This window comes from Lysinibacillus halotolerans (assembly GCF_003711845.1).
In the GTDB taxonomy this organism is placed as follows: domain Bacteria; phylum Bacillota; class Bacilli; order Bacillales_A; family Planococcaceae; genus Ureibacillus; species Ureibacillus halotolerans.
In genome coordinates this window covers 1-53,524 of the sequence record NZ_RHLQ01000023.1, presented here as the reverse complement: position 1 = coordinate 53,524, position 53,524 = coordinate 1, and the positions used below count along the sequence as shown (strand labels likewise).

General features: G+C 35.6%; 47 protein-coding genes and 2 riboswitches. Of the genes, 12 read left to right on the top strand and 35 right to left on the bottom strand.

What is annotated here, in order from left to right:
* Window positions 1–154 precede the first annotated feature (154 nt).
* From guaA to EC501_RS10495, 7 genes are all read right to left on the bottom strand, one after another.
* Complete coding sequence (guaA, locus tag EC501_RS10525) at window positions 155–1,705, bottom strand: glutamine-hydrolyzing GMP synthase (RefSeq protein ID WP_277749717.1); 1,551 nt, start codon at window positions 1,703–1,705, stop codon at window positions 155–157.
* 121 nt (window positions 1,706–1,826) lie between these two features.
* Window positions 1,827–1,928: riboswitch (purine riboswitch) on the bottom strand.
* Between the two features lie 31 nt (window positions 1,929–1,959).
* A complete protein-coding gene (locus tag EC501_RS10520; protein ID WP_122972251.1) occupies window positions 1,960–4,170 on the bottom strand; it encodes a transglutaminase family protein in 2,211 nt (736 codons plus the stop codon).
* Window positions 4,167–5,360: a DUF58 domain-containing protein gene (locus EC501_RS10515; RefSeq protein WP_122972250.1), complete on the bottom strand. Its 1,194-nt coding sequence runs from the start codon at window positions 5,358–5,360 to the stop codon at window positions 4,167–4,169. The genes EC501_RS10520 and EC501_RS10515 overlap by 4 nt, the downstream gene beginning before the upstream one ends.
* The gene (locus tag EC501_RS10510) at window positions 5,357–6,301 is read right to left on the bottom strand and encodes an AAA family ATPase (protein ID WP_122972249.1); all 945 of its coding nucleotides are present in this window, start codon (window positions 6,299–6,301) and stop codon (window positions 5,357–5,359) included. Before EC501_RS10510 ends, EC501_RS10515 begins: the two co-directional genes overlap by 4 nt.
* A 198-nt stretch (window positions 6,302–6,499) precedes the next feature.
* Window positions 6,500–6,841, bottom strand: a complete 342-nt coding sequence (locus tag EC501_RS10505; protein WP_122972248.1) for a hypothetical protein — start codon at window positions 6,839–6,841, stop codon at window positions 6,500–6,502.
* A gap of 132 nt (window positions 6,842–6,973) precedes the next feature.
* On the bottom strand, window positions 6,974–7,801 hold the full coding sequence (nadE, locus tag EC501_RS10500; RefSeq protein WP_122972247.1) for an ammonia-dependent NAD(+) synthetase: 828 nt from the start codon (window positions 7,799–7,801) through the stop codon (window positions 6,974–6,976).
* Between the two features lie 14 nt (window positions 7,802–7,815).
* Window positions 7,816–9,285, bottom strand: coding sequence for a nicotinate phosphoribosyltransferase (locus EC501_RS10495; protein ID WP_122972246.1), 1,470 nt, complete (start codon window positions 9,283–9,285; stop codon window positions 7,816–7,818).
* Between the two features lie 545 nt (window positions 9,286–9,830).
* Here EC501_RS10495 and EC501_RS10490 point away from each other — a divergent pair.
* From EC501_RS10490 to EC501_RS10475, 4 genes are all read left to right on the top strand, one after another.
* On the top strand, window positions 9,831–10,565 hold the full coding sequence (locus tag EC501_RS10490) for an ABC transporter ATP-binding protein (protein ID WP_122972245.1): 735 nt from the start codon (window positions 9,831–9,833) through the stop codon (window positions 10,563–10,565).
* Window positions 10,562–11,323: an ABC transporter permease gene (locus EC501_RS10485; protein WP_122972244.1), complete on the top strand. Its 762-nt coding sequence runs from the start codon at window positions 10,562–10,564 to the stop codon at window positions 11,321–11,323. The genes EC501_RS10490 and EC501_RS10485 overlap by 4 nt, the downstream gene beginning before the upstream one ends.
* Window positions 11,324–11,413: 90 nt before the next feature.
* The gene (locus EC501_RS10480) at window positions 11,414–12,391 is read left to right on the top strand and encodes a proline dehydrogenase family protein (RefSeq protein ID WP_122972243.1); all 978 of its coding nucleotides are present in this window, start codon (window positions 11,414–11,416) and stop codon (window positions 12,389–12,391) included.
* Window positions 12,392–12,553: 162 nt separating this feature from the next.
* Window positions 12,554–12,985 carry a hypothetical protein gene (locus tag EC501_RS10475; RefSeq protein ID WP_122972242.1) on the top strand — a complete coding sequence of 144 codons (432 nt, stop codon included), beginning with the start codon at window positions 12,554–12,556 and terminating at the stop codon, window positions 12,983–12,985.
* Window positions 12,986–13,149: 164 nt separating this feature from the next.
* Here EC501_RS10475 and EC501_RS10470 read toward each other — a convergent pair whose 3' ends face one another.
* The 8 genes from EC501_RS10470 to EC501_RS10435 form a co-directional block, all read right to left on the bottom strand.
* Complete coding sequence (locus EC501_RS10470) at window positions 13,150–13,758, bottom strand: response regulator transcription factor (RefSeq protein WP_122972241.1); 609 nt, start codon at window positions 13,756–13,758, stop codon at window positions 13,150–13,152.
* A gap of 1 nt (window position 13,759) precedes the next feature.
* Window positions 13,760–14,887, bottom strand: a complete 1,128-nt coding sequence (locus EC501_RS10465) for a sensor histidine kinase (protein ID WP_174232681.1) — start codon at window positions 14,885–14,887, stop codon at window positions 13,760–13,762.
* A 163-nt stretch (window positions 14,888–15,050) separates the two neighbouring features.
* Window positions 15,051–16,082 carry a Delta(5) desaturase DesA gene (gene desA, locus EC501_RS10460; protein WP_122972240.1) on the bottom strand — a complete coding sequence of 344 codons (1,032 nt, stop codon included), beginning with the start codon at window positions 16,080–16,082 and terminating at the stop codon, window positions 15,051–15,053.
* A gap of 178 nt (window positions 16,083–16,260) precedes the next feature.
* A complete protein-coding gene (gene metH / locus EC501_RS10455) occupies window positions 16,261–19,692 on the bottom strand; it encodes a methionine synthase (protein ID WP_122972239.1) in 3,432 nt (1,143 codons plus the stop codon).
* The gene (locus EC501_RS10450) at window positions 19,685–21,529 is read right to left on the bottom strand and encodes a bifunctional homocysteine S-methyltransferase/methylenetetrahydrofolate reductase (RefSeq protein ID WP_122972238.1); all 1,845 of its coding nucleotides are present in this window, start codon (window positions 21,527–21,529) and stop codon (window positions 19,685–19,687) included. Before EC501_RS10450 ends, metH begins: the two co-directional genes overlap by 8 nt.
* Before the next feature lie 102 nt (window positions 21,530–21,631).
* Window positions 21,632–21,732: riboswitch (SAM riboswitch) on the bottom strand.
* An 81-nt stretch (window positions 21,733–21,813) separates the two neighbouring features.
* Window positions 21,814–23,196: a protoporphyrinogen oxidase gene (gene hemG, locus EC501_RS10445; protein WP_122972237.1), complete on the bottom strand. Its 1,383-nt coding sequence runs from the start codon at window positions 23,194–23,196 to the stop codon at window positions 21,814–21,816.
* Between the two features lie 215 nt (window positions 23,197–23,411).
* Window positions 23,412–24,287: a tetratricopeptide repeat protein gene (locus EC501_RS10440; protein WP_122972236.1), complete on the bottom strand. Its 876-nt coding sequence runs from the start codon at window positions 24,285–24,287 to the stop codon at window positions 23,412–23,414.
* 38 nt (window positions 24,288–24,325) lie between these two features.
* Window positions 24,326–25,210, bottom strand: a complete 885-nt coding sequence (locus EC501_RS10435) for a LysR family transcriptional regulator (protein WP_122972235.1) — start codon at window positions 25,208–25,210, stop codon at window positions 24,326–24,328.
* 193 nt (window positions 25,211–25,403) lie between these two features.
* Here EC501_RS10435 and EC501_RS10430 point away from each other — a divergent pair, with 193 nt between their 5' ends.
* Entirely contained in the window at window positions 25,404–26,168 is a 765-nt protein-coding gene (locus EC501_RS10430) for an alpha/beta hydrolase (protein WP_122972234.1), read from the top strand.
* Window positions 26,169–26,358: 190 nt separating this feature from the next.
* Here the strand turns inward: EC501_RS10430 and EC501_RS10425 are convergent, their stop codons facing one another.
* The gene (locus EC501_RS10425) at window positions 26,359–27,528 is read right to left on the bottom strand and encodes an endonuclease Q family protein (RefSeq protein WP_122972253.1); all 1,170 of its coding nucleotides are present in this window, start codon (window positions 27,526–27,528) and stop codon (window positions 26,359–26,361) included.
* Between the two features lie 228 nt (window positions 27,529–27,756).
* Between EC501_RS10425 and guaD the strand changes: the two genes are divergently transcribed.
* Together guaD and EC501_RS10415 are read left to right on the top strand one after the other, a co-directional pair.
* On the top strand, window positions 27,757–29,115 hold the full coding sequence (guaD, locus tag EC501_RS10420; RefSeq protein ID WP_122972233.1) for a guanine deaminase: 1,359 nt from the start codon (window positions 27,757–27,759) through the stop codon (window positions 29,113–29,115).
* A 143-nt stretch (window positions 29,116–29,258) separates the two neighbouring features.
* Window positions 29,259–29,975 carry an MOSC domain-containing protein gene (locus EC501_RS10415; protein ID WP_122972232.1) on the top strand — a complete coding sequence of 239 codons (717 nt, stop codon included), beginning with the start codon at window positions 29,259–29,261 and terminating at the stop codon, window positions 29,973–29,975.
* Window positions 29,976–30,068: 93 nt separating this feature from the next.
* Here EC501_RS10415 and EC501_RS10410 read toward each other — a convergent pair whose 3' ends face one another.
* Complete coding sequence (locus EC501_RS10410) at window positions 30,069–30,443, bottom strand: DUF423 domain-containing protein (protein WP_122972231.1); 375 nt, start codon at window positions 30,441–30,443, stop codon at window positions 30,069–30,071.
* Window positions 30,444–30,552: 109 nt separating this feature from the next.
* Window positions 30,553–31,077: a YusW family protein gene (locus EC501_RS10405; protein WP_122972230.1), complete on the bottom strand. Its 525-nt coding sequence runs from the start codon at window positions 31,075–31,077 to the stop codon at window positions 30,553–30,555.
* Window positions 31,078–31,357: 280 nt separating this feature from the next.
* Here EC501_RS10405 and EC501_RS10400 point away from each other — a divergent pair, with 280 nt between their 5' ends.
* Window positions 31,358–32,395: a PTS sugar transporter subunit IIC gene (locus EC501_RS10400; RefSeq protein ID WP_122972229.1), complete on the top strand. Its 1,038-nt coding sequence runs from the start codon at window positions 31,358–31,360 to the stop codon at window positions 32,393–32,395.
* A gap of 18 nt (window positions 32,396–32,413) precedes the next feature.
* On the opposite strand, the gene EC501_RS10395 is transcribed toward EC501_RS10400, so the two are convergent.
* The 5 genes from EC501_RS10395 to ku all read right to left on the bottom strand — a co-directional run bounded on the left by EC501_RS10395 (window position 32,414) and on the right by ku (window position 36,351).
* On the bottom strand, window positions 32,414–33,196 hold the full coding sequence (locus EC501_RS10395; RefSeq protein ID WP_122972228.1) for a 5-oxoprolinase subunit PxpA: 783 nt from the start codon (window positions 33,194–33,196) through the stop codon (window positions 32,414–32,416).
* Window positions 33,174–34,058 carry a 5-oxoprolinase subunit C family protein gene (locus tag EC501_RS10390; protein ID WP_122972227.1) on the bottom strand — a complete coding sequence of 295 codons (885 nt, stop codon included), beginning with the start codon at window positions 34,056–34,058 and terminating at the stop codon, window positions 33,174–33,176. Before EC501_RS10390 ends, EC501_RS10395 begins: the two co-directional genes overlap by 23 nt.
* Window positions 34,059–34,069: 11 nt before the next feature.
* On the bottom strand, window positions 34,070–34,795 hold the full coding sequence (pxpB, locus tag EC501_RS10385) for a 5-oxoprolinase subunit PxpB (RefSeq protein WP_122972226.1): 726 nt from the start codon (window positions 34,793–34,795) through the stop codon (window positions 34,070–34,072).
* A gap of 3 nt (window positions 34,796–34,798) precedes the next feature.
* Window positions 34,799–35,410 (bottom strand): pyroglutamyl-peptidase I, encoded by a 612-nt coding sequence (locus tag EC501_RS10380; RefSeq protein ID WP_122972225.1) that lies wholly within the window; start codon window positions 35,408–35,410, stop codon window positions 34,799–34,801.
* Between the two features lie 104 nt (window positions 35,411–35,514).
* On the bottom strand, window positions 35,515–36,351 hold the full coding sequence (gene ku / locus EC501_RS10375) for a non-homologous end joining protein Ku (RefSeq protein ID WP_122972224.1): 837 nt from the start codon (window positions 36,349–36,351) through the stop codon (window positions 35,515–35,517).
* 100 nt (window positions 36,352–36,451) lie between these two features.
* Between ku and EC501_RS10370 the strand changes: the two genes are divergently transcribed.
* Window positions 36,452–38,293 carry a DNA ligase D gene (locus EC501_RS10370; RefSeq protein ID WP_122972223.1) on the top strand — a complete coding sequence of 614 codons (1,842 nt, stop codon included), beginning with the start codon at window positions 36,452–36,454 and terminating at the stop codon, window positions 38,291–38,293.
* A gap of 7 nt (window positions 38,294–38,300) precedes the next feature.
* On the opposite strand, the gene EC501_RS10365 is transcribed toward EC501_RS10370, so the two are convergent.
* The 8 genes from EC501_RS10365 to EC501_RS10330 all read right to left on the bottom strand — a co-directional run bounded on the left by EC501_RS10365 (window position 38,301) and on the right by EC501_RS10330 (window position 47,247).
* On the bottom strand, window positions 38,301–39,110 hold the full coding sequence (locus EC501_RS10365; RefSeq protein WP_122972222.1) for a cytochrome c oxidase assembly protein: 810 nt from the start codon (window positions 39,108–39,110) through the stop codon (window positions 38,301–38,303).
* A complete protein-coding gene (locus tag EC501_RS10360; RefSeq protein ID WP_122972221.1) occupies window positions 39,110–39,622 on the bottom strand; it encodes a DUF2243 domain-containing protein in 513 nt (170 codons plus the stop codon). Before EC501_RS10360 ends, EC501_RS10365 begins: the two co-directional genes overlap by 1 nt.
* A gap of 84 nt (window positions 39,623–39,706) precedes the next feature.
* Complete coding sequence (locus tag EC501_RS10355) at window positions 39,707–40,660, bottom strand: cation diffusion facilitator family transporter (protein WP_122972220.1); 954 nt, start codon at window positions 40,658–40,660, stop codon at window positions 39,707–39,709.
* Between the two features lie 65 nt (window positions 40,661–40,725).
* Complete coding sequence (locus tag EC501_RS10350; protein WP_122972219.1) at window positions 40,726–41,040, bottom strand: ArsR/SmtB family transcription factor; 315 nt, start codon at window positions 41,038–41,040, stop codon at window positions 40,726–40,728.
* A 202-nt stretch (window positions 41,041–41,242) separates the two neighbouring features.
* The gene (locus tag EC501_RS10345; protein ID WP_122972218.1) at window positions 41,243–42,541 is read right to left on the bottom strand and encodes a glycoside hydrolase family 18 protein; all 1,299 of its coding nucleotides are present in this window, start codon (window positions 42,539–42,541) and stop codon (window positions 41,243–41,245) included.
* A 127-nt stretch (window positions 42,542–42,668) separates the two neighbouring features.
* The gene (locus EC501_RS10340) at window positions 42,669–43,880 is read right to left on the bottom strand and encodes an EAL domain-containing protein (RefSeq protein WP_122972217.1); all 1,212 of its coding nucleotides are present in this window, start codon (window positions 43,878–43,880) and stop codon (window positions 42,669–42,671) included.
* A gap of 192 nt (window positions 43,881–44,072) precedes the next feature.
* On the bottom strand, window positions 44,073–45,356 hold the full coding sequence (locus tag EC501_RS10335; protein WP_158599701.1) for a sensor domain-containing diguanylate cyclase: 1,284 nt from the start codon (window positions 45,354–45,356) through the stop codon (window positions 44,073–44,075).
* Between the two features lie 364 nt (window positions 45,357–45,720).
* Entirely contained in the window at window positions 45,721–47,247 is a 1,527-nt protein-coding gene (locus EC501_RS10330; RefSeq protein ID WP_122972215.1) for a DHA2 family efflux MFS transporter permease subunit, read from the bottom strand.
* A 168-nt stretch (window positions 47,248–47,415) separates the two neighbouring features.
* On the opposite strand from EC501_RS10330, the gene EC501_RS10325 reads away from it, so the two are divergent.
* Entirely contained in the window at window positions 47,416–48,315 is a 900-nt protein-coding gene (locus EC501_RS10325; protein WP_122972214.1) for a TetR/AcrR family transcriptional regulator, read from the top strand.
* Window positions 48,316–48,404: 89 nt separating this feature from the next.
* On the opposite strand, the gene EC501_RS10320 is transcribed toward EC501_RS10325, so the two are convergent.
* The 3 genes from EC501_RS10320 to EC501_RS10310 all read right to left on the bottom strand — a co-directional run bounded on the left by EC501_RS10320 (window position 48,405) and on the right by EC501_RS10310 (window position 50,555).
* Window positions 48,405–49,067 carry an HAAS domain-containing protein gene (locus tag EC501_RS10320; RefSeq protein ID WP_122972213.1) on the bottom strand — a complete coding sequence of 221 codons (663 nt, stop codon included), beginning with the start codon at window positions 49,065–49,067 and terminating at the stop codon, window positions 48,405–48,407.
* Between the two features lie 110 nt (window positions 49,068–49,177).
* The gene (locus EC501_RS10315) at window positions 49,178–49,483 is read right to left on the bottom strand and encodes a PadR family transcriptional regulator (protein WP_122972252.1); all 306 of its coding nucleotides are present in this window, start codon (window positions 49,481–49,483) and stop codon (window positions 49,178–49,180) included.
* A gap of 181 nt (window positions 49,484–49,664) precedes the next feature.
* Window positions 49,665–50,555 carry a 3-hydroxyacyl-CoA dehydrogenase gene (locus tag EC501_RS10310; RefSeq protein ID WP_122972212.1) on the bottom strand — a complete coding sequence of 297 codons (891 nt, stop codon included), beginning with the start codon at window positions 50,553–50,555 and terminating at the stop codon, window positions 49,665–49,667.
* A 123-nt stretch (window positions 50,556–50,678) separates the two neighbouring features.
* Here EC501_RS10310 and EC501_RS10305 point away from each other — a divergent pair, with 123 nt between their 5' ends.
* On the top strand, window positions 50,679–51,770 hold the full coding sequence (locus tag EC501_RS10305; RefSeq protein ID WP_122972211.1) for a response regulator transcription factor: 1,092 nt from the start codon (window positions 50,679–50,681) through the stop codon (window positions 51,768–51,770).
* Window positions 51,771–51,846: 76 nt separating this feature from the next.
* Window positions 51,847–52,272 (top strand): hypothetical protein, encoded by a 426-nt coding sequence (locus EC501_RS10300; RefSeq protein WP_122972210.1) that lies wholly within the window; start codon window positions 51,847–51,849, stop codon window positions 52,270–52,272.
* Between the two features lie 94 nt (window positions 52,273–52,366).
* Here EC501_RS10300 and EC501_RS10295 read toward each other — a convergent pair whose 3' ends face one another.
* Window positions 52,367–52,825: a DUF2512 family protein gene (locus EC501_RS10295; RefSeq protein WP_122972209.1), complete on the bottom strand. Its 459-nt coding sequence runs from the start codon at window positions 52,823–52,825 to the stop codon at window positions 52,367–52,369.
* Between the last annotated feature and the right edge of the window lie 699 nt (window positions 52,826–53,524).

Sequence of the window (53,524 nt, the reverse complement as noted above, 5' to 3'; positions counted from 1 at the left end):
AATTTGGTTTGACGGCCATTTTCATTATATCGAGAGGAGTTTTTAATTCCATCTCCATTACCACTCTAAAAGTATATTTTCACACGTGCAGAGCACGTGGTTTTAAAAGAATTAATAAAAAGAGAGCCTGAATGATTAGGCTCTCTTTTTTTGATTATTCCCACTCAATCGTTGCTGGTGGCTTAGATGTAATATCATACAGCACGCGGTTTACGTGTTTTACTTCATTAACGATGCGGACTGAGATTTTTTCTAGTACGTCCCATGGGATACGTGCCCAGTCAGATGTCATTCCGTCGATGGAAGTTACCGCACGGATACCTACTGCGTAATCATAAGTACGTGCATCGCCCATAACTCCTACCGAACGAATGTCTGGTAGAACAGCGAAGTATTGCCAAATATCTCGGTCAAGACCTGCTTTTTTAATTTCCTCACGAAGAATATAGTCCGCTTCACGAACAATTTCCAACTTCTCTTCCGTTACTTCTCCAAGTACACGGATTCCGAGACCTGGACCAGGGAATGGTTGACGCCATACGATTTCCTCAGGTAAACCTAGCTCTAAACCTAAAGCACGTACTTCGTCTTTAAATAATGTATTTAATGGTTCGATTAATTCGAATTTCATATCTTCAGGGAGACCACCAACATTATGGTGAGATTTAATTGTTTGAGCAGTCGTTGTACCTGACTCAATAATATCTGTATAAAGGGTACCTTGAGCTAAGAAATCCATATCCTTTAACTTCGAAGACTCTTCATCAAATACGTAAATGAATTCATTACCGATAATCTTACGTTTTTGCTCCGGATCAGAGACACCTTTTAATTTGTTCATGAATCGTTCACGGGCATCGATTTTGATAACTTTCATATCGAAATCTTCCGTGAAAGTTTTCATTACTTGCTCTACTTCACCTTTACGGTTTAAATTATGGTCAACAAACATACATGTTAATTGATCACCGATTGCTTTATGAATTAAAACAGCTACTACAGAAGAGTCCACTCCACCTGATAATGCACAAAGAACTTGCTTGTCCCCTACTTTTTCACGAATTTTTTTCATTTCTAATTCGATAAAGTTGGCCATAGACCAGTCGCCTTTCGCATGACAAATATCGAAAACGAATTGGCGTAAAATATCGTTACCATATACAGAATGACGTACTTCTGGATGGAATTGCACTGCATAGAATCCGCGCTCAACATTTTGCATCGCTGAAATTGGACATGATGCACTTGTTGCAATAACTTCAAAACCTGCAGGTACTTCTGTAACTAAATCACCATGGCTCATCCAAACAACTTGTTCTTTTGGAAGGTCACCAAATAATTTATTATCAGCCGTTATTTTAATTTCCGCTTTCCCATATTCACGGTGGTCAGCACCTTCTACTTTTCCACCTAAAGCGTAAGACATTAATTGCATTCCGTAGCAAATACCTAAAATCGGTAATCCTAAATCGAAAATAGCTTCATCAACTTTAAAAGCTTTTTCATCATAAACGGAATTTGGTCCGCCAGAGAAAATAATACCTGTTGCGTTCATTTCTTTAATTTCTTCGGCAGTAATTGTATGGGGATGTAATTCTGAGAAAACACCGAACTCACGAATTCGGCGAGTGATTAATTGGTTAAATTGGCTTCCAAAATCAAGTACAACAATTTTTTCCTGTTCTTTTAACAACGGAGTAGTCACGCTTCTTTACACCTCTTCTAAATATTTGTAGGCTCCTCGTTTCCTTTGTAAAAAAAACGCGTTCAAAAAGAATCCTTTCTGACGCGTTCATTGTTTGATACAAAAGGCGGGTATATATAGACATAGTTATACCCGCCCTCATAGATAAGTTATTTAAGGTAACTTAGTAGAAACATCCGAACCATATTATCGGACCTATATGAAGGCAGCCTATCATTATTTTTTCTAAATTCTACCCTTTGTATCATTGAAAATCAACTAGTAGTGCGATTGATTAAATATTCCCAACTTTCTCTCATTTTATCGAAGTCAATGTTCGTAGAATTTTTCGCATAAATAAATTGTTCGTAAGCTTTCGTTATGTTCGTCATATGATATGTCTCATAATACATATCCACATCTTTTGCATACGCTTCTAACGTTTGACCTTCTTTTCTTTTGAATCCTTTCATTTCTAAAAGTTTTAACAAATTTAAATAAAATGATTCAAAGGTCGACTCATCAATCTTTTTCTGCCGTTGCAATTTCACATATACTTTCGGCCACCATTTACCTCGCCATTTATACAAAAGTACTGCCCCAACAATAAGAAGTACAATTAAGGCGATTACAAATAATTTTATTTGTTCAAACATCTCTTTAACGTTTGTAAACCACGTATTTCCTTGAGATGCGGATTGTTGTTGTTCTTCCCTTTCTTCTTCAATTACCTCAGTTGGCTCAGTTTCTTCTTCCGCTACTAATTCGTCTTGTTGTTCGACATCCGTTTCGATATCAAAGTCGATGGAACGTGTACTGTTAAATCCGATAGTCGGTTCAAAATTTACCCACCCTACATTTGGAATGTAAGCTTCTACCCATGAATGGGCATGATTATTCGTAATTTCGTAAGTACTCATTGAACCATTATTATCCACTACATCTCCCCCAGCAAATCCTTTTACCCACCTTGCCGGAATTCCAACCGATCGTAGTAGCACAACCATCGCCGTTGAAAAATTATCACAATACCCCACTTTTGTCTCAAACAAAAATTGATCAACGTAATCTTGCTCTTCCGATGGGACTGCTACATCTTCCGTGTCATATCGAAAGCCACTTTGTCTAAAATACAACTCAATGGCCCTCGCTTGATCATAAGGGGTTTCCCTTCCTTCGACTATTTCTGCAGCCAACTCTCTCACTCTATCAGGAAGAGTTTCAGGTAATTGCAAATATCGTTCTGTAATGGAAGCATCGATTTGTTCTGTAGGATTTTGTAGTTCGCTATATAAATATACCGGTTTACTATATTGAACGGTAAATTCATTTAATTGGACTACACCCCGATTTACTAACACTTGCATTTTTTCTGTATTTCTTTCCATCATTAATTCAACTGTCTGATTATCAAAATTAGGCACATCAATATCGACCGATTTCATCCCATACGGCTGGATAATGAAATTATATGGATATAACACTTGAACGGTTGCCATATTTGTATTTTCTTCAGGCCCTACAGGAAGAGAATGTCGGATTGTCTCATCAGGTGCAAAATTCAATAATTCTCCATCAAAATAATTAGACTGTTCCCATCCTTTAGATGTGTAAATATCCTTTGTTTCGACTCGCCAATATTGCTTCGTCTCTGACTCCACCAAAAACACGACTGTATCATCGGCAACAAAGGATCCACCTAACCGACTATCATTTTCACCATACCCAACCTTCGAGATACCATTACCCTCACCCTCGATTCCTTCACCTTGTCCGGTAGCAGATTGAATAAAAGGAATCGGATCTGGCCATTGAGGAGGTGACTTCGGCAATAGAACTGCGATGATACTAATAACACCTATCAACACGACTACAGGTGCCATTAGTTTTGTATATTTGATTAAATTTATTTTACTATTGGATTGGATTACTAGTCGTTTCAAGAATAATAGGGACGTAATTAACAATCCAAGTAACATCACTTTTACAATTGCAAAGGAACCATCATATTGGGTGAACGTATCCAACGTCGCAATGAAAAATACCGTCAATATTAGAAAATAAAAAATCGACATCCGCACCGTAATCCAATGATGGATTAAATAAACTAACATCCAAATTAAAATGAAAAATAAAAATGTTCGAAACGGATTCGTAATACCTAGCCAATCTCCTTGTAAAAGGGCGGCAAAATTAACTTGTAGATCATCGATGATAAAATACATACCTTCTGTAGAAAAAAAGAATACACCACCGTAAATAAAGGTAATGAACCAAGTTATATAAGCAATTTTCACAACCCACGATATAATAAAATGAATTCGAAATAAACTAAGCAGAAGAGAAATAGCTACAAATAATAGGATTAACCCGATAAAACCCGTTTTCGTTAACTCCATAATCGGGATAAGCCATTCTCTTAAAATAAAAAATATAACAATATAATAAAGAGCTAATTCTACTAATTTAAAAGAGTTCTTTTTCACGGCTTCATCACCTCCGTGAATACATTTTCAAATCGATCTTTTGAAATATATATAATTTTGGCATTCGTCAATTTCATACGTGATTCCGTAAACCGACCACTTTCATCCGTTACAACAAAGCAAATTATATTGCAGGCAAATTTTGAACTATTCATAACAAAGCTTTTTAACTGCTCTGTAAACTCTCCGGTAATTAGCATTAAAGTAGCCGAATTTAGTAACCCTATCTCATTGGCTAGAACCGCTTCGATGGATTGTTTTGGGTTCGACTCAACTTCCGCTAGATGCTGCATGACATCTTCCAGCTGATTTTGCGATTTTAAGTTCGGGAAATACCGACGTCTTTTACCTGTTGATAAAAAGGAAATTTCACCATGATGAAGGACAACACTTTGTAAAATCGAGGCAGCTAAATCGACCGCGTATTCAAAGTTCCTAACAGATGATTGGTCAATCGTAAGAAATAGGTCTTGCGTTTGACGATCCTCAAATTCCTTCGTTCGTAACGTTTCATTTTTAGCAAAGGATTTCCAATGTATCCAAGAATACTTATCCCCCGATTGATAATCACGAATCCCCGTCACAAGGGAAGTATCCTTTACCATTGAGAAAGGCGAAACGACACCACCATGTTCAAATTGCATTTGTAGTGGTTTATATTTCACTTCGACTACCCGAGGCAAAACGATAATCGTTGTGCTTTCTTCAATTACCTTACGTCGAATAGACCATCCAAAAAAATCAGCAATCGTAAGATGGAGACCTTTAAAATGAATTTTCCCCCGCTCCAACTCATTCAGTTCATATGTCCACTCAAACTTTCGTTTCCAACCGACAAAATAGATGCGACTAAAATTCTCATGCAACGTCACCTTTTGGCTATCGATTCCTAATTCTTTCACCGTCAAAAAGATTAAAGGAAACCACGTTTTATTTCGAAAGCTGACTGTGACCACGGCAGAATCTCCTCGACGTAATTTGGAAGGTTTTATTTCACGACGTACCTCTTCAATACGGATAGGAATAAAGGTTAAAAGAATCGAATAAAGAATAAATGGTGTAATCGAATAAAAGACAAACCAGCTGACAAATCCACCTTGAAACATCGCGTAACTAAAGGACGCAACAGCCAGTAATAGGATAATAATAAAACGACCACCGCCATTTAAAAACCTTTTCAGTCTTTTCATCGTTCCGCATACCTCTGAATAGGAATAACAGATTTTTCAACGATTCGATGAATAATTCCCTCAGTCGTCACACCTTCATATCTCGCTTCAGGTTTTAAAATAATACGATGACCAAATACATAAGGTGCTAAATATTGAACATCATCCGGTTTCACATAGTCCCGACCTTGTATTTTCGCATAGGCTTGCGACGCTTTCATTAGGGCAACAGAAGCTCGAGGACTAACTCCTAAATAAATTTCACTAACATTTCTTGTCGCTCTTGCTAATTGCACAATATAGCTTTTTACCGAATCTTCCACAAAAACATTCCTTACTTCTTCTTGTAATGCAAGAAGTTCTTCTAATGTAATAACCGGATTAAGATGGGCAATCGGTTCTGAGTTGACTGTACGTCGGAGCACTTCCACTTCTTCTTGAGCTGTAGGGTAACCCATTTGAATTTTCATTAGAAATCTGTCTAGTTGGGCTTCCGGCAAAGGATATGTCCCTTCATATTCAATAGGATTTTGAGTAGCCATAACAAAAAATGGTCTTTTTATTTGCAACGTCTCTCCGTCAATTGTAACGGAAGCTTCTTCCATACTTTCAAGGAGCGCAGATTGTGTTTTAGGGGATGTTCGGTTAATTTCATCTGCCAAAATAATATTTCCCATAATAGGTCCTGGACGGAATTCAAATTGAAGAGATTTCGGATTGTATATGGAAACTCCAATTACATCAGAAGGTAATAAATCAGGAGTAAATTGAATACGTTTAAAATCCGCACTTACAGATTTGGCTAGCGCTTTAACCATCATCGTTTTCCCTACACCCGGTACATCTTCTAGTAATACGTGCCCTCCTGAGAGTAGTGCAACGATACTTAATTCAGCTACTTCACGTTTACCAATCATTACTTTTTCTATATTTTCAATGATCGCTTCTACTTGCCCATGCATACGCTAAGCCTCCTATTTCAATAGTCAGAATTTACACATAATATATTTAAGCATAAACGATAAGTTATAAGGAATACAACTTAACAGTATTGAATATACCTATTTTTTTACAAAAATATACAAAAGATTCATTTCCCCCTATCTTTTACTTAAAATAAAAAAAGGTTTCCCAAAATGATATTTGAGAAACCCGCTATTTTAAATCGAAGTTCGGTATGTTTGAATACGAGATACTTTATTATAAGAGGAATTAATCGTGGCTGAACGTTTTAACAGACTATTCTGTACAGAGGCAATAGAATCCGTATCAAAATACATCCCTTTTACTAATAGTTTTGTTGAAGTTTTCTTCAACACCCTCTTTTGAACATCTTTTGCTTGATCCTTCTGTTTTTTCCTTCTTTGAGGTTCACGCTGATGGTCATAAGGATGGTAGCCACCATCTTCCATTAAACGATAAAACTGTTCACCAGATTGCAAATACTGTCTTGAATTTCGAAAAATAGCACTCGGAGTCGGTTGAACCCTAGAAGTTCTCATTATCCCACACCTCACATACTCTTTCGAACTTGAAAGAGTTTTTAATTTACATCGAAAAACAAATAGCAAAAACGCAAGAATGCTTAATTTAAACATTCTCGCGTATCTTTTCTCCAATTAATAAACTATAAGTTACTTCCAGAAATCATCAAAAATCGTAATCGGTAAATGACGTTTATGTTGAGATCGGATGTAGTGACCTTCAATAATCTTTTTAGATTCCTCTGGTACTCCTTTTCCTTCTAAGTAATCATCAATCACTTCATAGGTTACACCTAAAGCCGTCTCATCCGGTAAAGCCGGTCTATCTTCTTCTAAGTCCGCTGTAGGCGTTTTTAAATATAAATGTTCCGGGCAACCTAAATAGGCTAAAATTTGTTTTCCTTGACGTTTGTTCAAACGGAAAATCGGCGTTAAGTCGACCCCACCGTCACCGTATTTCGTATAAAAACCTGTTACCGCTTCAGCGGCGTGATCAGTACCTACTACAACTGCGTTATTCATAGCTGCAATAGAATATTGTACTTTCATTCGTTCACGGGCCTTTTCATTTCCTTTAGCAAAATCACTCAAAACAACTCCAGCTTCTTCTAATGAGCTGACACTGGCATCGACAGCTTTTTTAATATTTATCGTGAATACTTTAGTCGGTTGAATAAACTCAATAGCATCTTGACAATCATCTTCATCCGCTTGAACACCATACGGAAGACGTACAGCGAATGTGGAATATTTTTGCTCTCCCGCTTCTTCATTCAACTCATCTACCGCTATTTGAATAAGCTTTCCTGTCAACGTCGAATCTTGCCCACCACTTACTGCAATGACAAAGCCCTTCAAAAAAGAATGTTTTTTTGCATATTCCTTTAGAAAGTCAACTGATTTTCGCACCTCGTCATGGGGATTAATCTCTGGTAACACTTTTAATTCTTCAATAATCCGTTTTTGCAACTCTCCCACAAATACCACTCCTTTTAGCGAATTTCACTATCATGAATCATGTTACGAACTTCTTGAATGTTTCTCATCTTGTTGTCCCAACACTTTTGACTTAAATCAACTGGATATTCTTCCGGATTTAACGATCGTTTATATTCATCCCATATTAACTCTAAATTTTCGAAGGCATATTGCTGCATTTCTTTTACTGAAGGACTTTCGTAAACAAATTCCCCTTCATCAATTACTTTGACATGGAGATCCTTCGCTTCAAAATTTGTTACAAACTTCGAAATAAATGTATGCACCGGATGGAACATTTTAATTCGTTCTTCTTCATGGGGATTTTCATCCGCCATCGTAATATAATCGCCTTCCGCTTTCCCATTTACACGATTAATAATACGGTATACCTTTTTTAAACCAGGGGTAGATACTTTTTCCGCATTAGCCGTAATTTTAATCGTATCTTCCATAACCCCTTCTTCATTTTCAATGGAGACTAATTTATAAACAGCACCTAAGGCAGGTTGGTCATAGGCAGTTATTAATTTCGTACCAATACCCCATGAATCCACTTTAGCCCCTTGAGCTTTTAAATTCAAAATCGTATATTCGTCTAAATCGTTTGAGACAATAATTTTTGCATCAGTAAAACCAGCTTCATCCAACATTCGTCTAGCCTCTTTTGATAAGAAGGCTATGTCTCCGCTATCGAGTCGAATACCGATAAAATTAATTTTATCTCCCAATTCTTTAGCAACTCGAATCGCATTCGGAACTCCTGATTTTAAAGTGTTATACGTATCTACTAAAAACACGCAATCTTTATGTCGTTTCGCATAAGAATGAAATGCATCATACTCACTTTTATACGCTTGTACCATGGCATGGGCATGGGTGCCTGAAATAGGGATATTAAATAGTTTCCCTGCACGGACATTGGAAGTAGAATCAAACCCACCTATAATAGCAGCCCTTGCCCCCCAAATCGCCGCATCCATTTCTTGCGCTCTACGTGAACCAAATTCCGCCGCGGATTCATCTTTTATGATTTGTTTAATGCGACTCGCCTTTGTCGCAATTAACGTTTGATAATTGACAATATTTAATAGTGCAGTTTCGATTAATTGGGCTTCCACAAGGGGCGCCTCAATTCGGATAATCGGCTCATTGGCAAAAACTAATTCGCCTTCTTTCATCGAATAAACAGAACCAGTAAAACGAATATTTTTTAAGTACTCGATAAAATCCTCTTTATATCCTAATTCCTCAGATAAATATGCGATGTCAGATTCCGAAAAACGGAAATTTCTTAAATACTCTAAGATTCGTTCCAATCCTGCAAATACAGCATAACCATTTCCGAAAGGTAGTTTTCTAAAATACAATTCAAAAACCGACTTACGATTATGAATGCCATCTGCCCAATAGCTTTCCGCCATATTTATTTGGTAAAGATCCGTGTGTAAAGTTAAGCTGTCATCAGCATAATTCGATTTCATATGATGCCCCTTCTTCCAGTTTCATAATTAGTCATAGTATACACTATTTAACAAAAAACGAGTTATTGATTCATCCGATTTTTTACCAAAAATTTATTACTTAATGTTATTTTTTCTGACACATAAAACTTATACCATTAAATAAAATCATCAGTGTTAAAGAAAATCAATAAGCTATGTTAACGTCACCAATACTATTTTAATAGATATACAGCCACAATACGTGTTTCTATGTTATATTTTCTTACACGGAATACTAAAAATATATTGATTTTTTCATTCTAACCAATTATCATGTTATATATAGTAACACAATGAATTGAAAATTCCTTTTATAAGATCAGAAAAAATATCAAATTCATTTTCTTTTCTCCATTTTCGTAGATTGCTAGCCTTGTTCCCCTTAACAAGCTAGTTATCAATATATTTGAGCTAACTCGTGCCCCCAAATCTTACGAGTTAGCTTTTTTTGTATTCGGATGACTATTTGTTAACTTAACATTTACCGGTATAATAAGTTTAGATTTGACTGTTAGGAGAAAAAAATGAATTCATTAAACGAAATTGCCATCTCATTTCAAAATGTTTTTTACGAGATTGATGATTTATCCATTTTAAACAACATTACTGGCGAATTTTATAAAGGAAAAATTACCACCCTAGTTGGACCATCTGGTGCTGGAAAATCTACACTTCTAAAAATGTGCAACGGACTTATCTCTCCTACAACTGGAGATATTTTTATTGGAGATCAACCTATTCATTCCTATGAACCGACACACCTTCGAAAAAGTGTAGGTATTGCCCTACAAAGCGCCCCTATTATAAGAGGTACTGTTTTTCACAATCTTTCATTACCTTTTACATTGCAAAATAAAAAATTGCCTGAAAAAGATGCTATTTCATTTTTAGAAGATGTCAGATTAGACCATACTTTTTTACATCGACAAGCCGAAGATTTATCCGGTGGTCAAAAACAAAAAATTTCCATTGCCCGGTCATTATTAAATCGTCCGAAAATCCTTTTATTAGATGAGATTACATCCGCTCTCGATCCAACGTCTGTTAACGAAATTGAACAATTAATTCTGAAAATTAATCAAAAATATGGTGTTACTATGATTTGGATTACCCATAATATTGAACAGGCAAAACGAATAGGACACTATACTTGGATTATGATGGAAGGTCAATTGTTAGAAACGGGAGAAAGTACGATTTTAAGTACGTCAACAAATGAACGGATTCAACAATTCGTAAACGGGGTACAAGATTTATGACCTATACGACGTTATCATTAACATTAATATTCGTACTCATTCCGCTACTCCTATCCAAAACTTTAAAGTTAGATCTTGAAAAGGATACAATTATCGCAACAGTTCGTTCGATTGTTCAATTACTTGCAGTTGGTTACGTTTTAAAATTTGTTTTTGATTCAGAACATATTATTTATATTTTATTAATGATTACACTGATGATTGGAACTGCGACGTTAAATGCTAGAAAAAAAGGAAAAGCTATTAAGGGCATTACATGGAAGATCGCCTTAACTCTTATCGTTATCGAGGCTGTAACTCAAGGGATATTGTTAGGATTTCACATCGTTCCCGCTACGGCCCAATATATTATTCCAATAAGTGGGATGTTAATTGGGAACTCGATGGTTTTATCCATACTATTTTTAAATCGATTTACTGCGGAAATTGAAGCTAGTCGTGATGAGGTGGAACTTATTTTATCTCTAGGAGGTACACCTAAACAAGCCATTCACAATCAATTGACCAACGCCATTAGAGCAAGTATGATTCCGACAATCGAAAGTCAAAAAACCATCGAACTTGTGCAATTACCTGGTATGATGAGCGGACAAATTATTGGGGGAGCGGATCCTGTACAAGCAGTTCAATTTCAACTTTTAATTATTTTCGCTTTATTAACGACAGCCGCGATATCCAGTATTTTAATCGGCTTTTTAAGTTACCCTACTCTATTTAATGAGCGAATGCAGATTATTAAAAACTCAATATCAAAATAATAATTCAAAATTTTTTCATTATTCCCAATTCAATAATATTAATTTTATGTATGTTATAATTATTCAAAAATTAGAAATGAGGTTACAATTATGCCAATTTTACGTGACTTTTTCATTAATTTATCTGAAAATCAATTTTTAAATAACGCTGCTCAAAAATACGGATTAAAATTAGGAGCACAAAGTGTTGTAGCAGGTACAAACATTCCTGAAGTAATCAAAAGCATGAAGGAATTAAATGCACAAGGAATCTCTTGTACTGTCGACAACCTTGGTGAATTCGTATATGAAAGATCTGAAGCAACTAAAGCAAAAGAGCAAATTTTAGCAGTTATCGAAGCAATTCATGAAAATGGCGTAGATGCTCATATTTCCTTAAAACCATCTCAACTTGGTTTAGATATCGATTACGATTTTTGTTACGATAACTTAATGGAGATCGTTGGAAAAGCTGCTGAGTATAATATGCACGTAAACTTTGATATGGAAAACTATGCACGACTTCAACCTTCATTTGATTTGTTAGATAAAATATCTGAAACTTACGATAATGTTGGTACTGTAATCCAAGCCTATTTCTTTAATGCACAAGAAAACATTGAAAAATATAAAAACTACCGCTTACGAATTGTAAAAGGTGCTTATAAAGAACCAGCAGATGTCGCTTACCAAGAAAAACACGATATCGATTTAAACTTTATCGAGTTAATTGAATATCATTTACTAAATGGTAAATTCACATCGATTGCAACACATGACCATAATGTCATTAACCATGTAAAACAATTTGTAAAAGATCACAACATTTCGAAGGATAAATTTGAATTCCAAATGCTTTACGGCTTCCGAAAAGAAATGCAATTAGAGCTTGTAAAAGAAGGATATAATTTCTGTACTTATGTACCTTTCGGAAGCGACTGGTATGGATATTTCATGCGCCGTTTAGCTGAACGTCCGCAAAACTTAAATCTTGTAACAAAACAAGTATTTACGAAAAAAACAAATACAGTGTTAGGCGTCGCTGCAGCTGCATTTGTATTAGGCCGTTTAACGAAAAAATCAAAATAACTTCAAAAAAGACAAACCTAATGACGGGTTTGTCTTTCTTTTTTCTTCCACCTCCTAATATATACCTCATAATCTAATAAAATACAAAATATTCAAATAATAAAGAAACGAAATTACATTTGAATCGTATAATTAAATAATCATTTACAGGGAGGTATTAAAATGTTAAAGAAGTTTAGTTTTCTTACCCTTTCTTTACTAATCTTCATTTTTATAATTGGATGTTCAGAAGAACAGGAGACAAACAAAGGAGAGTTTACGGCAGATAAAAGTGATTTTGAAGATAATTTATTTACTAATCGGCAAAACCAAACGATCGGATCATTAATAGAAAACGAAATCATTATTTTAGGAAGTTACAGTAAACAGGCGAGAGAAAAAACAAGTTTAGATGATATTATTTCAAAAACTTCTAAAAGTACTGGAGAGGACGTTGAATTAACCTTTAAAAATGCTGAAATAAAGACAAAAGGGGACAAATATAATATTACAGCCGATAACGGGCTATCGTTAGTCTTTAAAAAAGTTGGAGATAGAATTATTGAAGATGAAGAAGGTCAGGAGTATTATACAGCCCAATATCCAAAGAATTAAGTTAACTAAAGAGGCAACTACCTTTAGAATATAACGGAGCTAAGCGGACCCTCCAATTTTCTTTATATTTAGCTTCAGGCGCCGTTTTCTCCCTTCAACTTTCTTCCCCCACTTACGATATATGGTTAAATGTCACTGGAAGAAAACTAGCGCCCTTCGCTCTTTTATTTATTCCATCCCTTTTCTTTAAATCTGGAAATGGCTTCAATTCGGTTACCTACCCCGAGCTTATCTAATATTGTGGAGATATAATTTCGAACTGTACCAGCTGAAAGGTACAACTCAGCTGCTATTTCCTTCGTTGTCTTTCCCTTTGCCACAAGTTCTAATACTTGGCTTTCTCTTTCTGTTAAAGGATTTTCACTTTCATCTTCGTAAACAAAATCTACTAGTTCAGGTGCATAAATACGCCGTCCATCCATAATCACTCGAATCGAATGAACTAATTCTTCGATAGGGCTATCCTTTAATAAGTACCCTCGCACACCCGCTTTTCTTGCCCGTTCGAAATACCCCGGTCTAGCAAATGTCGTTAAAATAATAATTTTGCATGTTGTATTTTCCCGTAATTCTTCCGCTGCATCTAAACCTGTTTTGACTGGCATTTCAATATCCATAATACAAATATCCGGTTTTAACTCATGCACTAATTCAATCGCTTCTTCTCCATTTTTAGCCAAGCCGACTACTTCCATATCATCTTCTAAATTCAGTAACGAATTCATCGCTCCAAGTAACATCCCTTGATCTTCAGCTATCACAATGCGAATCAAGTTAATCACTTCCTTTCTGATGGGTAATAGTTAATGGCACACTAATTAAAACTTCCGTACCCTTACGATTTTCAAAAGTAACCGTACCATTAATAAATTCAAGTCGTTCTTGCATACCTCTTAACCCATTTCCAATTAAGTTTAACTTCTCGTTAAACCCTTTCCCATTATCAAAAATCGTTAATAACACTTCATTATGATTTTGTTCTATCGTTATTGTACATTTTTTTGCATTACTATGTTTCACTACATTCGTAACTGCTTCTTTTAAACACATACTTAAAACACTCTCTACTAAAACAGGAAGTTGTAACTCTTTACTATCTCCATTAATTTCATAGTCAATTTCAGCTGCTTTTAAAATTTCTTTTACTCTAATTAACTCTTCATGAAGCTTCGTTGCCCGCATATCTGACACAAGTTCCCGAACTTCCTTTAACGCTATACTTGCTGTATGACGAATATCTTTAATTTCTTGAATTGCTTGTTCTGGATTTTTTGTCACAAGTCGACTAGCTAAATCACTTTTCAAACCAATCATCGAAAGTTTTTGCCCTAATGTATCATGAAGGTCACGGGCGATACGTTGACGCTCTTCGTGAATAATCAATTCCGCAATACGCTCGTTAGCTGTTTCGAGCTGCCCTTGTAACTTTTCTCGCTTATTCCGACTATATAAAGTGAAGGGCAATAGAACGACGCCTACAACTGTAATAATGATGAAAGGTGTTTGAGATAAAAATAAATCTAAATCGATAAAGTATCCTAACACAATTGATAAAATCGTAAAGCCAATATGTAAGCCATACATAATGTAAAAACCAACCGGATTACGAATGTTTCCGATGAAAAAAGCAGTAAATAATGATAAGTACACATAGCCAAACATCAATGTCATCGCAATATTTAATACCATTTCAAAACTGACCCACATATATACTAAGCCGTTTTTCGCATTAAAGGAAAATCGATGGGATAAGAAATAAAGTAAAATTAATACAACACCAATGTTAATTTGAACAAAGGAAAAGGACTTAATAATGAAATAAAAGGGCAAAATACAAAAAATAATCCATACATAAATACTGATCCATGGATTTTTCGGTAAAATTGTATACCAGCTGTGCATGACATTCCTCACACTTCTTATAGTTTCGAATCTTTACTATCGGTTTTATTATCATTATAACAAAATCACGGTGTTGCTCTAAAAGACCAACACCGTAAATTTTTACACCCTAATTTATTTTACACATAAATGATAACCCCAATGCATCTCCCACTGTTTTCCCCTATGCTTGAACCGATTTATTTTTTACCCTTGCCGTCTCATCTACTTCTTTAAATGAAACAAACCTTTTATTTTTCGGGTCATATAATTTATAACGAATGGATTCAAAACTTCTTTTTAGCGTGATTGTTGTCGCCTTTTGAAGTGGCGGAATGGATTCATGGGCTGCCTCCAAATGATAATTTGGTACCCTTGGCGCTAAATGATGGACATGATGAAATCCGATGTTCCCAGTAACCCATTGTAAAACTTTCGGTAATTTATAATAGGAACTACCATCCACTGCAGCCTTAACATAATCCCACTCTGAATTGTATTCAAAATACGAATCTTCGTAAGTATGTTGAATGTAAAATAACCAAATACCGAGGGATCCAGCAATAAATAAAGTAAGGCCATGCACTAATAAAAACGTTTGCCAACCAAACACGAGTATAAGCGTTGCACAAAGAATTAATAATATGGCATTCGCAAAGTGTGTGTTCATACGTTCTTTTTTCTTCGCGTCTTTTCGATTAACACGATTTAACACTAACACCATATATAAAGGACCTAACCCGAACATAACGAGAGGATTACGATATAATCGGTATGCAAAACGACCAAGCTTAGACTTCTCTAAATACTCATCCACTGTTAACATATCGATATCACCAATTCCGCGCTTATCTAAATTAGAGCTCGTCGCATGGTGAATCGTATGTTCCCTTTTCCATTTTTCATAAGGAAAAGATGTTAGTATCCCCGTTATATTTCCAACTAAATCATTCGCTTTTTTACTTTTAAAAAATGAACCATGTGTACAATCGTGGAAAATGATAAACGTTCGAACAACAAAACCAGCGGCAACAATACTACAAGCTACAGTGAACCAAGGCGAAAATTGTAATAAGTAATAACCTGCACCCCAAATAACCAGTAGGGGAACAATTGTGTTGATTATCTGAAAAATACTCGTTTTTGTTTCAGACTTCGCAAAAGGCGCTACTTCTTTACGTAATTGCTTTGTTTTTTCAGCATCCGTCTTAGCCAATGAAATACCCTCTTCCTCTTTTAATATCTACAACCATTTTAAAAAAAGAGGGCGAATCTTAATAGAAGCAAACATCATAAATAACACATTACAAATGTCATATGACAACATACTAAAGAAGAAAAAGCTATCCTAAAATATTGATTTTAAGATAGCTTTATCCATATTAGCCATATGTTTATACATTGAAATATCGAGCATCTGGGTGGGCAAACACAATTGCAGAAACACTCGCTTCCGGCTCCATCATGTAACCTTCCGTTAATTGAACACCGATTTGTTCCGGCTTCAATAGTTTAAACAACTTTTCTTGATCTTCTAGATTTGGACATGCAGGATAACCAAAGGAGAAACGTTGCCCTTGATATTTTGTTGCAAAACGTTCTCGCATTGTAAAATCAGTTGCATCAGGGAAGCCCCAAACGTCACGTATTTCCTGATGAATCCTTTCCGCAAAACCTTCTGCCAACTCTAATGCCGTTGCAAGGAGAGCATGACTTTCTAAAAATTTACCATCTTTCTTTAATTCGTCTGCCACATTTTTCACGCCATGACCTGCCGTTACAACCATTAATGCGACATAATCCATCTCGCCGCTTTCTACCGTTTTCAAAAAGTCGGCTAAGCATAGAAATGGCGCTTCTTTCTGACGCGGAAAATGGAATCGTTCAATTTCAGTATTACGATCTTCCGGGCTATAAATGACCACATCATCTCCATCTGCCTGGGCAGGGAAAAATTGATACATACCTGATGGTGTTAATAAATCAGAACGTAAATAATCATTTACTAATTCATGGAGTTCGGTCGCCCTTTCATCCTTTTCAGCTAAAAGTTTTCCCACATTTCCCTTTAGCCCTAAATGATGCCCTATTAAAGTACGCATATTCACATATGGGTGTAAATGGGCTACTGAATAGTTTCGTTTAATATGTTGCACTAAATCCTTCGGTATATAAACTGGAGCATCCCGAACTGTTCGAACAGGCTTTTCCATCACGGTTACTTGGGGACGAGCTGCTCGTTTTTCATCAGCAAGAAGTCGTTTTTCACGAGATTGTTGAAGTTCTTGAATAAACGATTCCCGCTCATGCACATCCATTAAACGGTTCGCATGATCCAATCCTTGCATAGCATCCTTCGAATAAATGACTGGTCCATCATATTGGGCGGCAATTTTCGTTTCCGTAAAACGTTTCGATAATGCAGCCCCACCAACTAAAATCGGCACATGAATACCCGCTTCTTTAAAGTCTTGTGCTGTTAACACCATTTGTTGAGCAGATTTTACAAGCAACCCAGAAAGCCCTACAAAATCAGGATTTTCCCTTCTAATTGCTTCAATTAATTCCGCCGGTGTCACTTTAATTCCGAGGTCCACGACTTTATAGCCGTTATTGCTTAAAATGATGTCCACTAAATTTTTTCCAATATCGTGTACATCCCCCTTTACCGTTGCTAAAACAACTTTCCCCTTTCCTGAACTATCTTCATTTTTCTCCATATATTGTTCCAAGTGTGCTACAGCTGCTTTCATCACACCTGCACTTTGCAATACTTCCGCTACAATTAATTGATTGTCATTAAATAGACGACCTACCTCTGCCATCCCAGCCATTAACGGACCGTTAATAATGTCCAATGGAGTATCAAATATCTTTCGCGCTTCTTCTAAATCGGGAATTAATCCTTCCTTTGTTCCTTCAATAATGTAATAAGCGAGTCGCTCCTCCACCGTGTCCGGAATATTTGCCACAGACTTTTCCTTTTTCTTATCCCGATAAAAATCTGTAAATACCGCCAATGTTTCATCGTTAGTACGGAAAATTAAATCGTTAGCTAATTTAATTTCTTCTTCCGGAATCGATGCATAGCGCTCTAATTTTTCCGTGTTTACGATGGCGTAATCTAAACCTGCTTGAGTGCAATGATATAAAAACACTGCATTTAGAACTTCCCGTCCTACAGGAGGTAACCCAAAGGATACATTACTTATCCCTAATACCGTCAATGTATTTGGATAATTTTCTTTTATTAATCGAATCCCTTCAATCGTTTCCTCAGCAGCGCCTATATATTGTTCATCACCTGTACCGACTGGGAATACTAATGGATCAAATATTATATCTTCTGGAGCAAGCCCCCATTTTTCTGTTAATAATTGATAGGACCGAGCTGCCACTTCTAATTTACGCTGGCGATCAACGGCCATCCCCTTTTCATCAATCGTCCCGACAACAACGGATGCGCCATATTTTTTTACAATCGGCATGACGGCGTCGAAACGTTCTTCCCCGTCTTCCAAGTTAATCGAGTTAATAATGGCTTTCCCTTGGGAATATTTCAAAGCTTCTTCTATTACGTGTTCATCTGTGGAGTCGATCACTAAAGGGACCTTTACCTTTTTTACAACCTCTTCCATAAAATTACGCATATCTTCTAATTCATCTCGGTCTGGATTCGCTAAACAAACATCAATTACATGAGCACCATTTTTCACCTGTGCACGGGCAATTTCAGCAGCTTCCTCAAATTTCCCTTCAATAATTAATCGTTTAAATTTACGAGAACCGATGACATTCGTTCTCTCCCCGATAAACAGCGGGCGCATAGAATCGTCATATTGGAGTGGTTCAATACCTGATACAACATGACCATGCGTTTTTTTAGGTAATGGACGTGGCTCATATCCTTCAACCGCTGTGCGAATCGCTTGAATATGGTCAGGAGTAGTACCACAACAACCACCAACTAAATTAAGCCATCCCTTTTCTGCAAAGCCTCGAAGTTTTATCGATAACGATTCAGGTGTCTCATGATAATGACCTTCCTCATCAGGCAACCCAGCATTAGGGTAGCAACTAATATAACTTGTTGATAAATCTGCTAATGAACGAATATGATCTGTCATAAACTCCGGACCTGTCGCACAGTTTAAACCGATTGAAAGAGGTTTAATATGTTCAATGGAAATATAAAAGGCTTCAATTGTTTGACCAGCTAATGTTGTACCCATTGGCTCAATCGTAGCTGATATCATAATCGGGAGTTCTTTCTCCGTTTCTCGAAATGCCTGATTGATTCCTAAAGAAGCAGCTTTTACATTTAACATATCTTGACTTGTTTCAAGTAAAAGTAAATGGCACCCAGCTTCAATTAATGCTTTCGCTTGCACATAAAAGTTTTCCGAAAGCTCATCAAAAGTAATGCCGCCTGTTACCGAAAGGGTTTTCGTAGTCGGCCCAATCGCACCCGCAACAAAACGTGGCCATTCGGGAGTAGAATATGCTTCAACTGCTTCTAGCGCTAATTCAACTGCTCGTTTATTAATTTCTTCTGCCTTTTCACCAAGTCCGTATTCGTTTAAAACAAGCGGCGTTCCCCCAAATGTATTTGTACAAATAATATCTGCACCTGCTTTTAAATAACCTAGGTGAATATTTTTTACGACGTCAGGCCTTGTTAGAACTAAATTTTCATTACAACCTTCTAAAACTTCTCCACCAAAGTCTTCAGCTGATAAGTTTTCTCGTTGTAACATCGTTCCCATTGCACCATCGATAATTAATATTCGTTTTTGCAATTGTTCCTCAATCAGATGGTTAAGCATTTACTTTTACTCCTTTGTTTTGCTCATCAAGTTGTTTGATATATTGCATTAATTGAATTGTTAAATCGTAGCGTAAAAATGGCGTGATTAAATAAATTCCATTAAAACGACTAACCGCTGTATCAAGTAATTCCCTAGCAATTGCTACCCCTTCTTTAGCTTCTAGAACTTTATCACCTTCACAAGCTTCCATTCTTTCTAACACTTCATCTGATAATTTAATTCCCGGCACTTCATGGTGTAAAAATTCTGCGCTTCTAAAACTTGTTAATGGCATAATTCCAATATAAATAGGAGTATCCAAATGTTTCGTTGCTTCGTAAATTTCCTCAATTTTTTCCTTTGAATAGACCGGTTGAGAAATAAAATAATCTGCTCCGTGTTCAATTTTTTTCTCAAGCCTACTAACTGCTCTATCCAATACCCGGACATTTGGGTTAAAGGCGGCTGCGACGGAAAAATTCGCTTTTTTACGCAACACTTTACCAGAGAAGGAGATACCTTCATTTAATTGTTTTATTAGAGAGATTAACTCCATGGATGAAACATCATAGACGCTAGTAGCACCAGGGAAATCCCCAACCTTTGTTGGATCCCCTGTCACCGCTAAAACATCGTGTAGGCCAACAGCATTTAGTCCCATTAAGTGGGATTGTAATCCAATTAAGTTACGGTCACGACAAGTAATGTGTGGCATAACTCGGATATTATGTTGCAATTTTAATATAGAGCCCATTGCGATATTACTAACACGAGGAGATGCTAAAGAATTATCGGCCATCATAATGATATCCGCCCCTTCGTTATAGAGCGCCTTGGCCCCTTCCACAAAAGTATTGATTTCCAAATGTCTCGGTGTATCAAGTTCAACAATGATCGACCGTTCACGCTTTACCTTTTCATGTAACGGTTCTGCATTTCTTGGTTCCGCCTCTTGAATGACGATTTCTTGAATCGGCTTTGCTTCTTTTGTAATGATCGGGTTTAAGTTTACTAGCAACTTTTTCGCCGCTTCAATATGTTTTGGTGTCGTACCACAACAACCGCCAATTAAACGGACACCTTGGTTGCGTAGTTGCACTGCTGCTCGAGCAAAATAATCCGCTTCCGATTCGTATATTACTTTCCCTTCTTCGATAGCTAGCAATGAAGCATTGGGATAGGCGGATAAAAATGCCCTCTCTGGAAGTTCTACACCTTCAAAGGCTTGAATCGTGTGATGAGGGCCTAATCGACAATTCACCCCGACGATATCAGCTCCTATCTTTTCTAATTGTTGTAAGGCTACATTTAATTTCAAACCATTTTGTAAAACGCCAGGATCATGCATTGAAACTTGCGCAATAATTGGCATATTGGTAATGGAACGAAGCATTTTGATTGTTTCCGAAAGTTCCTTGAAGTCATAATATGTCTCTAGTAATAAACCATCAATTTGACCATCAATTAATACAGTCGCTTGTTCACGAATTGCCGTTAAAATTTCTTCAAGGGTTGTATCGCTTTTTCTTACACCGCGAATCCCTCCGATTGAACCGATGACAAATTGTCCGCCATTGGCTGCCTTTTTTGCTAGGGCAATGGCAGCCTCATTGATTTCTACCACTTTCGATTCTAGTCCGTACCGTGCTAGTTTAATGGCATTGGCACCATATGTATTTGTTTGAATAACATCCGCACCTGCTGCAATATATTCACCATGAATTTTTTCAATCACATCCGGTCTAATAATATTCATTTCTTCATGACAATTATCAAGACCATAGGAATATAAAAGTGTCCCCATCGCTCCATCAGCGGTTAACACCTTTGACTTTAACGCTTCAAGTAGTCCCATTTTTTCTCAACCCCCACCTATTACTTTCAAAAATTTCAGTTTATTTATATAAAATAAAAAGCCTTCTTTATGAAAAGAAGGCTAATAATCCAATGATTTTCCTCCTTATCTTCCGGCTTTTCGCCTGCTGGATTTAGCACCTTACTTGAAAGTTGGTTGCTGAAGCTTCATTGGGCCAGTCCCTCTGCTTCTCTTGATAAGAAATTATTTAAAAATTTTTAATATTAGATTGTATAATATCTTGAAAAAAGGTTTTCGTCAATACGTTTTTAACCATTCAATGATTATAAAACTTCTAACACTTTTTTCGCTGTATTTTTACCATTTTCAATACACGCACCAATTCCTACACCAAAATAGGAGCATCCCGCAATAAAGAGATTTGGATACTTTCGATTTAATTCATTTACAACAACTTGCAAAGCTTCATTATGGGCAATATCATATTTCGGCATTTGATTAATCCACTTTTTAATATTCACCACAACTGGTTGCTCTTCAATATTTAAGCTTAGTCTGACATCTTCTAATGCAACTTTTGTTAGCTCTTCTTCTGACATAGAAGCTAACTCTTCATATCTCGGATTATTATTTTTATAGAAAAGTCGAACAAGCAAATTACCGTTTTTCGATGTATGCTTCCATTTACGGCTCGTCCAAGTAGAAGCATTACAAACTAAATCACTATTATGGGATACGATAAATCCAGTGCCATCTGCAGGGAGAACTGAATCTGGAATATCAAATCCTAAATACATTGTAATAGCTGAACCATTTGTAAACTTCTCTAGTTGTCCATCAAGTTCTTGATCATTTAACACATTTTTTACAACTGTATTCGGTACGGCTAATACAACGACATCCGCTTGAATTATCTCACCATTTGAAAATGCCACTTCATATCCGTTATCGTTTTTCAATACACTTGTCGTTTCAGTATTTTTATAAAATTCCACTTGTGGAAGCATTTCCTCTAACCGATCAATTAAAGCGGACAATCCATTTTTAAAGGAGATAAATTTTTTATTTGCTGCTTTTTCAAATTGTTCTCTATGGGCTTCGAACCCTTTCATAATACTGCCGTACTCATTTTTATAATCGACTAAGTAAGGTAATGTGGAAGCAAGGGATAATTGATATAAATCTCCCGAGTAGACTCCAGCAAGTACAGGAGCAATTTGCTTCTCGACAATTTCTTTCCCTAAAAAGTATTCTAAAAACTCCCCAATGGAGCTTTCTTTCGTGAAACTTGTATTTGGGATATCGCTATCTTCCAAAACCCGTTTTTTTCCTTCTTCAGAAATTAACGTACTTGCCTGTAACGATTCAACACTCATCGGAATTCCAAAGGTAGACCCTGCAGGAATAGCATGTAATTCATTATTTGTATGGATATAAGAAATACCCGTCTCGTTATATACTAATTCGGATTCAAAATCTAAATCAGAAATAAGTTCAAGTACTCCAGGATGTCGCGCTACAATAGAATCTGCCCCAGTTTCCATAATGAATCCTTTTTCCTCTACGCTATGCATCTTGCCACCTAAATAGGGATTTTTCTCTGCTAAAATATAACGTACCTTCTCTCCTTCTTTAGCTTGGCGGATTAAATAATGCATCGTACATAACCCAGTTATTCCTCCCCCAACAACAACAACTGTTTTCATAATGCCAACTCCCTAATCGTTCAAAAATTTATATTGGTTGTCTAACTTTACATACGTTTTAGTTTCCTTTACAAATTTAGCACATCAAAGGAAGTCGAACAAATTGTCTGCTATATAAAAAGAGATTTCTTTCAATTGAAGTACCCTTATCTATTAGATGAATATCTAACAAACAAAGACTGTTCAAAATAAGAAATCCCTTTTCCTCATTCTTTTTACTCCGAAGTATCCATTTGATGCATTGCAGCTTTTCGCCATTTACTCGCTTCTTTTTTATCCTTTGGAACATCCAAACCTAATTCATAAATCGTTGCGATATTTAATTTCGCTTGATAATCCCCAAGCAGCGCCGCCCTTTTGTAATAATAAAGTGCCTTTTTACCATTCCTCAGTACACCCAATCCATTTTCATATAAAAAGCCAAGATTATAAATGGAATCAATATGGTGGGATTTAGCAGCCCGTTCAAACCAGTGTAAAGCTTCAGGTACATTCCGTTCTTGACCGAGCAACCCATCTAAAAATACGGAACCTACCCGATATTGAGCTTCCTCATAGCCGCCTTCAGCAGATTTAAAATAATATTGAAAGGCGGTTTCCTTATCTACTTTTACACCAATCCCTTGCTCATACATAATGCCAAGGGTATACATTGCCTCCACCACTTCCTTGGATGCAGCGAACGTAAACCAGTGTAATGCTTCTTTTTCGTTCATGGAAACCCCTTCACCGTTTAAATACATATCAGCTAAATTATTGGCTGCATCTGCGTGCCCTTTTTCAGCTGCTTTTTTATAGTATTCGAAGGCCATCTTATAATCTTCTTCCACGCCTAATCCTTCAAAATAACTATTCCCCAGCTCATACGCCGCTTGTAAATGTCCCAAGTGGTCTGCTTCTGTTAACCAATGCACTGAATCACTGTAGTGTTCCATATGACGATAAACGGTAGCAATCTCTAACATCGCATGAACATCCCCACTTAAAGCAAGGACATAAAATTTCAAAGCAGCTTCGATTTCATCTCTATGGAATAAATGGGAATGATCCTTCAATAATTTTTCGAACGTCTCATAATTATGAACCAACATAATCTACACCTTTAACTATATTTAATATAAGTTACCCATTACTTTTCCTTAAAATATTCCACTAAATAATTTTTAAATTGATTTGCTGCAGGTGACAAATACCGATTAGCTGCCCACGAAACGCCTATTTTCCTTTCGCAGATCGGCTCACTAACACGGATTTTACAAACATTATAATCATTTAACCCCTTCACATTCGGAATTAACGAAACCCCTAAACCAGCTCCAACGAACCCGGCAACAGTGTGCATTTCTTCAGCTGCAAAGGTAATATTCGTTGTAATGCCGGCTTCTTTAAAAAATTTATCAACAATAAGTCTTAAAGCGTTCCCCCGTTTAATCGAAATAAAAGGTTCGTCTTTAATTTCTTCAAGCTTAATGGACTCTCTGTTGGCAAAGCGATGATTTTTCGGAACAATTACAAATAGTTCCTCACTCCATAGCTCAATCCAATCAATTTCAATCGTTTTCGAAGTAATCCGTTGGGATAAGCATAAATCAATTTGACCTTCCTCCAACCACTTTAACAAATTATAGGAGGCAGCTTGTGTTAAGGTAAATTTCATATTTGGATATCTTTCTGGAACGTGGGCCATTAATTCTGGTACAACTTCCATTCCAAGGGTATGAATAAATCCAAAGGCTACTTCACCAAACCCGGGCATCACTAACCCACCGATTTCTTCCTTTGCTTTTTCAAACTCCTCTAAAATGATATCTACACTATTTAAAAACAGCTTGCCGTAACGGTTCAAATTGATTGAACGGCCTTGCCGATCAAATAGAGGTACCCCAATTTCTTGTTCAATATTTGAGATGGATTTACTTAATGCAGGTTGTGATATATTTAACTTTTCTGCCGCATGGGTCATATGTTGCATTTCTGCTACTGTTTTAAAATATTCGAGCTGCTGAATTTCCATTTCGTATCCCTCTCTTTAATTGATAACTATTTGGAATGATTATGATAAAAACAATAAATTGTACTTATGTATTGTTAACACTATAATAATGTTAAACATCAAGTTTGCATATCAAATTTTAAATAAAAAAACAACACTTTGCCTAAAAAATTCTCATGTTTGTCACAACTAAATATTAAAGGAGTCTATTAAAATGAAAATCATTCCTCCAAAACCATTTACGATTGAGAAAGGTAATCGAGCCGTTCTTTTACTTCATGGTTTTACAGGAAACACAAACGACGTAAAACGATTAGGAAGATATTTATCCGACCGTAACTATACTGTACATGCACCATTATATAAAGGACATGGTGGTGACCCAAATACACTGATCCAAACAAATCCAATCGAATGGTGGAACAGTGCATTAGAAGGGTATGACGAGTTAAAAAAACGAGGCTATGAAGAAATCGCCGTAGCCGGTGTATCCCTTGGTGGCATCTTCTCTTTAAAATTAGGTGAAGAACGTCCTACAAAAGCAATCGTTACAATGTCAGCTCCTGCTTTAGCAAAAAGTGTAGATAGTTTACAAGAACGAATTATCGACTATACGATTAAATATAAAAAATTAGCCGGCACATATGATGAACAAGCGGATCAACCTCAAGAGTTGGCAAAAAAATTCCGCATGCCTTCTTTAGAATATTTACAAGGTATGATTAATGAAACAAGTGCTAAACTTCCAGAAATTCAAACTCCGGTTCACATTTTACGTGGACTTCGTGATGACGATTATTATTGTCAAAGTGCTGACTTAATATATAACTCTGTAAAATCTCGCATTAAGTCCGTTAAAAGTTTTATCAATTCAGGGCATATTTTAACCCTTGATAAAGAAAAAGAACTTGTATTTGAAGAAGTATATCGTTTCTTCGAAGGACTTGAATGGAGCGATAAAAAAAATCCAGTTTCATGATATGAAATGGAGAAAAGTTGTCTATATTAATAACGTATCCCCTAGCAAATTTTTGTGGTAAAGGTAATCCCAAAACCACAAATTCCCCAATTTGCTATAAAATATATGTCCAAGTGACATACATCCCTTTAAAACAAGCTACGTTTAAGATTCCCCGTCTTAAACAAGTAGCTTGTTTTTTTATTTCCCATTAATTTGATTCGATTTTTCCGTAAACCCCTCCACCACCGACCGTTATACCTATTTTTCCTTTCCGAGCAAGATCAATGGTATAGGCTAATTTTTCAGGAATGACCTTCGCTAAATCTTCCACCGTTACTTTGTGTAAAATATTCATTTCTGTTCCAAAAGCATTTAACATTTTTTCGATCGTTTTCGGCCCAATTCCAGGAATAAAATCTAAAGGGACTTGATGGGTATAGGGAGGTCTTTCTATTTGCAATGACGGCGCATCTGTTAATTCTTTTATCCGTTTTGATACCCCTTTTATGAACTGTTCCTTCCCGCAATAAGGACATCTTCCTTCTGTCTCCTCTATTATTTGTTCACCACAATTGGCACATACAGTTTCATGATATTTCCCTAATAACGGGTTTAAACCGAAGTTTTCTATAATAGTCCTGCCCTCTTGTTGATGAAGGACTAATTTTAATTCTTCAAAATTGGCATCAGCAACTCGCATTTTTTGATATTCACGGGCAATCTTTCCTAAAGAATGGGCATCCGAATTTGTCACAAAAGTATAGGGGGCAAGTTCACTCATTCCTTTTACCATATAAGTGTCCGAGCTTAATCCTAATTCAATGCCATCAATTAATCGGGGATCGAACACCTCTGTTAAACTCTTTTTTACTCCTTTACCATAAAGACTTTTAAAGGGAGTGAACACATGGGCTGGTATAAATAATCCCCCTAATTCATGAACTTTCTGCTGTAACGTACGCCCACTGCAATAAACCCGTTGGGAGCTTAAATGGATGTTTTTTAATTGACTACTTAACCATCGGGAAAAAACTTTCATCTTTTCGATTGTTGGAAAAAAAGCTAATACATGGATTGGTCCGTGACAATTTTCATCGTAAATTTCAATTTCAGCTCCTGGTATTAGCGTTGTCTTTTCGTATCGAATTCCCCCATTTAACAGCTCGGTTGCTTTTCCTTCTCTAATCAATAGTTCTATTTCTTCAATTACTTCTGGTGAATGACAATCAATAATACCGATTAAGTCCAATCCTTTTCGGGAAGTAGCCGTTTGTAAAATGTTCTGTAACGTTAAATTTCTGCTTCCTGTTATTTTTACTGCCCGTCCACTTTCCGTTCTGCCGATATGAATATGTAAATCCGCATAAATTTCTTTCAACAATGATGACACGTCCTTATAATAATTTCTTACTATAAATAATACCCTAATTCATACACTTTGTTACGAATACACATTTAAGTAATTTTCTAAATTATATTCTCCTATATATAGCCGCTGACAATAGTTATCCATATGTTGACTAATTTCTAATAGACTTCAATTCCCATTATCCTTATAATATCAATAAAATATTTCAAAAAATTGGGTTTAGAGGAGGAATATTGAATGGGGAATTATGCACATGTATTTCAAGGAACGGCGTTTACAAGTAAAACCTTTGAAGAAGTAGGCATTTTAAAAGACTATTTATTTTGCATTAATGAAAAAGGAATGATTGTTAAAACGGTCTCTCCCGAAGAAGAGCAGTACGTTACTTTACTTAGGGAATATGAAGGGAAAGACAATTTTCACCGTTTATTAGACGGGGAATATATATTACCTGGGTTTATTGATTTACATGTCCACGCCCCACAATGGGCTCAAGCTGGAACAGCCCTCGATCTTCCTCTTTATGACTGGTTAAATACGTATACTTTTCCTATTGAATCGAAATTTTCGGATATAAACTTTGCCCAATCGGTTTATGAAGACTTAGTACAAACATTGCTAGCAAATGGAACTACTACTGCCCTATATTTTGCATCAATACATAAGGAGTCCAGTTTGTTGTTAGCTCAAATTTGCGCAAGATTAGGGCAAAGAGGACTTGTTGGAAAAGTCGTCATGGATAATCCGGATCAATGTCCTGAATATTATCGAGATGAAAGTACGGAAATCGCGTTAAAAGAAACGGAAGAGTTTATCATTGCCGTCCAAGAGCTAAACGAACAAACAAAGCAAGGGGTTTATCCTGTCGTAACTCCCCGTTTTATTCCAAGTTGTACGGACGAGGCATTAAAAGGATTAGGGGTATTGGCAGCTAAATATAATACCCATATCCAATCCCATTGTAGTGAAAGCGACTGGCAACATGGGTATGCGATTGAACGATTCCATAAACACGATGCCTTCGCCTTAAATGATTTCGGTTTGTTACAAGAAAAAGCTGTAATGGCCCATTGTAACTTTTTAGCAGATAAAGATGCTAAACTATTTGCCTCTACAGGTACCGCCGTTGCCCACTGTCCCATTTCCAATGTGTTCTTCTCAAATGGGGTTTTACCAGCCCGTCATTTGCATGATTTAGGCATTGAGATTGGCTTAGGTACAGACATCTCCGGTGGCTTCTCCCCTAGTCTCTTTGATAATGTAAGACAGGCGGTAATTGCAGCTAGAATGTTAGAAGAAGGAGTCGATACAACGATATCCGCCGACAAACGGGGAGTTTCTTCTTCACGTATTACAACTAGTGAGGCATTTTATTTCGCTACTGCTGGTGGTGGTGAAGCGTTAAGCTTACCAGTTGGGCGCATTGAAGAAAATTACGCTTGGGATGTGCAAATAATTAACACGACGCTCCCATCAGCAAAGCTTCCGATTTTCAATAATGACTTAGAGGATATCTTCCAAAAAATAATGTACTTAGCACGCCCGGAAAACATTCAACAAGTATGGGTACAAGGCGAAAAAGTTCATGAAAGATAATCAGAAATTAATCGTTGTCCATTTTTGAGAAAAGGTTTTTCAATGAACGGCTACAATAGTTGAAGAAGAAAAAGAAATAATTTAATAAATTCAAATTCGAAGAGAGTTAATTTGTATTAACATTCAATACAGGGGGATCAACTTTGAAACAAAAAATTGAACATTTAGGGAGAGTTAAAGAAATCAATAGGTTTCCTGTAAAATCCATTTTAGGTGAGTCTTTATCTTCCGCCTTAGTTGATAGTCGAGGCATCCTTGGTGACCGTTTATGGGCAATTAGAAATGAGAGTGGAAAATTTGGTAGTGGTAAGACTACCCGACGTTTTCAAAAAATGGACGATTTATTTCGCTATAAAGCTAGATATGAGGGGGAAATTCCCATTTTAACAATGCCCGATGGGACTGTATATCGAGGTGACCAAAAAAAGGTGCATGAAGCATTAAGTGAGTTGTTAGGGTTTCAAGTAAACTTATCAAAAGAAGAGTCAATTTCACATTTTGATGAAGGACCAATTAGTATCATCACAACCTCTTCGTTAAACATGTTAAGTAAGGATTTAGGGGAAACAGTTGACCCTCGTCGCTTTCGAGCAAACTTGTTAATTGAAACAGAAACAACAGGGTACTTTGAAGATGAATGGGTTGATCGGCTAATTCAAGTCGGAGAAAGTGTTACCTTGAAAATTGTTGCTCCCCTTCAAAGGTGTGTCATGGTAAACAATTCTCAAGAAGAATTAAAACAAGATGCTCGTATTTTGAAAACCTTAGTAAATAATCATTCGGCAATGTTTGGTGTTTGGGCAAAAGTTGAACGAAATGGTATGGTAAATGTTGATGATGAAGTAATATTTCTAAATTAATTGTGTTATAAGTGTTTAGTATTTACGAAGGAAAAATGATATAGAAGGCTAAAGACCGACTTAATCAAGCCGGTCTTTTTCATGTTCCTTTATTTATGAAATAACCTCTAGAATAAATAAAACCCATGCTGCTAAAAATAACAATCCACCAAGTGGTGTAATTGCTCCTAATCTTTTCACTCCTGTTACAGCTAACACATATAAACTACCTGAGAAGAAAATAACTCCAGTGAACATCAAATAACCTGCCCAGGATAATAAATTGGATGCTCCTAGTAAGGAATCTATTGATAAAATCCCGATCAAAATTAATCCTAGGGCGTGATACATTTGATATTGGACACCTGTATTCCATACTTCCTCGTATCGCGGTTCTGCAAATTTATCTTTCAATGCATGGGCACCAAACGCACCAAGTACTACACCTAAAAATGCTAAAATTCCACCAAACAATAATAAAACATTCATTTAAATATGCTCCTTTTATGTATAGTTAGTTTTAATATATAATTTTGGCTACATGGAAACAAATAAAAAAGCTGTATTAGAAGAGTACATCTCCCAATACAGCATACCATTATTGATTCGTAAAATTATATCGCTTTACTTCACCGTTATTGAACTTCACTTCCAGTTCGAAGGAAGTATAGTTTTCATCTAAATCAAAGGCGGTGATGACTTGGCTTAATACTTCTTCATCCTCTGTGTTTGCATTAAACGTTAGCAGCTCTAAATATTTCACAATTTTGTTATAAGCGTCATCCCCTTCAGCGTGAACATTATTTCGTTCATCTTCAAACTCTGCTGACATGCCCTTTTGATCATTGGCATATTCCACATCGTAGGAAATGTCATTGTCATACTCTACATCTAAATCAAAATGGGTAAAGTTGTATGGTGTATCAACATGTTCCTCTCCCTCATTTTGATCATCTGTTGCATTTTGATCCGTTCCATTATTTTGATCAGCGTTATTATTCGCTGTATCATTCACAGTATCTTTCCCTGTATCTGTAATGATTTCATCCTGATCACCATCGTTACATGCATATAAAACACCTAAAAGTAACAGGATAGTCAACATCGATTTTAATAATTTCATATGCTCACTCCTTTTTATTGTATCCTTTTCCCTCCTATTTTCCCCTGATTGAGGGAATTTATCCTTTTATACATCATTTATAACTATACTTTTTCTTTAAATTTTCCAAGTTAGGGGTTTTTCATAAATTTTTTTATTTCTCTCGTTTAAGGTGTCTCTAAGCTTTAACAGTTCAACGCGTTGAATCGTTAAATTTTTTCTATTGCTCTTCGTTTTCTGACTATATATAATGATTGAAAAGTTATTTAAAAATTCAATTTACATGAAAGAGGCTACTGCTATGAAGGATTTTATAAGTAAACTATTAAATGGAGTCAGTATTGCAATCGTTTGTGCCCTTATACCCAATGCGCTACTTGGAGAAATACTAAAGTTAATCATTCCGTATGTTCCTACTCTCCAACATTTGCTTGATGCTACTGTAATTGTAATGAGTATGCTACCTATTTTAGTTGGTATATTAGTAGGAATGCAGTTTAAATTAACGCCTATTCAAACTGCTAGTGTTGGCATCGCTACGATGGTAGGAAGTGGCGTTGTTAGTAAAACAGCAGAAGGGTTATTCACGATTAGCGGGATAGGAGTCGTCATTAATGCGGGACTTACAGCTGCACTATCTGTACTATTTGTTCAGTTAATTGGTGAAAGACTGAAAGAATACTCCATCCTTCTTGTTCCTATGTTAACCGTAACGTTTCCTGGGATGATCGGATATAGCATTTTGCCATATGTAAGGTCAGGTGCAGGACTAGTTGGAGAAGGAGTTGCTTATTTAACGAATTTGCAGCCTGTCGTGATGGGAGCATTAATTGCTGTCGTCTTTGGAATTATTATTTTGTCTCCTATTTCAACAGTCGGAGTGGCAACAGTCATCATGCTTTCAGGTATTGGCTCTGGGGCAGCTAACTTAGGAATTGTTGCAGTCGGTATGGGCTTATGTTTTGCTAGCTTTAAAGCAAATTCCCTTGGCACAGCTTTAGCCCACGTATTAGGTTCACCGAAGATTCAAATGCGTAATTTCTTTATGAAACCTACTATTGCTTTTCCTATGCTTATTACAGCCGCTATACTTGGCGCATTAGCAGGTATACTAAATGTGCAAGGGACGCCTTACAGTGCCGGATTTGGTTTATCCGGTTTAGTTGGTCCTTTAAACTACATTAACTTAGCCAATGGTGGTTGGTCTGCTTCAAACATCGCCATCATGTTAAGTATGTTTCTCATTTTACCTTTCATATTGAACTTGTTCTTCATCTACTTATTTAAAAAGAAACTAAAAATGATTCAAGATGATGACTATAAATTAGATTTTGAATAAATAAAAAAAGATGGACTCTTAGTTAGAGCCATCTTTTTTTATGGAATCGATCAATATTTGATTGTTCGTTAGTTGGCGTTGTAACATTTTAGCAAATTGTACAGCCTTTTCTCCATCTCCATGAATACATATGGTATCCACTTCAACGGACACCTCTTCCCCAGTTGTTGCCACTACTTTCTGTTCCTTCACTATTTTCATTACTTGTTTAAGTGCAAGTTCCTCTGAAGTAATCGTTGCATTTGGATTCGTCCGTGGAGTTAACTGGCCCTTAACATTATATGTTCGATCTACAAATCCTTCATTAGCTATTTGTAATCCTAGCTTTTTTCCTTCACTAATTAGTCTGCTTCCGGCTAAGCCGTATAAGATCAACTGTTTATCTAAATGAAAGATTGCCCTTGCAATCGCTTCCGCTACTTCTCCGTTAGTTGCCGCTAAATTATAAAGAGCTCCATGGGGTTTTACATGATGTAAAGACCCTCCTTCCGCTTCTATAAATCCCTTTAAAGCACTTATTTGATATAAAGTAATATCATATATTTCTGCTGGAGAAATATTCATCTCCCTTCTACCAAATCCTTGTAGATCAGGAAATCCAGGATGAGCACCAATCGCCACTCCTGCTTGTAATGCCAAGCTTACCGTTTTTCTCATTGTCGATGGATCGCCAGCATGAAATCCACAAGCTATATTAACAGAGGAAACATACTTCATCATTTCTTCGTCATTCCCTATTTTATAAATGCCAAAGCTTTCTCCTAAGTCACAATTGATATCAATCGTAAATGGCTTTTCCATCGAAAGTCTCCTTCCTAAATGAAATACAATCTCCAATCCGAAGCTGCGCCACTTTCCACAAATCTTCTTCTACAATTTTCCCAATAGTTGGATAACCACCAACCGTTTGTGCATCTGCCATTAAAACGATTGGTTGTCCATTTGGCGGTACTTGGATTGTTCCGAACATCGTCGGTTCTGATAGTAAATCTACCTTTCTATTTGTATGTATCGGAAGACCTTTTAAGCAATAGCCCATTCGGTCGCCCGCAGACAATTGATAGTTTGAACTAAAAAAGCGCTCTATATCTTGGTCCTTGAAATAATGAATGTGATGGCTCACTACAACCCTTACTTCTTTTGCATCTGAGAAGGAAGGAATCCATTTTGGATATAAACCTTTACGATATTTGTTTGGAGGAAGGTTCTCACCATATAAAATGATGCCTTCCATCACAGGACAACCGATACCAGCTTTAAGATAGGTAGACTGGCTATTTAACATTTCCTCTCCTTTAAAACCACCTAATGGAATTAAATAAGCAATCGCTCCCTCTGGACTAAATTTTAGTTTTAAAAGATCCCCTTCCTTTAAAACAAACGTTTTCCAAGGTTCAATTCCACTACCATTGACGGTTGCATTCATATTAGCACCAACCAATATATACTCATGGGTGGCAACGGATTGAAAGGTCATCCCACCATAAAATATTTCTAAAGCTGCATTTCCCTTCGTATTTTCTGCGATTTTGTTGCCTAATTGAAAGGATAATCGATCCATTGGACCTGCTGTCGGTATACCGAATCGCCTATAGCCAAAACGTCCATTATCTTGTAATGAACTAAATACCCCCTTACGGACAACTTTCAATAATGGCTTCATTTTTCTCCATCCTAACTTTCTAAAAAAGATTCTATAACTGCATTTGAATCCTCTTTCAATTGGTACTCTATTTCTTGAAATTGCTCCATTGTAATGCTCTTAAAGGATAACCGGTCTCCTGCCTGCAATAGAAAAGGACGCGTTCGATTTAAATCAAACAGCGGAATAGGCGTCTTTCCAATAATGTTCCAACCACCTGGAGAATCGATTGGGTAAATTCCTGTTTGTTTGCCACCTATTCCGACACTCCCCTTTTCCACAAATCGTCTCGGTACGTCTAATCTTGGGCAATATATTTCCTCCCGTAGCCCCCCTAAATAGGGAAAGCCAGGTAAGAATCCAATTAAAAACACAGTATAGTTCGATTCACAATGCATCTCCACGACTTCTTCGATTGTTAAGTTATTGACAAAAGCCACCCTTGCCAAATCTAATGAAAAAGGTGTTTCATAACATACAGGGATTGTTACTTTCCTGGACTCTTTAAACTGGAGATGAATAGAATAGGTATTCCACGCTTCGATTATTTCTTGTAATACCTTTGTATGGACGATTGATTTGTTAAAAAAAACTGTTACCATGTGATAGCTTGGTACCGATTCTATTACAATTCTTTTATATCGTTCGATTATAAATTGATCAAAGGCACGAACAATTTGAAAGGTTTCTCCGTTAATCTCTTCTCCAAATAGAAAAGAACAAACTTTCCTATCTTGTATAATTATTTTAGGAATCATTGGTTACCCCTCAAGAGTAATTACGTCTAAACTTGCTTCAATTGCCTTTGTTAAGTCGCTTATAGACCAACCTGGGATGTTCCCATGTTGAATCGCCAATTCATGGGAGGCAGGAATATGTATAAATCCAGCTTTACAATTTAACTTTTCATTTTGCACATAATGTAATACGGAATACATTATGTTATTGCATAAGTAAGTTCCTGCACTATTTGATATGTCAGCTGGGAATCCCAATTCTTGCAAATGATTCGTTATTTTTCTTATTGGTAAAGTGGAAAAATAACCATCTGGACCATTCACATCAATCGCTTGATCTAGAGGGGCAAATCCTCGATTATCCTTCGCACCGTCCTTTATATTAATCGCAATTCTTTCTGGAGTAACTTTATATCTCCCTGCAGCTAAACCGAGGGAAACAACTATTTCCGGCTGAATTTGTTGTACTTTTTCTAGTATTTTTTTTTCAGATTCATGAAAGTCAACTGGCAGCACAAAACTTTCCACAATCCAGTCATTCATCACACGACCATTTAATTTTTGAACGACTTCCATTGTCGGGTTTATTTTATAGTTTAAAAAAGGTTCAAAACCTGTTAATAATATTTTTCTCATCGTAATTCCCCTCACTTCTTTTTTATTTATATTACCATTTTTGAAAGTTTCTGAAAATTAAAAACGTAGGAGGAGCAATTGATCATTGCTTATCCTACGTTCCATTACGCTTCTTTTTTCTCTTTTGTTTTTCGTTTTCTTGTCACTGTTTTCTTTTTCGTTGGTGCTGTTCTATCAAGGGATGCTTGAAGGGCCGACATAAGATCAGTCATATCAGCTGGAATGACTGTTTCTTTTTCAGCAGCTGCAACGGTAGCTTCGCCATTTTTCTTTTGTTCAATTAATTCCAATAACGCTGTTCGGTAATCATCGTTATATTTCTCTGGCTCAAACTTTGCTGTTAGCTGCTCGATAAGTAACAAAGCTGTATCCAGTTCTTTATCAGCTATTTTATCTTCACTTGGTATGTTCGGAACTTCTGCTACACTACGCACTTCATCGGGAAAATGGATCGTTTCCATTAATAATGTTTCACCATAAACACGAACAATGGCCAGTTGCTCCTTCGAACGAATTGTAATTTTCGCTACTCCAATCTTCCCTGAATCACTTAGTGCCTTTCTTAATAACGCATAAGCTTTTCCTCCACCACTGTCAGGTGCCATAAAATAGCTTCGTTCAAAGTAGATTGGATCAATTTCATCTAACTTTACAAACTCAATAATTTCTACTGATTTATCTTCATTTTCTTTCCGAAGTTTTTCCAATTCCTCATCATCAAGCACAACAAATTTATTTTTCGAGTACTCATAGGCTTTTACAATTTCTTCATTCTTTATTTCCTTCTCACAAACTGGACAAACCTTTTGATAACTAATGGGACTATGACATTCCTTATGCAATTGGCGCAATTTAATATCTTTATTTTCAGTTGCTGCATGAAGCTTTACGGGGATATTTACTAATCCAAAGCTAATACTCCCTTTCCAAACGGTATGCATTTTTTTCACCTACTTTTTTGCTTATTATGTTGAGAACATTGGTTTTCTATGTATAACCAATTCATTTAATCAAAAACTAAAGGAAAAAGAGGTTTTATAAATGAAACCGATGCTATTAACTGCCGTTGACACTGTCCCTGACAGTAAAGAATGGCAATATGAAACAAAGTATGATGGCTTTCGATGTATTTTGGAGTGGAATGCGAATGGCCCGATTTTAATGAGCCGCAACGAAAAGGAATTAACAACTTATTTTCCTGAAATTATTCATTATTGTAATCGTATGAAAGAACAAGTTGCCCCTTATTTACCGCTTACTTTAGATGGAGAAATCGTTTATTTAGTCAACGATTTTAAAAGTGATTTTTCAACCGTACAATCTAGAGGGAAGACTCGAACATATAAAACAATTTCCGAAGCGAGCGAAAGGTTTCCTTGCAATTTTATCGTCTTTGATTTACTTCAATATGAAGGAAAAGATATTTCCCAGTTACCACTATTGGAAAGAAAAAAGATGTTAACGAAATTATTTCAAAAGTCACCATTAGGAACTAAACCGTCATATAAAGAAAAAGGAACACTTCAATTAATCGACGTTTACGACAATAAAGATGAACTGTGGGGAAACATTCGCCAATATAATGGTGAAGGGTTTATTGCCAAAAAGAAAACGAGCGTTTGGGAAAGTGGGAAACGTTCATCCCATTGGTTAAAGGAAAAGAATTGGCGCATTGTAACGGTGATTTTAACTTTATTTGATCAAACGAATGGATTTTTTAATGGGGCCGTTTATCATAATGGAAAATTAGAAGAAATTACAACCTTTCGCCATGGACTTAGTGATGAGGAATTTCAAACTTTAGCCCGCTTTTTTCAAGGGGAGGGAAATCAAATTACATCAACAACTTGGCAACTTCCCCCTTCTATATGTGTGAATATCGCATGTATTGATTTCGATTGTAGGAAGCTTCGGGAACCGCGCTTTCATTCCTTTCGATTTGATGCAGACCCAACTGAAATAAACTGGAGAAACATGCTGCGTCAACTCAATCCAATACCAGAAAAAGTGGAAATTACCCATCCGGACAAACCTGTTTTCCCATCTCTTAATTTAGTAAAAGATGATTTTATTTTTTACCTTCAACAGGTAGCACCCCACATTTTACCCTTTTTAAATAATCGTTTATTAACGTCCATTCGTTTCCCCCATGGTGTTCCAGGGGAAAGTTTTTATCAAAAAAATGCACCGGACTACGCACCGGACTTTATTGAGACAAAATTAGAAGAGGACATACACTATATCGTTTGTAATAGTTTAAATACATTATTATGGTTAGGAAATCAACTTGCTATCGAATTCCATATCCCGTTTAAAACAGTCGATACGTCATGTCCAACGGAAATTGTATTCGACTTAGATCCCCCTTCTGTTGATGAATTTTCATTAGCCATCGAAGCCGCCCAACAAATGAAAGCTATTTTTGATAAATTTCATTTAACGTCCTTCGTTAAAACTTCCGGGGGAAAAGGATTGCAAATTTATATCCCATTGCCAAAGGATACCTTTACCTTTGATGAAACAAGAATTTTCACAGAATTTGTTTGCAAATTTTTAGTCCAACAAAACCCGAATTGGTTTACGATTGAACGTATGAAAAAAAATCGGGGAAATAAATTATATTTGGATTATATTCAGCACGCAGAAGGTAAAACAATTATTAGCCCTTATTCGACTCGAGGAAATGAAAAGGGGTTAATTGCGACACCCCTCGAGTGGCACGAAGTCAATAGTAAGTTACATCCTAGTCAATTCCCTATTCCTATTGTTCTAGAAAGATTAAAGACAGTGGGAGACCCCTTTAAAGACTTTTTCTCTGTCGGACAACAACAACCTTTTAAAGCTGTTCTTCAAACTTTAAAGGAAATAACGAAAAAGAAATAAACCTCCATCACTTGATGGAGGTTTTTAAGTTAATGTTTGTATTTATTTCCTTCCCTATACGACCTCTAAAATATTGGGAACATAAAACAATGACAATGATTAAATCTATAGCGTCTCCTCCATAGTACATGAACATCCCGCCTACCTGTGCATCCATCGTTTCCACTCCTGCTGGCGGATGGGCATAAATCCATTTCGATAATATACTATGGGCGGCCATTGCAAGTATTAACATCGTAGAACGTAAATAAAAACTTGTACGATGGGGTGTTGGATCAATGTAAATCATTGAAACAGTAAAAACATACCCCGCTAAAAAAACATGTAGATGGACTAGCACATAAAGTAGAAATATTGAATGCATAGCTGCATATAGTCCCGTTGTATATAAAACCCAAAGTCCACCTACGTTTAAAACTGTTGCTAAAATGGGATGGGTAATCCATTGGACATATCGACTTTTTAAAAACTTCGTTATTACCCTTGCTATTTTTACTGGTGCTGTTCTTAAAACAAGTCTCATTGGTGATGCGAATACTAATAGTAGTGGACCTAACATACCGAGGAGCAAATGGGTAAACATATGGGCTTGAAAACTTGTGTGGGCTTTCTCGGCAATGGGCCCTATACACGCTAAAGCAATGCCACTTACACCCGCAATCCAACAAAGGGTACGATAGGCTGGCCACTTTCTGTATTTTTTATTGGAATAAATAACAGCAACGATATAGAAAATGATAAGCAAAACAAAGGGAATGCAAAGGAATAACCAATCAAAACTAGAACCCGTTTCATGAAACGCACCATGATGATGCATTACACATCACCTATCTTCTTTAACGGAGCAAGTGTCTTTTTCTTTTTTAGTAAAATGAGTCCGACGATAATCATTAGAGCGGCTAATACATTCCATACAACATCATAGTAAAAGATTTCAACATGATATCGGATTTGATGAATTCGCATAATTTTATGTTGAATAATGCCATCGTATAGATTAAATGTACCCGCCCCTACGTATACGGAACCCATCCATCTTTTAAAATTCCATACTTTTCTTTTCCGTAAATCCGCTACCATAAAAAGGGCCACAACCGTTGCAAACCAACTAAACGCATGAAAAATCCCATCAGATATTAACCCAACACTCGTTGTAGATAAATCGTAAAAGTGATGCCAATGTAATAATTGATGGAAAACCGCTTCATCGATAAAGGCGACCATTCCTAATCCAAAGAAAATGCCTGACCAAAAATTAAAAGGTTCATCATAAAGATTTTTTCTCTTTTCCAATCCATTCACCCTTAAACTCGTATTATGTACACTCATTTTATCCATCCTTTATAAAAGCTATAAGTTTAGGATGACAGAGAAAAAGTAGGAGTCCTCTTTCTTAAGAGTTCCCCTACTTAATTAATGGTGATGATGGATTATCTCGTGTTCATTTTGACAACAAAGAATCGAATTGTCGTGGGCGTGTTTTTCATCTTCAATTTGCACAGTAATGTGGCCGATTCCTAAGTGGGCTAAATCGTGTTCAATAGTTTTTAGCAAACTTTGACTTTCTGAAAGAGTCATCGTCCCATCAACTACCGCATGACAAGATAGTGCATTTTGTCCACTTGTAATACACCAGACGTGTAAATCATGGATATCTAATATACCTGGTTTACTTTTAAACACTTTAATAATCTGTTCCATTTCGATATTACTCGGCGCACCTTCCATTAAAACATGGACAGAATCCTTCGTAACTCTATAGCCGCTTATAAGGACGATTATTGCAACGATCACACTAGCAAGAGGGTCTGCCCATCCCCAATCAAATAACATAATCACTAATGCAGCAATAATAGCTCCAACAGAACCTAACATATCACCAATAACGTGTAAAAAGGCGGCACGTATATTTAAATTTTCCTTTGTATCACCACCGCGCAGTAATATCCAAGCAACAAGAATATTTACTAGCAAACCAATAATCGCAATAATGAGCATCCCTGACGATGCCACAGTTGGTGGATTAGAAAAACGTTGAATCGCTTCATAAATAATTAATAGTGAAATAAAAATTAAGGCTACACCGTTTAAAACGGCAGCTAATATTTCCATCCGTTTATACCCATATGTTTTACTGTAACTAGCCACTTTTTCGCCAAATTTAAAGGCAAGTGCTCCTATTCCTAAAGAAACAGCATCACTTAACATATGACCAGCGTCAGAAAGCAAAGCCAAACTATTTGTTACTACTCCCCCGATTACTTCTATAAGCATAAACGCTGTTATAATGACAAACCCAATTGTTAACGTTTTTTTATTTGCACCATGGGTATGATGATGGTGCGCATGATCATGTCCGTGTCCCAATGGAATGCCTCCTTTAATTTATTGAGTAAAAAAGATTTATTGGTCCTACTTACAAGAAAATCGTTCTAACTATGAATAGAATGCTCAATTGTTTGCTTTAACATATCCATTACATGCTCATCGTCATAAGAATAATATAAAGTTGTACCTTCTCTACGATATTTTACTAATCGTAAATTTTTTAAAAAACGTAATTGATGGGATACCGTTGACTGTCTTAAATTTAAAGCGTCAGCGATTTCATTAACCGAATATTCCCTTGTAAATAAAAGATTTAAAATGCGAATACGAGTAGGATCGCTTAATGCCTTAAATGTTTGTGAAACAAGAAATAATGTTTCTTCATCTAACTCTTGAGGATGATTTACTATATCTCCCATTGGATTCCCATCTCCTTATATATGATTATATATTCATATATTCATTTTATTCGAAAGGTATCTAAAATGTCCATTATTTTTCCATAAAAAAAGGAATGTCATTAAGTAATTACTTATGACAAGCCCCCAAACAAAATAATAAGCAGTCTTTTTACTTAAGACTGCTCAAAATAATCATATTTCATTTATCTATTTGAAAAATTTATTCCGTTTGTCTTTTTACAACATTGAAATTTTCTTCAATAAGTAACCAATTTTGTGGGAAAGCAAAATCTAATTTCCAGTAACTTATTCCCCTTAAGTTTAGCCGTTTCATTAAATTAAACTTCGCTTGAATCGATCTAGCATCTTCAAACCACACTTTATGGGCATTACCTTCTTCGTCCACATAATTAAAATGGGGAGCTTGGGCTGTATAATCAAATTGAATGGTAACATTATAATCTCTCGCTAACTCCACCGCTCTTTGTGGACTAACTGCCCGTGCGTATTCCCCACCTTCTACAAACGGAAGAGTCCAGTCATATCCATATAAATTTTGACCCATCATAATTTTATTCGCTGGCATTTCTGTTAAGGCATAATTTATGACTCGTTCCACTTCATTAATAGGTGACACTGCCATAGGTGGACCGCCAGAATAACCCCATTCATAGGTCATGAGTACAACAAAATCAACAATTTCCCCATGGGCTCTATAATCATGAGCTTCATACCATTGTCCGGCCTGTTCCGCACTCGTTTTCGGTGCCAAGGCTGTCGATATTAAAAAGCCTTCCCCATGTAAATAATCTGCTGCCCTTCTTAAAAAATTGTTATACGCTTCCCTTTGATCCGCAGGTAAAAATTCGAAATCAAAATGAATATCTGTAACACGGCCAATTCTTCTTGCTTCATCGACGATGTTTTCTAATAGCACTTCTTGAACTGCCGTACTTTGTAAAATGGCCCTTCCTAACTCACCGCTAAATTGACCATTTTCTAAATTCGATACAACCATCATTAACGAAGCATTACCCGCTTCTGCAATGTCAGGAAGTCCTTCAGTAGGAATGGGATCAAGGCTACCATCTCTTCTAGCCTCAAAGCTAAAGGGAGCTAAGTATGTTAAGTATGGTACTACATTTCTTGCTTCCGTTAACAATTCCTCACTAATCGATTCACCCGTTGGTTCAATATAAATATTTACCTCTGCATCTCGCTTTTGCATTGGCGGAACATATAATCGCATGCCAACATATAAAGGTGTATTGACATTAATTCCATTGACTTGCGCCAGGGTTTCGACACTTAAACCGAACCTTTGAGAAATAGCGTACAATGTATCGCCTTGTTGCACCCAATAAAAGCTGCCATAAATCGGAATAACTAACGCTTGACCGACGACTAAACGTTCTGGGTCTTCAATTTGATTTGCTTCGATAATATTTTGCGTAGTAGAGTTATAAGCTTGTGCGATTCCCCATAACGATTGACCCGGCTGGACAACATGTATTTGAATCTTGTTTCCTCCCTTTATCGTTCATGGTAATTACACCTAATATTTTATGTTTCTATTAGTCTCATCATAACATCTCTATTAAATAAAAATTCCTATTCATATGCCGAAACATACGAATAGGAACTCGTTAATTTACAATGTTATGCTCGTAAAGATAATCATATGTCAAATCGACAAATAAATATTCGTGTTCATTTAATGCCATCGAATAAGTACGAGTAAGTTCACCCGTTGCTATATCACTATAGATGTCCGAAAGCTCACCTTTCACATCATTCCGTAGCTTAATAATATTAAATAGAAAATACGGACGCCAACTCCAGTTTTTACCGATTGCCTGTTCCTCTACGTTCCAATTGCCATTTTTGCGAACGATATTAGGGGATATTTGGAATCCCTCTTCATTGCAAATATAAAACCGGAAGGCATAGTTTTCTAATTGTTTTGCTAATTGTAAAAGTTTATCAACATCTTTACCATCTGGTTTTGTATACTCAACAATGTTCGCAATTGTTTTTTGTAACTTCTTCATTTCCTCATATTTTACTTCTAACAGTCTTTTTTCTGTAGAAATAAATTGTTTACATTCATTGCGAAATTTTTCCTTCAATGTATCCTTTGAAAGAAATTGATTAGAAGGTTGTTGTAAATAAACTCCTTTAAAATAACGTGCGCCGTTTTTCCAAGCATGATGCAATTGATAGTCCGTTTGGATATTATCAAACATAAGTGTTGCACCAATTTTAACAGCTAATGATTGAATCGTCGTAAAAACATGGTTTTGGGCACCCCATACATTGTAGTTTAATTGACTTACATTTATTTTTAATACGGCCGGCTCTAACATGAGAATTTGATCTAAATTACTGTCTGAGCCAATATTATCTAACGCCACTTTCACCCCGTAAGTTTTTATATAGCGAATCGGATGTTGTAATTGCTCAAATTCACCGTTAAATTTATGTTCCGGGATAACTAAATAAATATATGGTAATAAACTTTCATCCATCTCTTCTTTTAACAGTTGAAAATAACCATCACCAAAATCCTCCATTAGTAAATTTGGGTTGCAAGGAAGGTAGAGACTTACTTGGCTTGACATAACTTCTTCCTTTGCTATTTCCATCGCTTTTTTTATTAAATAACGCTCTACTTCATTCCGAATATCTATAGGTATTGATTCATCATATGTAAAGTCTACAATGTTAAACATTTCTTCCCCGTCGGTAAATTCCCCTATTACTTCATACGCTACGATTACATGCTCGTCAGCGCTATAGATTGGTTCAAATAAGACGCTCATTTCGTCTAATCTTTCTAGTATATCAAGAACATCCATCCGCAAAACCCCCAAAAAAAAATTAATAACACACCACTTACATCCATTATACACAAAAACAGATGTTAAAAAAGCTGACATCGAGAAAAGGAAAATAAAAAAAGAACACACTTATTTTAGTGTATTCTTTAAAAGGTGATTTCAAAACACGTAGTAATAGTGAATAACAATGGGAATGTTTTCTTTATTAGATTATGAAGGAATAGTCGCTTTTGCTACACAATTTCGTTTTGATTCCTTCGCTTGATAAAGGGCAGAATCAGTTCTTTCATACCAACTTTCGAATGATTCCGAATGTTTTTTTTGAGCGACTCCTAAACTCGCTGTTAATCGGCCTGCAACTGGATAATTATATTGTTCGATTTTCTGTCGGATTCTTTCTGCAATATTATAAGCTCCATCTACCGTTGTATTAGGAAGTATAATGACAAATTCTTCCCCACCGAGACGAATAATCATATCCGAATAACGAATCAGTTGTTTTAGAAGATTACCTGTTGACTTTAGCACCTCATCACCAACCGGATGCCCGTAAGTATCATTAACCTTTTTAAAGTAATCTAAATCAACAATGACCATTGAAATCGGACGGTTTTCAATATCTGCTTGGTCCATTTTAATTTTAATTTTTTCGTTTAAGAAATGACGATTATAAACTCCCGTCAAATCATCTGTAATGGCAAGGTTTTTTAATATTTTATTTTTTTCTTTCAATTCTTCTGTTAAACGAGCTAGGTTTTTATTCTTTTCACATAATTCTCTTTCTAATTTCCGATGCTCTGTTATATCTCTAGCAGAACTATAAATATATTTCCCGTTTATTTCGGAACGCCATTCTAAATAACGGTAAGTTCCGTCTTTATGTCGGGTGCGATTTACAAAACTCGAAATAAACTTTTGATCTTTCAACTGTTCTAAAATTTGATTCGTTTTAGGAATATCTTCCTCATGAACTAACAATTTAAAACTTTTTCCTTCAATCTCTTCTGCTTTATATCCTAAAATTCTTTCATAAGCTTGATTAACTCTTATATAGTAGCCGTGTATATCCATAACAGAAAGTAGATCAATATTCACCTTTAAAAAACCTTCAATCTCATTATCTTGTAAATACTCTTTAGTAACATCAAAATAAATACAACCGTACAAATCATTATTTAGTGGGAAGGAGATGATTCGAACCCATTTCGGGACATTTGCTCTCCTAATATCTATTTGGGAAGGTTTTTGATTGCGAATGGTATCATCGAGAAACCTTTCCCATTTCTCATTATCTTCCCAACTATTAGGAAAAACTTCGTAAAACCGCTTATGTAATATATTTTCGCCCTTTATATCCATTAGCTCTTCATAAGCTTTGTTAATGGCTATAAATTCAAAATCAAAAGGGATTCCGTTTCCATCAAATAAAATTTTATGACAGGAATAGGGTGTCGATGAATTGATAAAAAACTGTTCATAAACTTCTGCTTGCAAACTAAACACCTCCCAAATAGGTTTTAGTATCTCAAAATATTTTTCACTTAAGGAAACTATCAATAATATTATCATTTCATTCATAATTTTTTAATTAGTCTATCCATCCTATAAAAGCTGATTTATGAGTACAAATTTAACACCAGCCCTATTTTTATACAAGTTATAAGATTTATTTATCAAAATGTTACTCACGATTAACCACCGTAATCGCTGAAAGAATAGTATTTAATTTGTACCATAATGTTTTAAAACTATTTTTAAACATTAAAACATAGAATTATAAACCAAAAGGATGTAAAGAAAAAGTCGCCTCACGAAGAGACGACTTTTATTTATAGATATTAGTATAACTTATTTATTTTTACACATTTGCTTTTGATACATTCGCATCTTTAAGTGCTTTATCATTCGCAGCGACCGCTTCAGGGCTTTTAGCACGTCTTAAGAAGAATGATAACACTAGGGCAACAACTGTAATAATTGCTGCGATTACAAATGAATACTGAATTCCATCTAATAATGCTTGTTGTGTAATTTGTGCTTGTAATGTTGCCATTTGCTCTTCTGACATCGGACCAGTAGCATTTGCCTGTGCTTGTGCTGCTAAATCTTCGCCAGTAGCTGTTGTTCTCGCATTCATAATTGCGACTAAAACGGCTGTTCCAATAGAACCAGCAACTTGTTGAATCGTATTGTTTGCTGCTGTACCATGTGGATTTAAGCGCAATGGTAATGAGTTTAAACCATTTGTCATAATTGGCATCATTACTAATGAAATACCGACCATACGAATTGTATAAACAAAAATAATATAGAAGTATGTTGAATCAACTTGTAATTCAGATAAATAGTATGTTGAAATTGCTGTAATCGTCAGACCAATCATCGCTAAAATTCTTGGTCCAAATTTGTCAAATAAACGACCAGTAATTGGTGACATAATGGCCATAACAATCGCACCAGGTAACATCATTAAGCCGGATTCGAATGGTTCGATACCACGAATATTTTGAACATAAGCCGGTGTTAAAATCATACCACCCATCATCGCCATTGCTAATACTGCACTAATAATCGCAGACAATGCGAATAACGGTGATTTAAAGATTTCCATACTTAATACTGGTTTTTCAATTTTCAATTGACGAACGACGAATAAAATAACACCAATAACACCAACGACAATTGTTGTAATAACAATTGGATCTGTCCAACCATGGCTTCCCGCTGTACTAAATCCGTATAAAATACCACCAAAACCGATTGTTGAAAGTACAATTGATAAGTAGTCTAATGTTACTTTTTTGTTAGGTAAGACATTTTCTAATTTCCAAATACTTAGTAATAAACTAATGATGGCGATTGGTAAAATCATTTCAAATAGTACGCGCCAATCATAATGTTCTACAATCCAACCAGATAATGTTGGACCGATTGCTGGTGCAGCAACCATAACTAAACCGAAAACACCCATTGCAGACCCACGTTTTTCAACTGGGAAACTAATTAACATAACGTTCATTAAAATCGGTGCCATAACAGAAGATCCAACCGCTTGAATCATTCTCCCCGCTAGTAATACACCAAAATTAGGAGCGATTGCAGCTAATAGTGTACCAATCGCAAAAACACTCATTGCAAAAATAAACAATGGTCTTGTTTTAAAACGAGTGATTAAAAAGGCTGACGCAGGAATTAATACCCCACTCACTAACATATATCCAGTGGTTAACCACTGTACCGTAGTATATTCGACTTTTAAATCTACCATAATGGTAGGAAGTGCTACGTTTAATAAAGTATTATTTAGAAAAGCAACAAAAGCACCTACAAAAAGAATACCAATCATTAGATAAGGTGGCTTTTTCAATATTTGCTCATTACCCATAATCTATTTTTCATCTCTCTCTCATTATTCATTTCAATCCCCGAAATACATTTTATACCCATAGTCCATTTTTTTCAACATAAAAATATTTGTTCACTGAAACGTTGAAATGAAAGTGTTTTCAATTTATACTTGAAGTATAAAAATCGACAAGAACTAGGTGAAAATATGAATAAAAGAAAACGGCAGATCATTCATGCTGCACGTCAACTTTTTATTGAAAAAGGTTTTAATGATACTTCTATTATTGACATAATCTCTACTGCAAATGTATCGAAGGGAACTTTTTATAATCATTTTGGCTCTAAAAATGAATGTTTGATCGCTATTTTAGAAGAAACACGAGAAGAAACAGTAAGCTCACGGTATGAAATGGCCTTAAATCAAGATCCATCGGATAAAGAAATATTAATTAAACAAATTGCCATTCTTACCCACGTAAATCGTAAACGAAACTTAGTACAAATCTTCGAATCATTAGTTGGAAATACGGATGCCGAATTAAAAAAAGTACTTGAAAAACATATGATAGCTGAATTAAACTGGCTTGCTAGTCGTTTAATCGACGTTTATGGTGAAGGCGTTCGGGAGATTTCTTATGAATGCGCAGTCCAGGCACTAGGAATGATCCAACAATCATTAAGAGTATTAACAATGGCAAGAAAAAAACAATCCGCTACACCAGAAGAAGTTGTACAAGTAGTCATGAATCATGTCGATGCGATAATCGAACGGCAACTAAAATCACAGCATATTTTAATTACATCTGAAGTAATTCAAGCATTACAACTAAAAATAAAACAAAAAGTCATCCAAAAAGAGGCACTGCTTGAACAACTTCAAGGCTTTTTAGATAGATTGACACCTGAGGATCCAGAAAGCGGAATGGAATATACGAAATATTTATTGAAGGAACTTGATAAAGAGAATGAACATATTCACATAATGCAAGCCATTCTGTCAGCATTTAACAAATCCTTCCGTGGTACATCCCATGAAGCGGAAGCGCATGAAATATCGATCACCATTTGGCGTTATTTGCATATGAAAAGAGAAACAAAGAAATAATCCTTCTATAAAAAAGCTGTACAAAAATTTGAACTGTCTTGTAAATGTTAGACAGTTCTTTTTTGTACAGTTTTTATTTATCCTATTTATTATTTCATTTGACTTCGTGCATAAAAAAATAAATAAATGGCAATACCACCAAATGGAATGATTGAAGTTAATAAAAATTGTATATTTGTATGAATCTCGATAAATTTAAAAAGAAAATCTGGTATTACTAGAAGAGCTAACACAATAACTAATAGCCACGTTTTAGACCATAGGGAAAATCCAATTAAAAAGAGTAACGTTATAATGACTGTAATGACTGTACCCATTTCACCAAAATGTAGTATAGGTGTATTCATTAAGTCATTAAAATAAATGAGTGCTACAAAAAGAGCAACCGATAACCAGCTCATGAAGTAATAAAGTCCAAATTCCTTCATTTTTGATACATTATTAGCAGCAATATACTTCAAGACAACGCTAATGGCAAGAACCATTATAAGACTAATTAAAATTACTCCTATTAATTCAAATAATGAGTATGATATAGGCCCTTGAATGGCATCTATTAGCACCGTATAAGAAAGCACTCCCAATATGATCATAAACAAATATTTATAGATAGTTTTAAAATCTGTCGTCATTTCCTGCGATAACGATTTCATATAAACTTTTGGTGATTGTCCGACAATATGATCGACGGTTTTCCCTTTAGCCTCTGCCTCCATTAAATGATCTTCTAATTCAATTAATTTGCCCTTCATCTTTACCACTAGAAAATAAATAAACATTTAAGTTTTCTAAAAATAATTGACTTTTCTTTGATAACTTCTGTTCCCTATCCATTTATTTTCATTCCTCTCGATTAAATATGCTATTCTTCACGCAACACTGCATTTACACTAAATTGTAGCTTTTCCCATCTCGTAATAAAGTGTCGTAGCTCCTCCTTACCCTTTTCAGTTAACGAATAATATTTTCTTTTTGGACCTGCAGTTGAATTTTTTAATGTCGACGTTACTAGTTCTTCTTTTTGCATGCGTAATAACAGTGGATAAATCGTCCCTTCACTAAAGGATTCGAATCCAAATTCCTCTAGTTTTTCTGCAAGTTCATAGCCATATACTTCTTTTTTATGGATGATAGCTAATATACAGCCATCTATAATGCCTTTTAACATTTGAGTTGAAGACAAATAATTCACCTCTTCAAATTAACTTGTATTGCAAGGTATTGAATTTATCATACCAAACAATATCTTGTATTACAAGATATTGAATACATTTCTTACAACTTCTCAAAAAAAAGCCAGCTACTGTATAAATACAGATAGCTGGCCAATCAACGTTATCTTCTTAATTTTATTTTAAAAAGTCTGGATCAGCATAAGCTGGGTTTGGATATTTATAGAATCCTTCTCCACTACTTACACCCATTTTCCCTTGGTCGATATATTCTGTTTTTAATTTTTCTGCAATTGCTTTTGCATATGGAGCACCTTTTTCAGCTTTTGCTAAATTAAGGTTATAAGGAGTTGTCATTCCAACTACATCTAAAATCGCAAATGGACCTGTAGGAGCTCCAGTAGAAATCATCCAGTTTTTATCGATTGTATGAGGATCTGCCACATCTTTCACCCATAAATCCATTGCAGCATCTAAAAATGGTACTAACAATGAGTTTAAAATATAGCCTGGTTGTTCTTTATGCAAACGGAATGGAATCATACCAATTGTACGGGCAAATTCCTCAACGATATCAGCATATTTTGCATCTGTACCTGGGTGCCCCATCACTTCAGCTGTATTGTTTTTCCAAATTTCATTAGCAAAGTGAAGATTTAAAAACTTCTCTGGACGTCCTGTAAACTCTGCAAATTGGCTTGGTAACATTGTAGAAGAGTTTGATGCGAAAATTGTTTTTTCTGGTGCAACTTCGCCTAAATTTTTATAGAAATTTGTTTTAATTTCAGTTACTTCTGGAACAGCTTCAATTACTAAATCAGCGTCTTTTACTGCTTCCGCTAAATCTGTGCTATAAACTAATCGGTTTAGAGCAGCTTCTGCTTTTTCCATGTCGTTAAAGTATTCACCGTATACACCTTTTAATTTCGTAAAACGTTCTTTCGCATTATTAATTGCTTCGTCATTAATATCATAAACAGTTACGGCATATCCAAAAAATGCACTTTGGAATGCAATTTGACTACCCAATACGCCACTTCCAGCAACGGTTACATTTTGAAGATTCATTATCATTTCTCCTCATATATTAGATTTAATAATTTTATTTTAAACCTTTCACCACATACAGATAACCCTTAAAATGAGGTATTATAGTAGAAAATATACCTACATTTATAGGGGGCTTAAAAGTTGATTAAGGCCATTCAATATGTATTGTTTTGTAAAATTAACCGGACACATATTATTCAAAATGCACGTTCCTATATTCAACAAACAGAAGAGCTATCTGCTAAAGAGAAGGAAAATCTCTCCTTATTTATAGAGGACTTTCTATCATTTATCTCAAAACAGATTGACGTCAAAAATACGAATGACTTATCCAATCAATTACATTTATTTATTCAAGTTTATATGTATGAAATTACAGGAACGTTTTTAAGCTATTTCCGTTCCGTTTTTGAACAAGCCATCATTCGTTTACTTTTTAACCAACGTCATCCAGAAACAGAACAAATTTTTATTTTCCAATCTAAATTAATTACGAATTTAACAAATCAGTACTTTGCCTCTATTGATGAGACAAACAGCTTGCCTAATCAAAATTCCATCTATCTTGAGAAATTAGATAAACTTAGTGAAATACTCATTTCCTCTTCTGGATCTGAGGAGATTCCTATTATTATGAATGAAATGAAGGAAATTTTTGAGTTTAAACGTTGTAGCTTCTATGCCTATAATGCATGGTCCAATGAATTTTACGGAATTTATGGTGATGATTTGGAACTAGTACAAAGAATTAAAGGAAAATTAACAGCAGAACATCCCGTCTTCAACTTAAAAATGCCTTTATATGTAAAAGACCCTTCTCCCTATGTCATTGATGTAGTGATCAAATTTTTTAATTTATCTTCCACGATATTTATTCCGGTTATTTACCGCGAACAATTATATGGATGGCTTACTTTCGATCAAAAGGGTGAATCTTTTGATTACTCGAAACCATTGCTTGATACGTTAGAAATAGCTGGAATACGGTTAGGCATGTTTTTAGCAAGAAAACCTTCCAGCCATCGGATTGACAATGAAGAGACGCTGACCGAAAAGGAAAAAAGTATTTTATATTTAATCTCTGAAGGATACAGCAATAAAGAAATTGCTTCCCTTCTATTTTTAAGCGAATATACAATCCGAGACTATGTCCAAAATTTATTATCGAAACTAAACGCCCGTAATCGCACCCAAATGGTAGCAAACGCCTTTAAGATGGGATATATATCATAAAAAAACAGCTTGGCTTTAGGTACAAGCTGTTATCTTAGTTCGTTCATTATACTTTTTAAGGAATGAGGTGTAAGTAATGAGAGAAGTCCCCATTTATAAGAGGGAAGATTTTCTTAATATTCTAGCTCTATTAAAAAATAAAACAAAATGTATCGAGTTAGTAATCCCATATGGAGATAATGAAAAGGATGATTTAGTTCAATTTTTAGAACCTTATTTAATAACGAAAAAGAAAGTGAAATCATGGACGGGAACGACTACAAAGGGGAAATCCTCCACCATGTATAAATACGAGTATACTGAACAGGATGAGAAGAAAATTCTTAAATTTTTACATAACTATAGTAGCTTCTTCTTTCATATTCAAGACTCTAATGGTTATTATAATGAAGTGAAACTGACAGAGTTTGAAGATAAAGATATCGCCTTCTTTGCTCAAAAGGGGAACTGTTTATTTTATACAATCACCCACGAAGGACTTGCTTATACAAGCTTAGAATAATAAGGCAAAGCTAATACGAACACTTAAAATAATCATAAAAAAGAGGTCTCTCAAGAATCTAATGAGAAACCTCTGGTAAAACTTTTATATCCATTTATATTTGATCATTGTTATGTCTTTCTGAATTGACACCTTTATCGAAGTCATCAGAAAACTCAGTTTGAGTAATTAAATTCTTTTTACGGTCAATTACTTGACGTTCCGTTTCATTTTCAAATAAATGATCGATTAAATATTTATGGTAATAAAACTCACCACCAGCAATAAATAAAGAAGCTAATAATGCTGCTGAAAATGCTGAAATATCTGGGTCGAATAAAAATGAACCTAATGCCCAAATAACTAAAAAGGCGAGTACTAAATCTGCACCAGTCGCCGAAATCCCACCAATTCGCGGTAAAATAAACAAATCCCCTATAAAAGCTACAATTGTTAAAATAAGACCGATGATCAGAATATCTGCAAAAGAAACGCCAAAGAATAAACTTAATACGATGAACAAAACCCCAATGGTCATAACAAGTTTAATAAAAAAGGCTTTTGTATGCTTCAAAAAACATCTTCCTTTCTACATCTTTAGCCATTAGGTTTTCCTGATTTGTTTCAATCATACGTTTTCTGTTATGAAGGCTTCATACTCCACATTTAGCTTTAACAGCAAAGATTATTTCGTAAAATAAAATGAGGTCTCTCAAAAATTCTGGGAATTAATGAGAAACCTCGATATTTTTACTTAGGCACCAGTTGAGCACTTTATTATTACAACATAACCACTGATATATAAGGATTTAAGGGCTGAACTTAAATCATTCCGTCTTAATTTTTGGTGAGATTCCTCTCTAAAAGGAGGAAATTTCTTCAGTTGATTCCTGTGGTTTAGCTTTTTTAATTCTTTATGCAATTAATTATATTTATATCAGTTAAATGCTTAAGTTAATGTTTAAAGTTCTATTAATTCAACTGTATCAAAACATCAACTTTGTTTGGCTCAATCGTTGAATAGGAAAGTCTTTCTTTCTCAATTGATGCACTCCATATCATTAAGCTATGACTTTATCAAAATGAATTCTTTTGTACGAATATATTGCATTTTTACTTATTACTTTTATCTGGCCTAGTATCATAAAGATATGAATCGGTTACACTAAGTTGGACAGATACTATAAGGGCTAGTAGACTTAACATACTAACCTAAAGGGAGCCTGCTATTATGCCACGTCAACGTCGAACTTTTACAACAAAATTCAAATTA

Coding starts and splice junctions, on each gene's coding strand:
- EC501_RS10350 (WP_122972219.1), bottom strand. CDS start 41,040: ATGGGAGATATAGTAAATCATCCTCAAGAGTTAGATGAAGAAACATTA.
- EC501_RS10330 (WP_122972215.1), bottom strand. CDS start 47,247: ATGGGTAATGAGCAAATATTGAAAAAGCCACCTTATCTAATGATTGGT.
- EC501_RS10365 (WP_122972222.1), bottom strand. CDS start 39,110: ATGCATCATCATGGTGCGTTTCATGAAACGGGTTCTAGTTTTGATTGG.
- EC501_RS10465 (WP_174232681.1), bottom strand. CDS start 14,887: ATGCACAGCTGGTATACAATTTTACCGAAAAATCCATGGATCAGTATT.
- EC501_RS10485 (WP_122972244.1), top strand. CDS start 10,562: ATGACCTATACGACGTTATCATTAACATTAATATTCGTACTCATTCCG.
- EC501_RS10430 (WP_122972234.1), top strand. CDS start 25,404: ATGAAAATCATTCCTCCAAAACCATTTACGATTGAGAAAGGTAATCGA.
- EC501_RS10370 (WP_122972223.1), top strand. CDS start 36,452: ATGAAACCGATGCTATTAACTGCCGTTGACACTGTCCCTGACAGTAAA.
- EC501_RS10440 (WP_122972236.1), bottom strand. CDS start 24,287: ATGTTGGTTCATAATTATGAGACGTTCGAAAAATTATTGAAGGATCAT.
- EC501_RS10400 (WP_122972229.1), top strand. CDS start 31,358: ATGAAGGATTTTATAAGTAAACTATTAAATGGAGTCAGTATTGCAATC.
- EC501_RS10450 (WP_122972238.1), bottom strand. CDS start 21,529: ATGGGACTACTTGAAGCGTTAAAGTCAAAGGTGTTAACCGCTGATGGA.
- EC501_RS10405 (WP_122972230.1), bottom strand. CDS start 31,077: ATGAAATTATTAAAATCGATGTTGACTATCCTGTTACTTTTAGGTGTT.
- EC501_RS10340 (WP_122972217.1), bottom strand. CDS start 43,880: ATGGATGTTCTTGATATACTAGAAAGATTAGACGAAATGAGCGTCTTA.
- EC501_RS10505 (WP_122972248.1), bottom strand. CDS start 6,841: ATGAGAACTTCTAGGGTTCAACCGACTCCGAGTGCTATTTTTCGAAAT.
- EC501_RS10435 (WP_122972235.1), bottom strand. CDS start 25,210: ATGGAAATTCAGCAGCTCGAATATTTTAAAACAGTAGCAGAAATGCAA.
- hemG (WP_122972237.1), bottom strand. CDS start 23,196: ATGAAAACAGTTGTTGTTGTTGGGGGAGGAATAACTGGGTTATGTACG.
- EC501_RS10300 (WP_122972210.1), top strand. CDS start 51,847: ATGAGAGAAGTCCCCATTTATAAGAGGGAAGATTTTCTTAATATTCTA.
- EC501_RS10390 (WP_122972227.1), bottom strand. CDS start 34,058: ATGAAGCCATTATTGAAAGTTGTCCGTAAGGGGGTATTTAGTTCATTA.
- ku (WP_122972224.1), bottom strand. CDS start 36,351: ATGCATACCGTTTGGAAAGGGAGTATTAGCTTTGGATTAGTAAATATC.
- pxpB (WP_122972226.1), bottom strand. CDS start 34,795: ATGATTCCTAAAATAATTATACAAGATAGGAAAGTTTGTTCTTTTCTA.
- EC501_RS10475 (WP_122972242.1), top strand. CDS start 12,554: ATGTTAAAGAAGTTTAGTTTTCTTACCCTTTCTTTACTAATCTTCATT.
- guaD (WP_122972233.1), top strand. CDS start 27,757: ATGGGGAATTATGCACATGTATTTCAAGGAACGGCGTTTACAAGTAAA.
- EC501_RS10320 (WP_122972213.1), bottom strand. CDS start 49,067: ATGAAGGGCAAATTAATTGAATTAGAAGATCATTTAATGGAGGCAGAG.
- EC501_RS10510 (WP_122972249.1), bottom strand. CDS start 6,301: ATGCATGGGCAAGTAGAAGCGATCATTGAAAATATAGAAAAAGTAATG.
- EC501_RS10490 (WP_122972245.1), top strand. CDS start 9,831: ATGAATTCATTAAACGAAATTGCCATCTCATTTCAAAATGTTTTTTAC.
- EC501_RS10310 (WP_122972212.1), bottom strand. CDS start 50,555: ATGAATCTTCAAAATGTAACCGTTGCTGGAAGTGGCGTATTGGGTAGT.
- EC501_RS10480 (WP_122972243.1), top strand. CDS start 11,414: ATGCCAATTTTACGTGACTTTTTCATTAATTTATCTGAAAATCAATTT.
- EC501_RS10315 (WP_122972252.1), bottom strand. CDS start 49,483: ATGTTAAAAGGCATTATAGATGGCTGTATATTAGCTATCATCCATAAA.
- EC501_RS10395 (WP_122972228.1), bottom strand. CDS start 33,196: ATGGAAAAGCCATTTACGATTGATATCAATTGTGACTTAGGAGAAAGC.
- EC501_RS10515 (WP_122972250.1), bottom strand. CDS start 5,360: ATGAAAAGACTGAAAAGGTTTTTAAATGGCGGTGGTCGTTTTATTATT.
- EC501_RS10495 (WP_122972246.1), bottom strand. CDS start 9,285: ATGAAATCGAATTATGCTGATGACAGCTTAACTTTACACACGGATCTT.
- EC501_RS10380 (WP_122972225.1), bottom strand. CDS start 35,410: ATGAGAAAAATATTATTAACAGGTTTTGAACCTTTTTTAAACTATAAA.
- EC501_RS10410 (WP_122972231.1), bottom strand. CDS start 30,443: ATGAATGTTTTATTATTGTTTGGTGGAATTTTAGCATTTTTAGGTGTA.
- EC501_RS10360 (WP_122972221.1), bottom strand. CDS start 39,622: ATGAGTGTACATAATACGAGTTTAAGGGTGAATGGATTGGAAAAGAGA.
- metH (WP_122972239.1), bottom strand. CDS start 19,692: ATGCTTAACCATCTGATTGAGGAACAATTGCAAAAACGAATATTAATT.
- EC501_RS10325 (WP_122972214.1), top strand. CDS start 47,416: ATGAATAAAAGAAAACGGCAGATCATTCATGCTGCACGTCAACTTTTT.